This window comes from Haloimpatiens massiliensis (assembly GCF_900184255.1).
GTDB classification, from domain to species: Bacteria; Bacillota; Clostridia; order Clostridiales; family Clostridiaceae; genus Haloimpatiens; species Haloimpatiens massiliensis.
Map to the genome: position 1 here is coordinate 257,079 of NZ_LT854636.1, position 57,671 is coordinate 314,749.

Annotated in this window: 49 protein-coding genes and 1 pseudogene (1 of these 50 only partly in view); 5 read left to right on the forward strand and 45 right to left on the reverse strand. The window is 30.6% G+C overall.

The genetic code is table 11. The annotated features are described in order from the left end of the window. The 25 genes and pseudogenes from C1715_RS02255 to uvrB form a co-directional block, all read right to left on the reverse strand. Positions 1–201: pseudogene (locus tag C1715_RS02255) on the reverse strand (IS4 family transposase); the annotation flags it as partial. A gap of 115 nt (positions 202–316) precedes the next feature. Next, entirely contained in the window at positions 317–451 is a 135-nt protein-coding gene (locus C1715_RS19970; RefSeq protein ID WP_278320077.1) for a hypothetical protein, read from the reverse strand. A gap of 16 nt (positions 452–467) precedes the next feature. Beyond that, positions 468–3,887, reverse strand: a complete 3,420-nt coding sequence (gene brxC, locus C1715_RS02260; RefSeq protein WP_102399051.1) for a BREX system P-loop protein BrxC — start codon at positions 3,885–3,887, stop codon at positions 468–470. A gap of 11 nt (positions 3,888–3,898) precedes the next feature. Beyond that, positions 3,899–4,447: a BREX protein BrxB domain-containing protein gene (locus tag C1715_RS02265; protein WP_102399052.1), complete on the reverse strand. Its 549-nt coding sequence runs from the start codon at positions 4,445–4,447 to the stop codon at positions 3,899–3,901. Further along, the gene (locus C1715_RS02270; protein WP_146005358.1) at positions 4,434–5,216 is read right to left on the reverse strand and encodes a hypothetical protein; all 783 of its coding nucleotides are present in this window, start codon (positions 5,214–5,216) and stop codon (positions 4,434–4,436) included. The genes C1715_RS02265 and C1715_RS02270 overlap by 14 nt, the downstream gene beginning before the upstream one ends. Before the next feature lie 15 nt (positions 5,217–5,231). Beyond that, entirely contained in the window at positions 5,232–5,447 is a 216-nt protein-coding gene (locus C1715_RS02275) for a helix-turn-helix domain-containing protein (RefSeq protein ID WP_102399054.1), read from the reverse strand. 342 nt (positions 5,448–5,789) lie between these two features. Then, positions 5,790–7,163, reverse strand: a complete 1,374-nt coding sequence (gene rlmD / locus C1715_RS02280) for a 23S rRNA (uracil(1939)-C(5))-methyltransferase RlmD (protein WP_102399055.1) — start codon at positions 7,161–7,163, stop codon at positions 5,790–5,792. 155 nt (positions 7,164–7,318) lie between these two features. Continuing rightward, entirely contained in the window at positions 7,319–7,456 is a 138-nt protein-coding gene (locus C1715_RS02285; RefSeq protein ID WP_102399056.1) for a DUF1540 domain-containing protein, read from the reverse strand. Between the two features lie 361 nt (positions 7,457–7,817). Next, entirely contained in the window at positions 7,818–9,575 is a 1,758-nt protein-coding gene (gene pyk, locus C1715_RS02290; RefSeq protein ID WP_102399057.1) for a pyruvate kinase, read from the reverse strand. 89 nt (positions 9,576–9,664) lie between these two features. Beyond that, positions 9,665–10,624, reverse strand: a complete 960-nt coding sequence (gene pfkA / locus C1715_RS02295; RefSeq protein ID WP_102399058.1) for a 6-phosphofructokinase — start codon at positions 10,622–10,624, stop codon at positions 9,665–9,667. Positions 10,625–10,964: 340 nt separating this feature from the next. Then, positions 10,965–14,441, reverse strand: coding sequence for a DNA polymerase III subunit alpha (locus tag C1715_RS02300; protein WP_102399059.1), 3,477 nt, complete (start codon positions 14,439–14,441; stop codon positions 10,965–10,967). A gap of 95 nt (positions 14,442–14,536) precedes the next feature. Then, the gene (locus tag C1715_RS02305) at positions 14,537–15,835 is read right to left on the reverse strand and encodes a DRTGG domain-containing protein (protein WP_102399060.1); all 1,299 of its coding nucleotides are present in this window, start codon (positions 15,833–15,835) and stop codon (positions 14,537–14,539) included. A gap of 8 nt (positions 15,836–15,843) precedes the next feature. After that, a complete protein-coding gene (whiA, locus tag C1715_RS02310) occupies positions 15,844–16,794 on the reverse strand; it encodes a DNA-binding protein WhiA (protein ID WP_102399061.1) in 951 nt (316 codons plus the stop codon). A gap of 1 nt (position 16,795) precedes the next feature. Beyond that, on the reverse strand, positions 16,796–18,133 hold the full coding sequence (locus C1715_RS02315; RefSeq protein WP_102399062.1) for a gluconeogenesis factor YvcK family protein: 1,338 nt from the start codon (positions 18,131–18,133) through the stop codon (positions 16,796–16,798). Next, a complete protein-coding gene (gene rapZ / locus C1715_RS02320; RefSeq protein ID WP_102399063.1) occupies positions 18,130–19,014 on the reverse strand; it encodes an RNase adapter RapZ in 885 nt (294 codons plus the stop codon). The genes C1715_RS02315 and rapZ overlap by 4 nt, the downstream gene beginning before the upstream one ends. Before the next feature lie 213 nt (positions 19,015–19,227). Next, the gene (gene hisC / locus C1715_RS02325) at positions 19,228–20,313 is read right to left on the reverse strand and encodes a histidinol-phosphate transaminase (protein ID WP_102399064.1); all 1,086 of its coding nucleotides are present in this window, start codon (positions 20,311–20,313) and stop codon (positions 19,228–19,230) included. A gap of 120 nt (positions 20,314–20,433) precedes the next feature. Beyond that, positions 20,434–21,348 carry a UDP-N-acetylmuramate dehydrogenase gene (murB, locus tag C1715_RS02330; protein WP_102399065.1) on the reverse strand — a complete coding sequence of 305 codons (915 nt, stop codon included), beginning with the start codon at positions 21,346–21,348 and terminating at the stop codon, positions 20,434–20,436. Positions 21,349–21,407: 59 nt separating this feature from the next. After that, positions 21,408–22,142, reverse strand: coding sequence for a phosphatase (locus tag C1715_RS02335; protein ID WP_102399066.1), 735 nt, complete (start codon positions 22,140–22,142; stop codon positions 21,408–21,410). A gap of 1 nt (position 22,143) precedes the next feature. Further along, positions 22,144–24,030, reverse strand: a complete 1,887-nt coding sequence (gene uvrC, locus C1715_RS02340) for an excinuclease ABC subunit UvrC (protein ID WP_102399067.1) — start codon at positions 24,028–24,030, stop codon at positions 22,144–22,146. 347 nt (positions 24,031–24,377) lie between these two features. Next, positions 24,378–24,983 carry a metal-dependent hydrolase gene (locus C1715_RS02345; RefSeq protein ID WP_102399068.1) on the reverse strand — a complete coding sequence of 202 codons (606 nt, stop codon included), beginning with the start codon at positions 24,981–24,983 and terminating at the stop codon, positions 24,378–24,380. Positions 24,984–25,013: 30 nt separating this feature from the next. After that, on the reverse strand, positions 25,014–26,441 hold the full coding sequence (locus tag C1715_RS02350) for a peptidoglycan D,D-transpeptidase FtsI family protein (RefSeq protein ID WP_102399069.1): 1,428 nt from the start codon (positions 26,439–26,441) through the stop codon (positions 25,014–25,016). A 2-nt stretch (positions 26,442–26,443) separates the two neighbouring features. Next, a complete protein-coding gene (locus C1715_RS02355; protein ID WP_102399070.1) occupies positions 26,444–27,646 on the reverse strand; it encodes an FtsW/RodA/SpoVE family cell cycle protein in 1,203 nt (400 codons plus the stop codon). Positions 27,647–27,664: 18 nt separating this feature from the next. Then, a complete protein-coding gene (locus C1715_RS02360) occupies positions 27,665–28,108 on the reverse strand; it encodes an FHA domain-containing protein (protein WP_102399071.1) in 444 nt (147 codons plus the stop codon). A 58-nt stretch (positions 28,109–28,166) separates the two neighbouring features. Then, positions 28,167–30,989, reverse strand: coding sequence for an excinuclease ABC subunit UvrA (gene uvrA / locus C1715_RS02365; RefSeq protein ID WP_102399072.1), 2,823 nt, complete (start codon positions 30,987–30,989; stop codon positions 28,167–28,169). A gap of 1 nt (position 30,990) precedes the next feature. Next, positions 30,991–32,976 carry an excinuclease ABC subunit UvrB gene (gene uvrB, locus C1715_RS02370; protein ID WP_102399073.1) on the reverse strand — a complete coding sequence of 662 codons (1,986 nt, stop codon included), beginning with the start codon at positions 32,974–32,976 and terminating at the stop codon, positions 30,991–30,993. Positions 32,977–33,380: 404 nt separating this feature from the next. Between uvrB and C1715_RS02375 the strand changes: the two genes are divergently transcribed. Next, positions 33,381–33,569: a hypothetical protein gene (locus tag C1715_RS02375; protein ID WP_102399074.1), complete on the forward strand. Its 189-nt coding sequence runs from the start codon at positions 33,381–33,383 to the stop codon at positions 33,567–33,569. Between the two features lie 351 nt (positions 33,570–33,920). Here the strand turns inward: C1715_RS02375 and C1715_RS02380 are convergent, their stop codons facing one another. The 19 genes from C1715_RS02380 to C1715_RS19975 form a co-directional block, all read right to left on the reverse strand. Then, a complete protein-coding gene (locus C1715_RS02380) occupies positions 33,921–35,207 on the reverse strand; it encodes a PDZ domain-containing protein (RefSeq protein ID WP_102399075.1) in 1,287 nt (428 codons plus the stop codon). A gap of 89 nt (positions 35,208–35,296) precedes the next feature. After that, positions 35,297–36,493: a S41 family peptidase gene (locus C1715_RS02385; RefSeq protein ID WP_102399076.1), complete on the reverse strand. Its 1,197-nt coding sequence runs from the start codon at positions 36,491–36,493 to the stop codon at positions 35,297–35,299. Positions 36,494–36,704: 211 nt separating this feature from the next. Then, positions 36,705–37,604 (reverse strand): permease-like cell division protein FtsX, encoded by a 900-nt coding sequence (gene ftsX / locus C1715_RS02390; protein WP_102399077.1) that lies wholly within the window; start codon positions 37,602–37,604, stop codon positions 36,705–36,707. After that, positions 37,594–38,280, reverse strand: a complete 687-nt coding sequence (gene ftsE / locus C1715_RS02395) for a cell division ATP-binding protein FtsE (RefSeq protein WP_102399078.1) — start codon at positions 38,278–38,280, stop codon at positions 37,594–37,596. Before ftsE ends, ftsX begins: the two co-directional genes overlap by 11 nt. A 154-nt stretch (positions 38,281–38,434) precedes the next feature. Beyond that, positions 38,435–39,310, reverse strand: a complete 876-nt coding sequence (locus C1715_RS02400; protein ID WP_102399079.1) for a YitT family protein — start codon at positions 39,308–39,310, stop codon at positions 38,435–38,437. 303 nt (positions 39,311–39,613) lie between these two features. Next, entirely contained in the window at positions 39,614–39,970 is a 357-nt protein-coding gene (locus C1715_RS02405; RefSeq protein ID WP_102399080.1) for a hypothetical protein, read from the reverse strand. A gap of 157 nt (positions 39,971–40,127) precedes the next feature. Then, positions 40,128–41,066, reverse strand: a complete 939-nt coding sequence (locus tag C1715_RS02410; RefSeq protein ID WP_102399081.1) for a transketolase family protein — start codon at positions 41,064–41,066, stop codon at positions 40,128–40,130. Continuing rightward, entirely contained in the window at positions 41,066–41,890 is an 825-nt protein-coding gene (locus tag C1715_RS02415) for a transketolase (protein ID WP_102399082.1), read from the reverse strand. Before C1715_RS02415 ends, C1715_RS02410 begins: the two co-directional genes overlap by 1 nt. A 153-nt stretch (positions 41,891–42,043) precedes the next feature. Continuing rightward, complete coding sequence (locus tag C1715_RS02420) at positions 42,044–42,394, reverse strand: type II toxin-antitoxin system PemK/MazF family toxin (protein ID WP_102399083.1); 351 nt, start codon at positions 42,392–42,394, stop codon at positions 42,044–42,046. Beyond that, positions 42,354–42,671 (reverse strand): CopG family ribbon-helix-helix protein, encoded by a 318-nt coding sequence (locus C1715_RS02425; protein WP_102399084.1) that lies wholly within the window; start codon positions 42,669–42,671, stop codon positions 42,354–42,356. Before C1715_RS02425 ends, C1715_RS02420 begins: the two co-directional genes overlap by 41 nt. 141 nt (positions 42,672–42,812) lie before the next feature. After that, entirely contained in the window at positions 42,813–43,973 is a 1,161-nt protein-coding gene (gene alr / locus C1715_RS02430) for an alanine racemase (protein ID WP_102399085.1), read from the reverse strand. Positions 43,974–43,991: 18 nt separating this feature from the next. Continuing rightward, the gene (locus tag C1715_RS02435) at positions 43,992–44,573 is read right to left on the reverse strand and encodes a germination lipoprotein GerS-related protein (RefSeq protein ID WP_102399086.1); all 582 of its coding nucleotides are present in this window, start codon (positions 44,571–44,573) and stop codon (positions 43,992–43,994) included. 63 nt (positions 44,574–44,636) lie between these two features. Continuing rightward, complete coding sequence (locus C1715_RS02440) at positions 44,637–46,136, reverse strand: NAD(P)H-hydrate dehydratase (RefSeq protein ID WP_102399087.1); 1,500 nt, start codon at positions 46,134–46,136, stop codon at positions 44,637–44,639. After that, entirely contained in the window at positions 46,117–46,512 is a 396-nt protein-coding gene (acpS, locus tag C1715_RS02445) for a holo-ACP synthase (RefSeq protein ID WP_102399088.1), read from the reverse strand. The genes C1715_RS02440 and acpS overlap by 20 nt, the downstream gene beginning before the upstream one ends. A 100-nt stretch (positions 46,513–46,612) precedes the next feature. Beyond that, positions 46,613–46,966, reverse strand: a complete 354-nt coding sequence (locus C1715_RS02450; protein WP_180963969.1) for a DUF6514 family protein — start codon at positions 46,964–46,966, stop codon at positions 46,613–46,615. Between the two features lie 218 nt (positions 46,967–47,184). Then, positions 47,185–48,441 carry a hypothetical protein gene (locus C1715_RS02455; protein ID WP_102399089.1) on the reverse strand — a complete coding sequence of 419 codons (1,257 nt, stop codon included), beginning with the start codon at positions 48,439–48,441 and terminating at the stop codon, positions 47,185–47,187. Continuing rightward, entirely contained in the window at positions 48,441–49,535 is a 1,095-nt protein-coding gene (locus C1715_RS02460) for a DUF58 domain-containing protein (protein ID WP_102399090.1), read from the reverse strand. Before C1715_RS02460 ends, C1715_RS02455 begins: the two co-directional genes overlap by 1 nt. Before the next feature lie 11 nt (positions 49,536–49,546). Further along, positions 49,547–50,497: an AAA family ATPase gene (locus C1715_RS02465; RefSeq protein WP_207654959.1), complete on the reverse strand. Its 951-nt coding sequence runs from the start codon at positions 50,495–50,497 to the stop codon at positions 49,547–49,549. A gap of 205 nt (positions 50,498–50,702) precedes the next feature. Next, the gene (locus C1715_RS19975; protein ID WP_278320078.1) at positions 50,703–50,825 is read right to left on the reverse strand and encodes a hypothetical protein; all 123 of its coding nucleotides are present in this window, start codon (positions 50,823–50,825) and stop codon (positions 50,703–50,705) included. A gap of 426 nt (positions 50,826–51,251) precedes the next feature. On the opposite strand from C1715_RS19975, the gene C1715_RS02470 reads away from it, so the two are divergent. Beyond that, entirely contained in the window at positions 51,252–52,739 is a 1,488-nt protein-coding gene (locus C1715_RS02470) for an FAD-dependent oxidoreductase (RefSeq protein ID WP_242971872.1), read from the forward strand. A 138-nt stretch (positions 52,740–52,877) separates the two neighbouring features. Continuing rightward, a complete protein-coding gene (gene pepT / locus C1715_RS02475; protein ID WP_102399091.1) occupies positions 52,878–54,098 on the forward strand; it encodes a peptidase T in 1,221 nt (406 codons plus the stop codon). Positions 54,099–55,118: 1,020 nt separating this feature from the next. On the opposite strand, the gene C1715_RS02480 is transcribed toward pepT, so the two are convergent. Next, positions 55,119–55,931 carry a YihY/virulence factor BrkB family protein gene (locus tag C1715_RS02480; RefSeq protein ID WP_242971873.1) on the reverse strand — a complete coding sequence of 271 codons (813 nt, stop codon included), beginning with the start codon at positions 55,929–55,931 and terminating at the stop codon, positions 55,119–55,121. Between the two features lie 210 nt (positions 55,932–56,141). Between C1715_RS02480 and C1715_RS02485 the strand changes: the two genes are divergently transcribed. Together C1715_RS02485 and C1715_RS02490 are read left to right on the forward strand one after the other, a co-directional pair. After that, positions 56,142–56,513, forward strand: a complete 372-nt coding sequence (locus C1715_RS02485; RefSeq protein ID WP_102399093.1) for a GntR family transcriptional regulator — start codon at positions 56,142–56,144, stop codon at positions 56,511–56,513. A gap of 158 nt (positions 56,514–56,671) precedes the next feature. After that, positions 56,672–57,671, forward strand: the 5' portion of a protein-coding gene (locus C1715_RS02490) for an RNA-guided endonuclease InsQ/TnpB family protein (RefSeq protein WP_102399094.1). Its footprint extends 128 nt past the window's final position; the window shows 1,000 of its 1,128 coding nt (coding positions 1–1,000); its start codon is at positions 56,672–56,674; the stop codon falls past the right edge of the window.

Consider the following 57,671-nt stretch of genomic DNA (forward strand, 5'->3'; position numbering starts at 1 on the left):
TTTTTTTATTTTACTAGCTTCAGTTGCATCAGTATAAGAATCATTCAATTTCTCTGATATCTTCGATATTATTACAGATTCAGAAAGTATTATTCCTATGATTATATTTACTAGATTCTTTAACCGTTTACTTGTTATGGGTAATATTTCATATAGTATTTTTTCTAATTCTGCTGTAATATATTCTTGTGAATTGGTCATAGCTATCTCCTTTTTATTAAGTTATTGTTGTTTATAACTTATATTTTAAGGCGGTAGCTATATTTTTTTAACCCTTTTTTTATTGGTAATTTAAACCTTGGATAGCATCCCCTTTTTACTGTCTGTAAGTCAGAGCTTCACCTACTCCAAGTTGTTCTAAAGCAATTTTTGCTGCTTCTTCTGCTACTTCTCTAGCATTCTCTATTGTTCTTTCAAATTTATTTCTTAATTCCTTTGATAAAGGTTTCACTCATTTCACCTCCTTATTAGCGTACAACTATTGGTCCATCGACTAATTTTTCTTTAAGCTGATCTCTAATTTCTTCAATCCAACTATTAATATCTTCTTCTGACTTTAGTGTGCGTTTAGGTATATCTACCATCTGTAACTTTGGTTCGAGTTCTTTAGCTGCCATCTCGGTAGCTTTATTGAATTTTGCTTGTAATGCAGCTTCTCTATCCGCCCATGATTTAAGTGGATACTGCTTCAAAGCACTCAATAATTCTTCATATGAACCTAAAGCTATAGGTTGAATTTTTGAGAGACCATTTTGTTTTGATATATTTGTTCTCTTATCTTCAGTTAATCTATTCCACGATTCGTTGTTAGTTAACTTCTTATATAAATAGTCGTACGCACTTGCATACTTTGAATATTTCGTGTTTATTGTTGCTCTTAATGTATTTTCCAAAGACCTCAGAAGCGGTACTATCATGTCAGGATCATGAAGAAGTTGGCGTTCTTCTTTTATAGATCGAGCTTGATTTTTTATGTCACTGACTACATCTTCATCAGAAACAAGAGACATCATCTTTTCGAATTTATCCCAATTGATTATTCTGCTTTCAATATTCACTTTCAGCTTCGACCAATCTTCAATTAGAGTTTCTAATTCATTTCTATTTTCATATATAGATAGTAGCTGCTCATTACCTGCCTGGAACTTAAGTTCATTAATTAACGACGTATCTGGCTTTTCTGGTCTTGGTTCTAATCCTCCAGCATCTTCTGCAAGCTCTAGCATGTAGCTAATGAAGTCATCAGATTTCAACGACTCGTTGCCAGCATCTGCCTTTATACCTGCTTTTTGATACAACTTCCTAATCTGGATTCTTTGTATAGTAGAGATTGTCACAGATTCAATTTTAAAAGTCATCTTACCAATCTGTTTTCTTTCAATATCTTTTGGATTAACCAAATTCCCGGACTCACCCAAACAGCGAATTAGCCCTGCAACCATTAATGCAAGTAATGATCCATCGATAGCATCTCCAGACCAACCATAAGGCGCATTTTCAAATTCTTTTCTGATATCTGTTCCTTTTTTGCCGCTACCTATATAATTCATAACTTTTTTACATACAGCATGTTCAGAAACATCTCCATTAAAACCTACATATTTAAGTGAATCAGGTGCACCTTCTTTAGCTTTAGCAAATACTTTATTCCAATTTGGATTATCTGCAATATCAAAATCCTGATATAATCTATGAATCGAGTTATTTGCAGCAGATAGTATAGCTTCCTTGAGATTTCCTTCAATAATCTCATTCCCACCTGCTTGGAAGACCTTAGCTTCAGATAATGCTTCTCTTAACAATTCACCAATATTTCTTTCTGCATTGTTTTTAATTGTCTCCATCGCTGCCATAGCCTCTTTACCTTCAGGTGTTATAGGAGCCGGAGAGCCCTTTTTACTTAGAGTAGCAGCAGAAGCTTTTGATTCCACTAGATAATTTATAATCTCTGCTCTCTTTGGGATAAACACATAGATGGTAGGTGATTGGTTTCCTGCTTGTCTTGCATCAATCCTTACTGAATCTTCATCAGTACTCCATTCATTTCTGACCCAAACATATACATTCTTATTAGCATCTGCCGGTAGTGTTGTGCCAAAAAAGAAATTAATATCTCTAACGACCTTTGACTGTCCATGCATAACTGTTGATTTCCCAACTGTTTCAACAAATTTCTTTTTAATTCTATCTTCTCTTTCAGCATTTACCCTATGCATTTCATTTCGAAGAATATTTTGATTACTCGCATACTCATCTAACCAGGCTAAATTTTCCTCAGTTTGTATTCTGTATTCATCGTTAACTTTCATCAATATTTCGCAATCATCTAATAGGCCACTAAGTCTACTTCTGAGATGTGAACTCCCACTAGATAAATCAGTGACCATGAGATCTGCCAAAGTGTCTATATTCGCTTTTATTCCAATCTCATTGTTACTTCCAGCTAATTTATTAATTAGAAAAATCAGTCCGCAAGCTCTAGAAACTAGTTTTTCATCATCTCCTTGCGTGTGCCACAACATAGTTTTTTCATGCACTTTTCTTGGCAAAACTCTAGCATGAAGCATTTTATCTGCTAAATCATAGTATAAATAATCTGCAGGAATCACATTACCCAATGGTTCATTCATATTAAATTGAGCAGCTTTATGAACCATACTCAGCTGATTCCTTAACTGACTATCTGTACCTGTTTGATCTAAGACTCTCAATGTATTTTCCCAAAATCTTCTTCTAACTGGTAATATGGGGTAATCTTGAATAAAGTATTCTGCATCCCTTTGATTATGCCCAATGCTGGTTGCGCTTAAGTGTCTAGAAATTTCACCAATGTTTCTCTCCATTATTTTTCTTATTTCTTGAACTTTGTCTGGTTTCTTAGCCAATATTACTTTTCTAACAACTGCATCAACATCAGTATCAGATAATTCTATTCTTACTGTAAAACGACCTTCTAATTTCTTAAGTAACGCTGTTCCTGTTACAGCTGTTTGCCCAGTTCCAATAAAAAGTAATTTACTTCCTATCTGTTTACTGCAGGCTTCAACAACTTCTTGCACATCCATAGCTCTTTGTGTGCTATCCCCAATATATTGCTCAACTTCATCCAGTACAACTAAGGTCAAAGGCATATGTCCATCACTTGATAATGCATCTTTAATTGACTTAATCATTTCATCACTAGTGACATCTAACTTATTCGGGAACCTATTATTTAAAGTCTCAACACAGCTTTCAGGTGTTGGGAACAGATTAGGTTTAACTTCTGATAAACTTTCATGAAGTCCTTCTGCCACATAAAGATTATCTAGTTCCTCATTCCAATCATATCCTTTAGATTCAACCTTTTCCTTGACTTGGTCGAAAATATTCTCAGCCTTCAACCACATAACAAATGAAGCATTTGCATAATTTTCTGGTAATCCAACCGATTTATAAATAATTCGAAGCAGTGCCAATCTTACACTTCCACTTGCTCCAGCACCCAATGTCCCTGTTGCCGCATGTAACCCACCATATCTTTTGGATTGAGTACTTAGTTCATGAAGGTGAATTTTTATGCTATCTGGTAAATCTGCTAATGATCTGGCTCTTGCGCCATCCTGGAATTCAACATCTTGCCAAAACGCAGCCAGCATTTTAACTAAATGCGATTTACCTGAACCAAAAAAGCCGCTGACCCAAACCGCTGGCTGTTGCTCATGTCCTAATTTTCTCAAATAAACATCAAGGATATGTTCCATACCCTTCTCATACTGTCCATCACAAACAAAAGTTTCTACCTCATAACGAAGTACATTGAGGTTTCTATCATTAACACTTGCTACACCCTCATTAACAAGCTTTCGTTCTAATGGATTTATCATATAAACATCTTTGTTAAACATCTATATCCCCCCTAGATTTTCTTATTACACGTAATGGGTAGTGCATGATAATTCCAACCATCATACCCATCAAGTAACCGATAATTATTGTTCTCATAACTTCCAGGGAAGAACACCAGAAGTCTTCCTTTTACCATTGGTGATAATCTATCAACTAAATCTCTCACCTTGATAAATCCGAATACTGAACCAACCCCAGAAATAGTAACTACATCTTCATCAGTAATATCTTCGCTATCAATAAATTCTCTGAATTTCTCTTCGATGTATTCAGCATATTTGTGAATAATATTAGACAGTAGTTTTGGGTTTTTATAATAACTCTTTGCATATCGTTGACTATGCATCCACTCAGAAAATGTATCTGTTAGATCGAATTCATACCAACCATGATTCAAATTTCTTGTGATAATTTCAAACTCAGGAATCTTGGCTTTTAGCCTTCTCTCATCAGACTCATTATAAACAGCAAATATTACTCTTTGAGCTGCTGCTAAGTCTCTCCAAGGTATAATTATGGAGTTTTCATAATTCTTCAATAATATATCAATTTTGCTCATAAATTATCTCTGCCTCCTCTTTTGTTATAAGATTTGGAAGTGAAATCTCCATCACATTACCTATCCGCTTATAATTTATCCATCCCCGTGCTGAAGCATTTTCTGCAAGTTCAATTGCCATTTCTTTTGAACAATCATTTATCTCCATATACTTCGTTTCAAAAAGTGCTGGTCCTCTCTCTCCTGCTAAATAACCAAGATAAATAGCATAAGCCACAGTGGAAGGAGTAGCTTTAGCTTGGGCTCTGACTTTTTCTCGTCTCCCTTTTAGGTGTCCACTTTTTGTCCAACTAGACAAAATATTTCGAGCCATTGATTGTAGTGTTGATTCGCTAAAACGATTTGGCTCCATGTCATCAATCAATTCTTCTATTGCTTTTTTTTGAACTTCAGTATTAAGTTCTAATGATCTAATCTCTTTGAAAGAGTGATTTAGCACTCTATCTCTACAAACAGCACAGAGCATTGCTAGAAGTGGTCTTGCTTCTTCATCTCGGTTCCAGAAAAATAATAAGGTCCGAAAAATTGATAATGTAGGATCAAGTGAATATAGTTCCGTTAAAAAACTTGCCGTTATTTTTCGAGAAGAAGACGACCTCTTCAGTAGGCAATTCTGATCTATAATCGCTTCAACATATTTATCATAATTAATCGCATCGGGAACAGCTTCAATTAGCTTTGATAACTCTTCCAACATTATTGTCCGACCGGTATGTACACTCCTTTTATTAAACTTAAAACCAAACTTCTCTAGTATTGAGTTTTCCATGTAATCACCTTCCATCTATTTATAATCCTTTAACGTCTTTATAAGTATTTCATTTACACCATTCTTTTCACAGTAATCTATGATAAGAGCGCGCGCCATTCTATTAGGCACCACTTTATTATTTTCCCAACGGTTTACAGTTGAAAAGCTAACATGAACCGCATCCGCAAATTCAGTTTGGGTCATCTTGAGCTCATTTCTTATAGCTTTTATTGTTTCAGAAATTGCCATTTTAATCACACTCCTATAAACCTAATTATAGCATTGTCTATATAGCATTGTCTATAAATTATCAGAATAATTTTCCTAATTTTTCTAATTAGAATCAGAAATCATAATCTATACTATTTCCAAGGTGAAACGAATCTCATCAGGGAAAACTCATAAACAACGCTTACTTTGCTAAACGGTTGAACCCTTAAAGCAAAACTACATTTACATGGGTGAGTTCAATTCAGCTCTTTTTCCTAAATCCCTTAAAACACACCCAAAATCTATCACTTTACCCACCATCAATAAATAAACAAACCCCTGAAAATACCGTAAATGCGCCATTCTCAAGGGCTTATACATCTATTTTCTTGTCAGCAGACAGACGGTTTCCACGTGCATTGTTTGTGGAAACATGTCCACCGGCTGTACTTCCTCTGTTTTATATCCTAATTCGTGAAAAATTGCTAAATCCCTAGCCAAAGTTCCTGGGTCACAGGAAACATAAACCACTTTCTTAGGATTACTTTTACATATGGACTCTACAAGTGTTTTTTCACAGCCCTTTCTTGGGGGATCTACTACTACTACATCTGGTATTATGCCCTTTGAAATAAGCTTTGGTATTTCCTCTTCGGATTTACCTACTATAAATTCGGCATTGTTTATATTGTTTACCTTACTGTTTTCTCTGGCATTCTCTATGGCTTCCTTAATTATCTCTACACCGTATACTCTTTTGCTCTTTTGAGATAAAAACAAAGAAATAGTTCCTGTACCACAATAGGCATCAAATACCACTTCATCTCCCTTTAAATCTGCATACTCTAGAGCTTTTCTGTACAGTACTTCAGTTTGCCCAGGGTTTACTTGGAAAAAGGAAAGAGGTGATATATTAAATTTAAATTTTTCTATGTAATCAGTTATGTGTTCTTGTCCCCATAAGGTTTTACACTTAGAACCTAATATCACATTGGTTCTTTTACTATTTACATTTTGAATTATACTGTGAATTCCCTCTATGTTATCCACAATAGATTTAATTAATTCATCTTTATTAGGCAACTTATCCCCATTAGTCACAATAACTACCATAACTTCTCTAGTTTTAAAACCTTTTCTCACCATTATATGTCTCACTAAACCATTGTGCTTTTCCTCATTGTAAGGTTTTATATGGTATTTATTCATCCACACCTTTATTAGCTGCACTACTTTGTAAGAAACCTCTTCTTGAATAAAACAAGTATCTATATCTATTATATTATGACTTCTTGGAGCGTAAAATCCTACTACTATGTTGCCATTTTTATCTTCTCCTACTGGAAGCTGCACTTTATTTCTATAGTCATAAGGGTTATCCATACCTATGGTATTATGTACTGTAATTCTCTCTAGCTTTCCTATTCTCTCTAATGCATCTTCTACTCTTTTTCTCTTAATTTGAAGTTGATAACTGTAATCTAAGTGCTGAATACCGCATCCTCCACATTTCCCAAAGGAAGGACAAACAGGAGCAACTCTTTTTTCTGAAGGCTTTATTATCTCCATAAGTTTTCCGTAACCATAATTTTTCTTAACACTTAATATTTTAACCTTTGCATTTTCTCCTTCTATGGCTCCAGGAATGAACACTGTAAAATTTTCTACTTTTCCTATGCCTTCCCCATCATATCCCATGCCCGATATATCTATTATGTATTCTTCATTTTTCTTAACTGGAATTTCCTTATTCATCGTATCAACCTTTCAATATATTTAATTTAAATCCTTTTTATTATTCACTATTCTATACTACATTATAAACTAAAAACACCAGTTATTCTATTATTGACAATAACATCTAGTTAATATAATATTTTAATGATACTTTTTGTACAATATTCTAATATTTACTTATAAAAGGTTTCGCAATTAGTGTTTTCTTTTTCTCCCTTGCCCATTCCTGATATACTCACATAATCAGCTTTACATATACCATCGGAATTATACATACATTTCTCTGCATTACATTTTATTTCTGGGCTCATTTGAATGGATTCATTGGTAAATATCTGTTTAGCCTCTGCTCAAAATACGTTAAAAATAATTGATATACTCTTAAACATTTTTGTGAAATTACATTAATTATATGTTTTATACCTTTTGTTATACCGGGATAAATACTAAAACTCCATAATAATTCTTTTTTCTATAATAGTTTGATACCCTAAAAATTTTTTATTCAGATATTTTATACAAAAAAAATACACCCAAATAGGGTGCAAGGTCGTAAAATCAGTTGCCAATATTTTCTATTATAATAGTATATCCATTAAAAAAATAAATATACGTATGAAATATAATTTTACAACAAAAATGAAATTAAATCAATAGTTTTTTATATATTTTTTATCTTACATTAGCTCTTCCGCTATATACTACTCCTCTTCCTATGTCCATAGTTATAAATGAACCCGTTTTTATAATGTTTGTAGCATTTTCTGCTCCACAGATTATTGGAATTTCTCTAGATATACATTCGATAGCCATGTGAGATGTAAGTCCACCATTTTCTGCTATTATTCCAACAGCTCTATCTAAAGAATCTATATATTCTTTATTTAAATCTTTTACTATTAAGATTTCTCCTTCTTGAACTACTCTATTAGCTTCTTCTGGGGAATTTACCACATGAGCTACACCATATCCCGGTCTATTTCCTGCGCCCTTACCTTGTACTAGTATATCTCCAGCTATATGGACTTTTAACATGTTGGTAGTTCCTGAATATTGCACTGGAATACCTGCTGCTATTATTACTAGGTCACCTTTATTTATATATCCCTCTTCTAAAGCTATATTTACAGATTGATCTATAAGTTCATCTGTAGATTTGTATTGAGAAGTAACTAATGGAAATACCCCCCAGTTAAGTGCTAGTTTTCTAGCTACCTTTTCATTTGGAGTTACTGCTATTATAGGACAATCTGGTCTATAGCTTGAAACTCTTTTTGCAGTACTTCCACTTTGTGTAGCTGTGATTATAGCAGAAGCACTTAACTGTTCTGCAGTAGTTACTGCACTTAAGCTTATAGCATTAGCTACGTTAGGTATGTGCGCTTCCATTCTCTTTTGTAACCTTTTATTATTATCTAGTGCCTCTTCCGTTCTCATAGCTATTTTAGCCATAGTTGTCACTGCCTCTACTGGCCACTTTCCTTTAGCTGTTTCACCGCTTAACATTATGGCATCTGTGCCATCAAATATAGCATTAGCTACATCTGAAGCTTCCGCTCTTGTTGGTCTTGGGTTTCTTATCATAGAGTCTAACATTTGAGTAGCTGTAATTACTGGCTTACCTACTCTATTACACTTTTCTATTATCATCTTTTGCACTACTGGCACTTCTTCTGTAGGTATCTCTACACCTAGATCTCCTCTAGCTACCATTATTCCATCAGAAAACTTTATTATGTCATCTATGTTGTTTACACCTTCAGCATTCTCTATTTTAGAGAAAATTTGTATGTCACTTCCATCATTTTTAGCTAAGAGTTTTCTTATTTCTAAAACGTCTGATGCTTTTCTTATAAATGAAGCAGCTATTATATCTACTCCCTCTTCTATACCAAATAATAAATCGTCCTTATCTTTCTCTGTTAAAGCTGGCAGATTTATAGAAACTCCTGGTACATTTACACCCTTATGATTTGAAACTTCTCCACTGTTTTTAACTATACAGTGTACTTTGTTTTTTTCTATACTTTCTACTTGTAGACCAACTAGACCATCATCTATTAATATAGTATCTCCAGCATTTACATCTTCACATAATTCTTCATAAGTTACAGAGCACTTAGTTTCATCTCCTAAAACTTCTTCTCCGCAGTATATAGTAAATTTCTGTCCTTCTTTTAACTGAACAGCTTCCTCTGAAAAATTACCTGTTCTTATTTCTGGACCTTTTGTATCAAGTATTATAGCAATTTGCTTTTTATACTCTTCTCTTAATTTTTTTACAAGATTCATTCTTACTTTGTGCTCTTCATGGTCTCCATGAGAAAAATTATGTCTAGAAGCATTCATCCCTGCTTCCATTAACTTTGATAAAATTTCTTCATTATCACTTGCAGGTCCTATAGTACATATAATTTTTGTTTTTTTCATGAAATATACTCTCCTTATTAAATATTAATTTTATATAATGGAAGACGTTATTAATATTAGTTTACCCAATATAATGCTCATTAATTATTCTAGTAAGATAATGCTCTTGCTATATCGTATAATTTTTCATCAAACTCTCTTTCTGTAGATAATGCTTCATTTATATCTTGATCTACTATCTTTCCATCTTTAATCCCTACAACCCTTGCCATTTTACCTTCTAAAAGCGTGTCTACAGCCTTTGCTCCTAATCTAGCTGCTAACACCCTATCAAAAGCTGTAGGACTTCCTCCTCTTTGTATATGACCAAGAACAGTAGCTCTAGTTATTATTCCAGTAACTTCTTCTATTTTTTTTGCTAATTCTGCTGCTCCTCCTACACCTTCTGCAAGAACAATTAAATTGTGCATTTTTCCTCTTAATTTACCCTCTAATATAGTTCTACATAATTCATCTACATCATATCCTTTTTCAGGAATTATTACACTTTCAGCTCCACCAGCTAATCCAGCATATAGTGCTATATCTCCACAGTTTCTTCCCATTACTTCTACTACACTTACTCTTTCATGAGAAGTAGATGTATCTCTAAGTTTATTTATAGCATCTAATACTGTATTTAAAGCTGTATCAAATCCTATAGTATACTCAGTATAAGCTAAATCATTATCTATTGTTCCTGGAATTCCAACTGTTGATACTCCTAGCTCAGATAATAATCTTGCGCCTGTAAAAGAGCCGTCGCCACCAATAACTACTAGTCCATCTACTCCAAAAATTTTTAAAACATTAGCAGCTCTTTTTCTTCCCTCTTCAGTTTTAAATTCCTCACATCTAGCAGTTCTAAGTATAGTGCCTCCTTTATGTATTATGTCTGATACACTATGTCTATTCATTTCAAAAATTTCTCCATTTATAAGGCCGCTATATCCACGTTGAATTCCCATTACTCTTAAACCTTTGTCTAGTGCTGTTCTAACCACTGCTCTTATAGCAGCATTCATTCCTGGTGCATCTCCACCACTTGTTAATATACCTATAGTTTTCATAAGCTGTTCCCTCCTACGACCGCTAGGACATACTTTGTCCCACATTTATTAAAATCATATGGTAAAATATATGTTTTTGACAACTTCCTACACATTTTTTATTATATCATTTCACTAGATATTTTTCACTATTAAAATATAATTATTCATTTATTTTCTCTCGTAATTTTAGTTTAATAAAAAAATAGACTTTATTCAAACTATTTAAAAATGACTATATGCAATAATCTAAGATTTTAAACCTTTTCTCAACTATTTTTTCAAAAAATACATACGCATAATAGAAATTAATATAAAAAACACCATCTAAAAATATTTAGTTGATGTTTTCTATATTTTTTCATTGTTTTTTTACATTTTCATAGGAAAATAATTGCACAAGATTACTCATAACCTCTGGTTCATCACTTAACCACAAATCTCTATTAACTCTATATTTCTTTCTTTCCCTGCTAGTACATATATAAACTGGTATGTTTCCACTAAATTCTTCCGCTAATTTTCTAATATTGCTTGAGGCTAATTTAATTTTACTCTCATCTTCCACAAGTATATATATCTTACTGCTATTTATCTTTACAAGTGGCTCTACTGTATCACAGAGTATTTTAGGCTGCTCATCTTCTCTCATACTAACTCTTCCTTTAACTATGATTAACTCATCTTCACTTATAAAGTCTTTATACTTATCTAATACCTTTGGAAATACCACCACTTCTATAGTACCATACAAATCTTCCAAAGCCATAAAACACATCATAGTATTGCTTCTAGTAACTTTCTTGCTTAAGCTAGAAATGATTCCTCCTATGACTACTCTGTCTCCATCTTTCACCTTTAAATCATTTTCACTTACTGTTACACTTTCTTCTATATTTTCATTTATAATTATATCTGTAGTTCTAGTATCCGTAATAGCTTTTAAGGATTCTACATATTCATCTAGTGGATGACCTGATATATACAAGCCCGTCATTTCCTTTTCCATAGACAAAATATATTTTTTATCGAATTCCTGTATATTAGGGTAAACTACTCCTAAATCCATTATAGGTTCTTCTACAGTATCAAATAAACTCATTTGTCCCTTTATATTTTTTTTATTTCTATTGTTTATTCCATCTAGCACCTTTTCATAAACCGCTAAAAGCTTGGATCTATATACAGAAAAATTATCAAAAGCGCCACATTTTATAAGACTTTCCACTGCTCTTTTATTAACAGAACTGGAGTCTATTTTATTACAAAAATCTATAAAATCATTGAACTTTCCACTTTCTTCTCTAGATTTTACTATACTATCTACCACATTTACTCCTATATTTTTTATTGCAGACATACCAAATCTTATTTTACCATTTTGAACTGTAAAATCAGTAAAACTTTCATTTATATCTGGCGGAAGTACTTCTATACCTGCATCCTTAGCAAATCTTATATAGTGTGCTACTTTTTCATTGTCACCTCTAACACTATTTAGCATAGCTGCTATAAATTCTGTAGGATAGTAACACATTAAGTATGCTGTATGATATCCTACAACTGCATATGCAGCAGCGTGAGATTTATTAAAGGCATAGGATGCAAAGTCCATCATAAGGTCAAATATCTTATTTGCTACCTCTTCGCTTATGCCATTTCTAACACATCCTGGTACCAGTACCTTGCCCTCTTCATCCACTATTCCATGTATAAAATTTTGTCTCTCCTTAAGCATTACATCGTGCTTCTTTTTAGACATAGCACGTCTAACCAAATCACTTCTTCCCATAGAATATCCAGCTAACTTTCTAACAATTTCCATAACCTGTTCTTGATAAACCATACACCCATAAGTTACATTTAATATAGGCTCTAATTCTGGAGTTAAGTACTGAATTTCCTTTGGGTTCTTTTTATTTTTTAAGTAATTTGGTATTTCTGCCATAGGGCCTGGTCTGTAAAGACTTATACCCGCTATTATATCTTCTAAAGAGTCCGGCTTTAATTCTTTCATAAAGCTAGTCATGCCCGTGGACTCTAGCTGAAACACCCCTGTGGTCTTGCCCTCTCCAATCATGCGATACACATTTTTATCTTCAAAACCTAATTTATCTAAGTCAATGTCTATATTTTTAGTTCTCTTTATTATATTAAGCGCATCTCTTATTACAGTTAGAGTACGTAATCCCAAGAAGTCCATCTTTAAAAGTCCAAGCTCTTCTAGAGTTCCCATAGGGAATTGTGCCACTATATTGTCATCATTTTTTTGAAGTGGTACATAATTTACTAAAGGTTTAGATGCTATAACTACACCAGCTGCATGGGTGGATGTATGCCTAGGAAGCCCTTCTAAATTTCTCGCTATGTCAATAAGCTCTTTTACTCTATCATCATCTTCATATATGAGTTTAAGCTCTGGATTCATATCCAAGGCTTTATCTATGGTTATACCCCCCTGCACTATAGGTATCATCTTAGCTATTTTATCTACCTCAGCATAGGAATAATTAAGTGCTCTACCCACATCCCTAATGCAAGCTCTAGCTGCCATGGTACCAAAAGTTATGATTTGAGATACATTGTTTTCTCCATATTTGTCCACCACGTAATCTATAACCTCTTGCCTTCTTTCATAGCAAAAATCACTATCTATATCTGGCATAGACACACGCTCCGGATTAAGAAATCTTTCAAATATGAGCCCGTATTTTATTGGATCTATTTTTGTTATTCCTAAGGTATACGCCACTAACGATCCAGCTCCACTACCTCTGCCTGGTCCTGTCATTATGCTATTTTCCCTAGCAAACCTTATGAAATCCCAAACTATAAGAAAATAATCCACATATCCCATTTGATTTATTATGCCCAGCTCGTATTCCAATCTCTCCTCTAATTCCGATCCTATGTCTTGATACCTTTCCTCTAAACCTTTATAGCATAGCTCTCTCAAATATTTATAATGATCCTGCCCCTTTTGCAAAGGGAATTCCGGAAGTTTAGATACATGAAATTCATAATCAAAATTACATTGTTCTGCTATTTTCACAGTATTTTCTAGTGCCTCTTTAGCATAGGAGAACTGATTGTACATTTCCTCTGGTGATCTTAAATAAAATTGCCCCGATGGATACCTCATTCTATTTTCATCATCTACTGTCTTACCTGTTTGAATACATAGAAGTACATCGTGAGCTTTAGTATCTTCCTTGTTTATATAATGTACATCATTACTTGCAATCAACGGTATATCTAACTGTTTTGACAGTTCTATAAGTTCATCATTTACCTTTAGTTGATCTTGAAGTCCATGATATTGAAGTTCTAAATAAAACCCTTCTTTAAATATTTCCTTATATAAAAGCGCAGTTTTTTTGGCCTTTTCTATGTTTCCCTTCAATATATTTGCTTGAACTTCTCCGCCTAAACATGCACTAGTTGCTATAAGTCCTTCACTATGCTTTTTTAGGTATTCATGGTCTACTCTAGGTTTATAATAAAATCCATCTATAGATGCTGTGGAAACTATGTTCATTAAATTTTCATAGCCCTTTTCATTCTTTACTAAAAGTACTAAATGATGTATGCTATTTTCCTTATTATCCTTTAATTCCATAGACTTTTCAGCTACATATATTTCACATCCTATTATAGGTTTTATACCTTGTTTTTTAGCTTCCTTATAAAATTCTACACATCCATACATAGTTCCATGATCCGTTATGGCAAGGCTATGCATTCCTAATTCTTTAGCCCTAGCTATAAGTTTGTCAACCTTGCCTGAACCATCTAATAAACTATACTCTGTATGTACATGAAGATGAACAAAATCCATATAATCTCCTCCTTTCTGGTGTACTGATTTCTATTTTATAAAAACTTGCCTACTCATAATTTTCCTAAACTATTGAGAAAGCAAGTTATCAAGTCTTAATTTAGTATTTTAGCTGACAATATGGTTTTTGCTATTAAATCTCTAGTTTTATTATACATGCTTACTTCCACTTTGCATGAATTTCTACCCATATCAACAATTTCTGTATATATATCTATAGGTCTGTTCATTTGAACTGGTCTCATAAAATAAGTTACTATGTTGTCCACATATATGCTAACATTATTTTTGTTTCGCACAGTAATTTCAGCAGTAGTAGAAAGAAGCATATTCAAAGCTCCGCTGGAAGCTGTTCCTAGCTCATTTAACATTTCAGGAATTATTTCTCCATAAAAATGTATTTTTCCATCTTCATTATGGTATTTAAAATTCTCTAAAATTAAATCTTCCATAGTTTCTTTTACATGTTCCTGTCTTGATGCATACTTAAGAGCTTTAATTACATCCTTCCTAGTTATGACTCCTAAAAGCTTCTTTTTATGCACCACAGGACACATTTTTATATTTTCCCAGACCATTATATGAGCAGCATAAGCTATAGTAGTTTTTGAAAAAACTGTTATAGGATTCTTTGTCATTACATTTCCTATAAGTTCCTCATCATCAACTCCATCACTTATATCTCTTAAGGTAACTATACCTACTAACTTATTATCCTTATCTAGTACTGGAAATCTTTCATGTTTATTCTTTTTTACTAATTCTTTAAACTTTATTACATTATCCGTATCCAGTACACATTCTGCCTCAGTCATTATATCTTCTGCTAATATTATATCTTTTTTAATTATATTTTCAGAAAGAGCCCTATTTATCATACTTGCTATAGTAAAAGTATCATAACTAGAAGATATGATAGGCAAACATTTTTCGTCTCCTAATTTTTTAATTTCTTCACTACATTGAAAACCACCTGCTATGAGCACTCCACATTCATTCATTAATGCTAATCTTTGAAGTTCTTCTCTATTTCCGACTATAACCAAAGATGATTTTTCAATAAATCTTGCAGCAGCATCCTCTGTCATTGCTCCTATAAAAAAATTACTTAAGGTTTTATATATACCTTCTTTTCCTCCAAAAATATTTCCTTCTACTATATTAACAACTTCAGCATATGTCAAAAGCTCTCTACTTTTCTTTTCAACTTTCTCTACCCTTATAGTTCCAACTCTAGGAATAGTTGATACTATTCCTGAATCCTCTGATTCTTTTATGGCCCTATATGCTGTTCCCTCACTTACACCTAATTCTGCTGCAATGCCTCTTACGGAAATTCTGGTTCCAGGGGTTAATGAATTAATATAATTCAATATTTTCTCATGTTTAGACATAAAATTTACTACCTGCCTTCTTTTCTTAATTCTTCTGCTATTTTTTCTATTTTTCTAAGTCTGTGGTTTACTCCTGATTTTCCAACCTTAGGATTCAACATTTCTCCTAATTCCTTTAGAGACTCATCTGGATACTTTAGTCTAAGCTCAGCTATTTCTCTTAAGTTTTTAGGAAGTCTTTTTAACCCAATTTCCCTTTCAATTAATTTTATACTCTCTACTTGCCTAACTGCAGCATTTACAGTTTTACTTAAATTAGCTGTTTCACAATTTACCAATCTATTAACATTATTTCTCATTTCCTTCATTATTCTTATATTTTCTAAAAAAAACAATGAACTATGAGCTCCTATAATACTCAATAAATCAGAAATTTGTTCTCCTTCTTTAATGTAAATTACATAACTGCTTTTCCTTTGTATGACCTTTGAATTAAGACCATAGGTATTAATTAGACCACTAAGCTCTTCCGCATAGTTATTATCGTGAGTTACAAATTCTAAATGATAGGTCTTTTCAGGATTGCTAATACTTCCTCCCCCTAAAAAAGATCCTCTTATAAAGGCTTTTTTAGTTTTATCATCATAAACCAAATCTGAAGGTATCCCAAATTCTAATGAAAAACTCTCTTCCTGTTTTAAGACACCAACAACTTTTAATAAGTCTTCAACTCCCATTTCTTCATTTATAATTATTACATAAACATTATTCTTCTTTAATGAATTATTTTTTTTAACCATTATTTTAGCATGTATATCAAAATGAGCTTTTAACAATTTAAATACCAGTCTTGCAATACTAGGATTTTCTGTAGTTATCTTAAAACTTAATTGCTTGTTTGATGCCAAAGCTATGGTGCCACTTACTTTCATCACTCCTGCTAATATAGCTATAGCCTCATCTCTAGAAACTTCCACATATCTACAAACTTCACTTTTAACCTTTGACGAAAATGACATCTTAACTTCTTTCCCTTCTATTTTCCTTTAATCTTTCAGATAAGTAGAAGTACTCAAGTATCTTCTTCCTATCATAGAATAATTGTTTATCCATAATTGTTTCTATTAGTATAGATGACAGCTTTTCTGCATCATGCCTTATTAAACCTTTTTTAACTTTTATAAAATCACCTTTTACTACATTTATATTCATAGACTTTAATTCTTCATTATCACATTTTACTATATGTGATGTTTTAAGCTTGTATTTATCTACAAGTTCATCAGTAATTTCACCATCATTCACTACGGCATAATTAATCATTCCTTCTCCCACATGTTTACGCACAGCTTTAATATGATCAGACACAGTAAAATCATCTGTTTCACCAGGTTGAGTCATAATATTGCACACATAAATCTTTAGTGCCTTTGTCTTTTTTATTGCATTAGATATATCTTTTACAAGAAGATTTGGCATTATACTCGTATAAAGACTTCCTGGTCCCAAAATTATGGCATCTGCCTCTTTTATGGATTGTACAGATTCTCTAAGTGCTCTAGCATTTTCAGGTTCTATAAAAATTCTATCTATTTTACTATTACATCTTAATGCCTCTTCTGGTATATTAGATTCTCCTTCTACTATAGTTCCATTCTCTAACCTAGCTTTTAAAATCATATCGTCTAAAGTAACAGGCAATACTTTACCTGTTACCGCTAAAACAGAGCTCATCTTCTGAACTGCATCTTCAAAATTATCTGATATTCCATTCATAGCTGCTAAAAATAAATTTCCAAAGCTTTGATTTTTAAGTCTTCCTTCTGCAAATCTATATTGCAAAAGCTCCTCCATTAAGGGTTCCGTATCCGCTAAAGATAAAATGCAGTTTCTTATATCTCCCGGAGGTAGTATACCCAGATCTTCCCTTAAGGCACCTGAGCCCCCACCATCATCTCCAACTGTAACTATAGCTGTAATGTTTGATGTATAATATTTAAGTCCCCTTAACATAGTGGATAAACCCGTTCCCCCACCAATTACTACTATTTTAGGTCCCTTTACCAATAATCTCTTTTCATATATTAAATTTCCCAATTTTTTCGAGTCAAAGGATACCTTTAAATATCCTTGATTTATAAGTGCTATTACTGATTTCATACCTTGATTTATAGAAATGTAAAGAGTGAATATACCACATACTATTAAAAAAACAAAAAAAGTTATGTAGTATATGTTATAATACATTTTATTTAAAAATTCTATTATTCCAAACACCATTAAAAGAATTCCCATAATTCCAAAAAGTATCCACCTTTTAACTTTTATTCCCGGCTTCAACCATTGAGTTAGCTTCATATCTTCATACCACCCTTGCTAACATCCTCATTTATATCTCTATGGTCTATAGTTACGTTATGTCCCTTGTCTCTTAATTTTTGGTACATAGCATTAGCTATAGTTACAGATCTATGTCTTCCTCCTGTACATCCAATGGATATGATTAACTGTCTTTTTCCTTCTTTGATGTAGTTTGGTATTAAAAAGTTTAGCATATCCTCCAGTTTTTCCATAAAATCTTTAGTTTCTCTAAAGTCCATTACATAATCCCTTACGGAACTATCATTTCCAGAATACTGCTTTAATTCTGGAATATAGTATGGGTTAGGTAAAAATCTCACATCAAATACTAAATCAGAATCCAAAGGAATGCCATATTTAAAGCCAAATGACAAGACAGTTATCATTAATTTACTTTCTATTTGATCCTTGTCACCATATATGCTAGTTATTTTATTTCTTAACTCCCTAGTAGAAAGCTTAGTCGTATCTATAATGTGATTAGCTTTTTCTCTTACTTCTCTTAACTTTTCTCTTTCAGAATCTATACCAGTTAAAACTCTTCCTTCTGGAGCTAGGGGATGCTTTCTTCTTGATTCTTTATATCTTTTTATTAAAACCTCATCGCTAGCCTCTAAGAATAAAATTTCATAATGATATCCTTGACATTTAAAATAATTTAAACTTGTAAATAAATCATCAAAGAATTTACCACCTCTAATATCTATTACTAACGCTATCTTATCTATTTTACCTTCTGTTTGAAAACAAGCCTCTGCAAACTTAGGTATTAAAGTAGTTGGCAAATTATCTACACAAAAATATCCCAAATCTTCTAAGCATCGTATAGCTTGTGTTTTTCCTGCTCCAGATAGTCCTGTAACTATTACAAATTTCATATAAGAACACCTCGCTATCTTTATTACTATTACAGTTTTATTTTATTATTATAACATAAAACATACTACAGTAACTAGCTGTATTACTTATCCTTCTGTCATTCATAATTTAAAATGTTAAATGAAGTTTTAAATCCTCAGTTATAAACTAGCTTATTAAAAATAAAAAACTACGAACAGAATACAATAATATTCTGTTCGTAGTTTTTTATATTATAGGCTATTTTTTAAAGCTTCTATAAATTTTTTATTCTGCTCCATCGTTCCTATAGTTACTCTCATCCAACCTGGCATTCCTAATAAATGTCCCGGTCTTATTATTAATCCTTGTTTTAATAATTTATTAAATACCTCTTTATCATCTGTCTTTGTATTAACCATTATAAAGTTAGCATTGGTTTTTTCATAAGGGAGACCTAACTTATCAAATTCTCCATAAAGATATTCTTTTCCAGCTTTGTTTTCTTCATAAACTCTTTTTAAGAACTCATCATCTTTAACTGCTGCTACAGCTGCTCTTTGAGCAAATAAGTTTACATCAAATGGTCCTATTACTCTATTAAAGTATCCTACTAATTCTTCATGAGCTATTCCATATCCGCATCTTAATGAAGCTAATCCATAAGCTTTTGAGAATGTTCTTAATACTATCATATTTGGATACTTATTAAAATAATTTAAAGCATCTGGGAAGTCCTTATCTGTAACATATTCAATATACGCTTCATCCATTATAATAATCACATGCTCTGGTATTTTATCTAGAACTTTTTCAAATTCAGCCTTTGTAAATATAGTTCCTGTTGGATTATTAGGATTGCAGAACCATGTTATTTTTGTCTTATCATTTATAGATTCTACCATCTTTTCTATGTCCAGAGCATTATTTTTCATAGGAACTGATATGACTTTAGCTCCCATTAATTTAGCTCCTGCTTCATAACGTGGGAATGTTACCTGTCCCATTATACATTCATCCCCTGGATTCAATAAAGTGTTACATATAATTCTTATTAATGCATCAGAGCCTGTACCTAAAAACACTTCTTCTGGTTTTACATTTAATTTTTCTGCTATAGCATGCTTTAATTCATAGTTAGAAGCATCTGGATACATTTGAGGCTCTTCCAAAGTCTTCATAACAGCTTCCTTAGCTTTAGGTGAACATCCTAGCGGATTTTCATTAGAAGCTAATTTTATAACATGCTCTAAGCCTAGCTCCCTCTTCACTTCACTTATAGGTTTTCCAGCCTTATACATGTTTAAATTCAATATTTCTTCTCTTACTGCATATTTCATAAAAAAACCCCCCATTTATTTTTTGTATTTTAATAAAATTTTGAATTATCAAAATTTTAATTACGTATTTAATGGGTATTTACACTAAAGTAAATATCCATTAAATACGCAATAAATATACTATTCTTCCCCTATTATTCTGACCTCTGGTTGAAGCTCCACTCCAAAGTTTTCTTTTACCTTTTCTTTAACTAATTCAATAAGATCTAATATATCCTTGGCAGTAGCGCACCCTTTGTTTATAACAAAGCCTGCATGTTTTTCTGATACCTGGGCACCACCTACAGATACGCCCTTTAAATTACTTTCCTCTATTAATCTACCTGCAAAATATCCTTCTGGTCTTTTAAATGTACTTCCTGCTGAAGGATACTCTAAAGGTTGTTTTTCTTTTCTTCTAGAAGCTAATTCAGAAATTCTATTCATTATTCTCTCTTTATCACCCATATGTAATTTAAAAGTAACTTTTAAAACAATATATCCATATTTAAGTATAGCACTTTTTCTATATCCTAACTCTAGTTCTTCTTTTGAAAGCTCTAGTAGTTCTCCCTCTTTACTTAAAACCACTGCACTTTCTATTACTTTAGATATCTCTCCATCATAAGCTCCAGCATTCATCGCTACAGCTCCTCCAATACTTCCTGGAATTCCACTACTGAACTCTAAACCTGTAAGGCCAGACTTTGCAGCCTTATTGCTCACATTACATAAGACTGCTCCACTTTCTGCAATTATACGTTCCCCTATAATTTCTATGTTATTTAATTTACAGGTTCTAATTACAACTCCTCTTATTCCACCATCTTTTACAAGAAGATTAGATCCATTACCAATTATATAATAAGGAACTTTATGCTCCTTACAAAGCTGTATTATTTTCATAACTTGATCATAGTTTTTTGGAGTTACTAATATATCACAAGGTCCCCCAACTTTGAAGGATGTATGATTTTTCATAGGCTCATCTAATAGCATATTCTCTGGTTCTAATATAGACTTCATCAGAAGGCTAAAATCTTTGTATCCATTCATAATCTATCTCCTTTTAGAATTTTATCTCAATACATATAGTATAATTTATATAATATTAATTAATCAATAGCTATGTCAAGAACTTTGCCCTTATTCTTTAAATAATTTAATACTTCTTTTTCACTTTTGTTTATAATTAGCTCTTCTGGCATACCTACTGATTTTAAAATTGCCTCTGCTTCCTTAAAGTCGCCTACAGCTGTAGCAAAATGTGCATCACTATTTATTATTATTCTTGTACCATATTTCTTACAAAGTTTAGCTATTTTTGAACAAGTATCTTCGCTTCCCTTTCTTGAGCTTACAAATGAACTATTGTTTATTTCCAATAGTATATTTTTTTCTTTAGCTTTTTTTACTATTTCTTCTTCATAAATAGGGAATGAAGGATTTCCAGGATGTCCTATTATATCTACATATGGATTATCCATAACCTTTATAATAGCATTAGTGTTTTCTTCTATGCTACCTGGTTCTATGCATACATCATGCAAACTTGCAATAACATAATCTAATTTTTTTAGAATTCTCTCAGGTATATCTATATTTCCTTCAAAATCAATTATATTAGCTTCACAGCCTTTTAATATTTTTACTCCATTCATTTCTCTAGGAATTACTTTTAAATTTCCAAAATAAAATATGTGGGGTCCTCCTGGCATTTTAGGGCCATGTTCTGCAGAACCCAGTATCTTCAATCCCTTTCTACTAGCTTCACTTATATTCTCCAATAATGTACTATAAGCATGACCGCTTACTATTGTATGGGTATGAAGGTCCGATATATAGTTCATATTATACACTTCCTTTGCTTTTTCTAAAGTATTGCAGTATACTATCTGCAGCCTGCGTATTTATAGACGGAGTGTTTATAAGCTCATCATAAGATGCCTTTTTAATATTATCTATACTTCCAAATTTTTTCAAAAGTTCTTTTCGCCTAGTTGCTCCAATTAATGGTATATCCTCTAACACAGAATGTAATACTCTCTTTTCCCTTAAACTTCTGTGATATGTAATTGCAAATCTATGCACCTCATCCTGTATCCTAGTTATAAGTTTCATTATATTAGAGTTTCTATTTAAAATTATTTCCTCTCCTCCATATATTAAACCTCTTGTACGATGTTTATCATCTTTAACCATTCCACATACAGGAATTTCTAGGTTGTACTCTCTTAAAACTTCATAGGCAACATTTACTTGACCTAATCCTCCATCCATTAGTATTAAATCTGGGAAAACACAAAATTTTCCTACACTATATTGTAAATTTTTTTCTTTGATTTCTTCTATTTCTTTAAATCCATGAGAAAATCTTCTTCTAAGTATTTCTCTCATACTGTCATAGTCATTAGGACCTATTACTTCCTTTATTTTAAATCTCCTATAATCACTGGACTTAGGCTTTCCGTTTTCAAAAACCACCATACTACCTACAGAATCCACACCTTGTATGTTAGAAATATCATAAGCCTCTATTCTCTCTGGTATTTCCTGCAAGTTAAGAATTTCTGTAAATTCCTCCAAAGTTTTGTTATTCATTTCCTTATCCATTATATACTTTAATTTAAATCCTTCTAATGTTATTTTAGCATTTTTCATTACCATTTGCATTAGTTGGTATTTTTTACCTTTTACAGGGATTTTTATCTCAACTTTTCCTTCTTTTTTTAATGAAAGCCATTGTTCTAAAAGTTCTCCTTCTTCTATATCCGGAACTAAAATCTTTTTAGGTATAAAGGCTGTTCCACCATAAAATTCCTTTATAAAAGTACTTATTATATTCCCTTTGCTATTTCCTGAAGTATCCTCAAATATAAAGTGTTCTCTTCCAATAATCTTTCCATTTCTTAAAAAGAAAACTTGAATGCAAGTATCCTTTTCATCCATATATAAATTTATATAATCCTCATTTTCAAAATTACCAAATATTATCTTTTGATTCTCACAAACTTTATTTACTGCCTCTAATTTATCTCTTAAAGAAGCCGCCTTTTCAAATTGTAAATTTTCAGCAGCTTCCATCATTTCCTTTTGCAACTGATTTTTTAAAGTTTTATCTTTTCCCAATAATAATTCTATTATATTGTTAACTATTTTCCTATACTCTTCTTTAGAAATATATCCAGCACAAGGAGCCTTACAAATACCTATATGATAGTTTAAGCAAGGTTTTACATGAGCTTTTGATTTTACATATTCACTTTCTATTATTTTTTTACAAGTTCTTAAAGGAAATATCTTTTTAATAAGCAAAATTATTTCCTTTACTACAGAATACTCAGGATAAGGTCCAAAATATTTTGCTCCATCTTTAACCTTATTTCTAGCTATGATTACTCTTGGAAAATCCTCATTTAAAGTTATCTTTATAAAAGGATATCCCTTATCATCTTTCAGCAATATGTTATATTTAGGTTTATATTTCTTTATTAAATTGCATTCCAGTATTAACGCTTCCATTTCAGAGTCCGTAACAATATACTCAAACTCACTTATGTTTTTAACCATTTGTTTAACTTTTTCAGGATGGTTTTTAGAACTTTGAAAATACTGTTTCACCCTATTTTTCAATATTTTAGCTTTGCCAACATATATAACTGTACCTATAGGGTTTTTCATTATATAAACTCCAGGTTTTTCTGGAAGCATTTTTAAATGGTATTCAAAATCAAACATAATTTCCTCCAAAACAACAGTAAGTTTGTATTAACATAGAATTTAGTACCTCAATAAAGTTTAATCTTTAAATTGTACCTCTATATTTGAGATTTTCAACTTTCGCAGTTATAAAATAAAAATATAAAATTTGCAGATAAATAGTAGGTAATAGCTAAGAAGTAAGAGTTAATGATAAAACTCAAAGAGTTTTTTATAATTAATTTGTAAGTAACAGGTAATAAGTACTATTTGTGGTGAAAATCCCTAATTTTGTATTCTAAATTTTAAATTTAAAACCCTTATTAATCTAATGTAGAGCTTGAACTTTATGTGCTAAAGTTGAGTGAGATTATAATATGTACTTTCTAGAATAAAATAAAGGGCAGTTTATATATTGCATACATAAGTCCTACCATCATTATTATTTCTTCCACGATCTTTCCTATTTTAGAACCAGTAGAAAAATTTACTGGTGACTTATATTTCTTGTTTTTAAAAGGATAAAATATAGGCACCCCTCTTTTAGTAAGCATATCACACAATAAATGCATTCCATATCCTATCAAAAAATAATACGCCACATCAGAAATTCCATACATTTTACCTAAATAAGAAGCTATCAAAGTAAACAATGCCATTCCCACTATACTATGAGTTATGCCCTCTCTATGTGAAGAAAAGCCTATCATTACTAGTATAAATCCTAATACTTTAATTATAGGCTTATTAAAACAGAAATGATCTAATAGGAGAGTAATTAAACCCATGCCTACATAAATTGCAACCTTTGTAGTCTTATTCTTAAAAGGTAATATATATTTATTAAGTATACCTTTAGGATGATCTACATCTGGCAATAATGAGGCTACGCCCACTACCACTATACCTATATAACTAAACTTGCCAGGCAATTTATCACATAGTCCTATATAAGTTACTATTCCTATGCCAGCATGAGTTTTCCCAGTCATGTAATTATCTCCTTTAGTTAAATAATTTTTTTACTTTTTCATAGCCTGATTAATCACTTCAGTGGCTATTCTAGTGGCACTTCCTCCTCCAGTTCCTCCATTTTCTACGATTACAGCTATAGCTATTTCCGGATTTTCATATGGGGCAAATCCAATAAACCAAGAATGAGGCGTAGAATTTTCTGAGCCATCATTTTTATGATCTGCTGTACCTGTTTTTCCACATATAGCTACATTTGAATTTTTTGCAGCTCTAGCAGTCCCCTGTTGCACTGTATTTCTCATAAACTGCTCAATTATATCAGCATTTTGCTTACTAGTAATCTGTCCAATACTTTCCGATGAAATATTTTTCATAGTATTTCCCTTAGAATTCGTTACTTTATTTACAATTTTAGGTTTCATCATTACTCCATCATTAGCTATAGTTGAAGCAACTACAGCCATTTGCATAGGAGTAACTAGTACACCACTTTGTCCTATGGCACTTTGAGCTATATTCCCTTTTTCATAATCTTTATATTTTGGAAATCTACTATTATCTATAGTAACACCTATAGATGGTATGCTTTTATTAAAAAAGAACTTTTCTGCTGTTTCTTTTAATTTACTATTTCCTAATTCCATTCCTAATGTTCCAAAATACACATTACTGGAATGTACAAAAGCCTGTTGAAAATTTATATTTCCAAGAACTTCTCCACCATAGTTTGATAATTTTTCCTTACTATTAAATACTATCTTCCCATTGTCTTGTATTCTCTTATTCATCATACCATCAATATTTTCTAAAGCGCTAACAGCTGTAACAGTTTTAAAAACTGAACCTGGCGGATACATGCCAGAAACTGCTCTATTGATAAGTGGAAATCTTTTATCTTTATTTATTTCTTTCCACTGTTCCTCCGCTAATTCATTGGGATTAAAACCTGGTTTAGAAACCATAGCAAGTATTTCCCCTGTTTTAGGATTTAAAGCCACAACTGATCCCTTATTATCACCTAATAAATCATAAGCTTTCTTTTGAATATTATAATCCAAGGAAGTTATTAAATTATATCCTTTTTTTTCAGTGTCTTTATTTTTAAAATTAAATACACTATATATATCTATACTATCTAATGCCATTAATTCTTTATCATATCTTTTTTCCATTCCTGTTAGTCCATACTTTTGATTTTCATATCCTAATGCGTGAACAAATAAATCATTATATAGATATTTTCTAATTTGCTTTTCTCCTTTTTTACTACTTTCCGCTAAAGGCTTCATGTTTCTATCATATATAACGCCCCTTAATATAGCATTCCTTTTTGCCCACAACCTTCCGTTATCCGCTCTAGCGACTAATTTAGAACCTAAGAACACTTCAAAATATGTCATATAAACAATCAAACCCAAAAAGAGCAGTAAAAAAACAATCATTACCTTTTTAATATTTTGCGAAATATCCTTCATTTTTACACTCCCTCTTCAGAAATCTTTTGTAATATACCCAAGGAGAAAAATGTTATTATCATAGAGCTTCCTCCGTAACTAACAAATGGCAATGTTATTCCAGTAAGAGGTATAATGCTCATAACTCCACCTATTATTACTAAAACTTGTGAAGCTATAGTTGCACTGTATCCTACTGCTAGCAATCTAGAAAAATTATTATTAGCTCTTAAAGCTGCTCTAGTACATCTATAGAACAATATAAAATACAATATAATAATTGCTATACCTGTAAGAAGACCTAATTCTTCACATATGACGGCAAATATAAAGTCACTTTGATTTACTGGAACAAAATTAGGATACCCTAAGCCTAATCCTGACCCAAATAATCCACCGCTAGCTATAGCTATCATTGATTGTACCACCTGTAAAGACTCATGTGACGCATATTTAAAGGGATCTTTCCATATCATTATTCTAAGCCTTACATGTCCAAAAAGCTTATAACTTATAAGTCCTCCTATTATGAATAACCCCATACAAGTAGCTACATACTTAAATTTAGAAGTAGCTATATACAGCATAGTAACAGAAATACCAAAAAATATTAGCGCAGATCCTAGATCCTTTTGAAAAACCATGAATGCTAACGAAATCATGACCACTATAGCTGGTTCTATAAGATCCTTAAAACTTTCATATTCTTTTAAGGCAGATGCTAGATATGCTACTAAAAATAATTTTCCGAACTCTGATGGTTGAAACTTAACCCCAAACATATTTATCCAGTTCTTTGAACCATATTGTTCTGGAGCAAATAGTGTTCCTAATGACATTACTACTAATGTAGCAATTAAATATAAATATCTTAAGTTCTTAAACCTTTCTAAATCTGGTAAAAGCACTACTATAAATATAAATCCAGCTACACCTATGGAAAACCATATTAACTGCTTAATAGCTACAGTAGTACTTAATCTATATAAAACTCCTATACCTATTACAGATAATATACTAGCTATAATAAGTATGACCTTATCTCCGTCTGGGAAAAATCTTCTTATAATAAAATGAGAATAACCTATAAGTATGCTTATAAGTACTGCCATTATTATTGAACCTTTATCAAAAGGCTTTTTTATTAAAAATAAATCTATAAAAATAGTGAAACATAGTAAATAAGTATATCTTAAAAGTTTTTTTTCATCAGCTAAATAATTCATGGAGAATGCCTCCTTATATTATCCTATAATTTTAAAAAGAGAATTTCCTATCTTAACCATATCTCCTGAGCTCAAATAGGTTTTTCCTTCTGTAGCTTCATCATTTACAAAAGTTCCATTGGTACTATTTAAATCTTCTATAATACAACTATTATTCTTTAAGAATATCTTTGCATGATGACCTGAAACATATTCATCAGATAATACCAAAGTATTGTCTGATCTTCTACCAATAGTTATCCAATCTCCCATGGGAATAACACTTCCCACTTTCAAAACATCATTTCCTCTTATTTCTACAACCTCTAATCCATACTTCTTTCTTCTTGCCTTTTTTCTCTTTCCTGGTTCCTTGATATCCTTGTACATTATTTTCAATATAAAAAATATTATTACGTATATTATAGCTAATATGGCTATTGTAAATATTTTAGATATAAAACTAAATTTACTTAAATCCATAACCTTCACCTTCTTCTTACAAAATACAATAGACTAGAATATACTAGCCTATTGTAAATTATAACATCTTTTTTAAGTATTGTCCCGTATAAGAATTTTTCTTGCGTGCTACCTGCTCTGGTGTTCCAAAAGTAACTATAGTACCTCCCTTTTCACCGCCTTCAGGCCCTAAATCTATTATGTGGTCAGCACACTTTATCACATCTAAGTTGTGTTCTATTACAACTACAGTGTTTCCACCCTCTACTAACCTTTGTAAAATTTTTATTAATTTATTCACATCCTCCACATGAAGTCCTGTAGTTGGTTCATCTAATATATATAAAGTTCTTCCTGTACTTCTCTTTGAAAGTTCATAGGCTAGCTTTATTCTTTGCGCTTCTCCTCCAGATAATTGTGTAGATGGTTGACCTAGTCTTATATATCCTAAACCTACATCCATAAGAGTATCTAATTTATTTTTTATTCTAGGTATATTTTCAAAGAATTTACTTCCTTCGTCTACTGTCATATTCAATACTTCGTCTATATTTTTACCCTTATACTTCACCTCTAAAGTTTCTCTGTTATATCGCTTTCCCTTACAAACCTCACAAGGCACATATACATCAGATAAAAATTGCATTTCTATTTTTATTATGCCATCTCCCCTACAAGCTTCACATCTACCACCTTTTACATTGAAGCTAAATCTTCCTGGTTTATATCCTCTCATTCTAGATTCAGGTATATTAGAATATACTTCTCTAATAATATCAAATACACCTGTATAAGTTGCAGGATTTGATCTTGGCGTTCTTCCTATTGGACTTTGATCTATATTTATTATTTTATCTATGTTTTCTACTCCCTCTATAAGTTTATGCTTACCTGGATTAATTTTAGAATTATTTAATATTTTATTTACTCCTTTATATAATATTTCATTAACTAAAGTACTCTTACCAGAACCTGAAACTCCAGTAACGCAAGTAAATACTCCCATTGGTATTTCTACATTTATATTTTTTAAATTATTTTCTTTAGCCCCTACCACCTTTATGCTTTTCCCTGAAGGTTTTCTTCTTTCTAAAGGCATGTCTATTTTCTTTTTCCCTATTAAATATTGCCCAGTTATGGACTTTTCACAATTCATTATGGTATTTATATCTCCTGCAGCAACTATTTCTCCTCCATGTTCGCCAGCTCTAGGTCCCACGTCTACTATGTAATCCGCGGCCTTTATAGTATCCTCATCATGCTCTACTACCACTAAAGTATTACCTATATCCCTAAGATGTTTTAATGTACCTATAAGCCTGTCATTATCTCTCTGATGAAGTCCTATACTAGGTTCATCTAGTATGTATAAAACTCCAACCAAGCTAGAACCTATTTGCGTCGCTAACCTTATTCTTTGAGCCTCTCCTCCAGATAAGGTTCCAGCAGTTCTAGTTAAATTTAAATAATCCAGCCCCACGTCTATTAAAAACTTTAGCCTGCTTTTTATTTCTTTTAATATTTGATCTGCAATGGCATTTTCTTTTTCACTTAGTATCAATTCTTCTAAAAATTTAATCTCATCCTTTATAGACATGTTACAAAACTGAAATATATTTTTACCTCCTACAGTAACTGCTAAGGCCTCTTCCTTTAATCTATTACCATGGCATTTTGGACAAGGATTATTACTCATATATTGCTCTATTTCTCTTTTAATATAATCAGAAGATGTTTCCATATATCTTCTTTTTAGATTATTTATAAAACCTTCAAAAGTATGATTATAAACTCCCTCTCTGTCTTCTTTTACATAATGTACTCTTAATTTTTCTCCATTCATGCCATATAAAATTATATTTAATACCTTGGGATCTAACTTTTCTATAGGAGTTTTTAAAGAAAATTTGTACTTTTCACTTAAAGCTTTTAATATGGAATGAGTCCAAGAGTTTTCCTTCAAGCTTCCTTCTCCTAAAGAAATAATAGCTCCATCTAAAATACTCTTACTCCTATCAGGTATAATCAAATCTTCATCTATCTCTAAAAGCGTTCCAAGTCCATCACAACAATCGCATTTACCAAAAGGTGAGTTAAAGGAAAAAGTCCTGGGCTCCAATTCTCCTATACTTATACCACACTGAGCACAAGCAAACTTTTCACTAAAAAGCATCTCTTCTTTGTCAATTATATCTACAATAACAAGTCCCTCTGCCAACTTTAGTGCCGCTTCTAGAGAATCAGTTATTCTCCCTTCCATCCCTTCTTTTACTATTATTCTGTCAATTACTATCTCTATATTATGCTTCTTATTTTTTTCTAAATTAATCTCATCTTCTAATATGTCTAGAATTTCCCCATCTATTCTTACTCTTACGTATCCTTCTTTTTTTATTTTATCTAGTATTTTAACATGTTCTCCCTTTCTCCCTCTAACTACTGGAGCTAAAACCTGCAACTTTGTCCTTTCAGGTAAACTCATAATTTTATCTACCATTTGATCCACTGTTTGCTGCTTTATTTCTTTACCACATTTAGGACAATGAGGATGGCCTATTCTTGCATAAAGAAGTCTTAAATAGTCATATATCTCTGTTACAGTACCCACAGTTGATCTTGGATTTCTACTAGTGGTCTTTTGATCTATTGAAATTGCTGGTGATAATCCTTCAATATACTCTACATCTGGCTTATTCATTTGACCTAAAAACTGCCTTGCATAAGCTGATAGTGATTCTACATATCTTCTTTGCCCCTCTGCATATAGAGTATCAAAAGCCAAAGATGACTTTCCAGAACCTGAAAGTCCCGTAAATACAACAAACTTATCTCTAGGTATTTCTAATGTTACATTTTTTAAATTATGTACTTTAGCACCTTTTATAAATATTTTATCCTTCATTTTAATTCTCCATACTCCCCTTTAATTTTGTTATTTTATCTCTGAAATCTGCAGCCCTTTCAAACTCTAAGTTTTTGGCTGCCTGTTTCATTTCCTTTTCATATTTCTTAATTAATTTAGCAACTTCTTCTTTTGTTAATTCTACATCCTCAGGTAATGCTTCGTATTTTTCTGCAGCACTTTCTGCTACTTGAGTGGCCTCTATAACTTCCCTTATGTCTTTCATAACTGTTCTAGGAATTATACCATGAACCCTGTTATACTCCTTTTGAATCTCTCTTCTTCTATTTGTTTCATTTATAGCCCTTTCCATAGCTCCTGTTATATTATCAGCATACATAATAACTTTACTCTCTGAGTTTCTAGCAGCTCTTCCTATAGTCTGTATTAATGATGTCTCAGATCTTAAAAATCCTTCCTTATCCGCATCTAGTATTGCCACTAAAGCTACTTCTGGTATATCTAGTCCTTCCCTTAAAAGGTTAATTCCAACCATAACATGGAACTCTCCTTTTCTCAAATCCCTTATCAATTTCATTCTCTCAATAGTGTCCACATCCGAATGCATATAGTTTATTTTAATACCCATTTCCTTAAAGTAATCTGTTAAATTTTCTGCCATTTTTTTAGTTAAAGTAGTTATTAACACTCTATATCCTTTAGCTATGGTTTCCTTTATCCTTGAATACAAATTATCAATTTGTCCTTTTGTCTTTTCAATTACTATTTCTGGATCTAAAAGTCCTGTAGGCCTTATTATCTGTTCAGCTATATTTTTAGAATGGTTCTTTTCATATTCAGAAGGAGTTGCACTTACAAATACCACCTGATTTAGTTTGTTTTCAAACTCTTCAAATTTAAGCGGTCTGTTGTCAAAAGCTGATGGAAGTCTAAAACCATATTGAACTAAATTTTCCTTTCTAGACCTATCTCCACCGTACATAGCCCTTATTTGAGGAATAGTTACATGACTCTCATCTATAAATAGTAGAAAGTCCTCTGGAAAATAGTCTAATAATGTTTGTGGTGGTGTTCCTGGTTCTCTTCCATCAAATATTCTAGAATAGTTTTCTATACCAGTACAGTAACCCATTTCTCTTATCATTTCAATGTCGAAATTAGTTCTTTGCTTAAGCCTTTGAGCTTCTAATAGTTTATCCCCTGACTTAAATTCTTTAAGTGTATATTCCAGTTCTCTTTCTATCTCCTCTAATGATGTTTCTACTTTATCTTTAGATGTAGCAAAGTGTGATGCTGGGAATATAGAAACATGTTTTCTTCCTCCTATTATTTCCCCGGTAATGACATCAAACTCTCTTATACGATCTATTTCATCTCCAAAAAACTCCACTCTTATTCCCTTGTTTGTAGATGAAGCTGGGAATATGTCTAACACATCTCCCCTTACTCTAAATGTACCTCTCACAAAATTTATATCATTTCTTTCATACTGTATATCTATCAATTTTCTAATTATTTCATCCCTATCTCTAAGCATTCCTTCTCTTAAAGAAACTGTTAAGTTTTTATATTCTTCTGGATTACCAAGTCCATATATGCATGATACAGATGCCACTACAATTACATCTCTTCTCTCTAAAAGAGCAGAAGTTGCTGAGTGCCTTAATTTATCTATCTCATCATTTATAGATGCATCCTTTTCAATATATGTATCAGTTTGAGCTACATAAGCTTCTGGTTGATAGTAATCATAGTAAGATACAAAATATTCCACAGAATTTTCAGGAAAAAACTCCTTAAATTCTGAGCATAACTGCGCCGCTAAGGTTTTATTGTGTGCTAAGACCAAAGTTGGTTTTTGTACCTTTTCTATTATATTTGCCATAGTAAAAGTTTTTCCTGAACCTGTTACCCCTAAAAGTGTTTGAAAATCATGTCCTTTATTTATACCATTTACCAAACTCTCAATAGCTTGTGGTTGATCTCCCGTAGGTTTGAATTTAGAATGTATTTTAAACTCTCCCATTATATACACCTCACATTGAACATTTGTTCGATACTATTATTTTAACCCTTATTTTTCCTAATGTCAACCATATATCATATAATTATCTTTTCCCTTGCTGCAATTATGTAATCATTATACTACAAATTATTATAACTCATTTATAATGCCTATTATGCCTATATGAATCTCTATTTTAAACAACCAGTAATTCTCTATCAAGGCAATAGTGTAGCATATATAATATATAATGTATAATTAATGTGCTATTTTTTTATATTTTTATTGCTTTTACATTTTATAAGTGCTACAATTATATTGTAAATCGTAGGTATAAACAGTTTTTTGCAAACGTTTTTGTACATAATTTATTATTATTGCGGAACTACAATAATATAATTATTTATATATGGGAGGAATATATAATGGGAAATATTTATGAAAGTATGTGCGTAGCTTCAAATTGTTCTTCTTTTAAATCACAAGAACCTGTAGTAATGTCTTCTATAGGAACTTCTTTAAGTAAACGTTGTTCTAAATGCTCACATTGTAAAAACTGTAAATGTGAATTAGATTTATACGATAATGTAATTTCTAGTATTGACGAAAAATAAAATTTAAATAAATCACCCTAACAATAAACAACTAACCACCTAAAAGAGGAAAAGCATAAGAAATTATATTCTTATGCTTTTCCTCTTTTAGGTTATTCAACTATATTTTTTATGAACCTTTTTAACTATTTTATTTTTTATTATGATTATCCACAATAAGGTACAATGTAGTAGAATTATGAAATTTCTCCTCCATGACTTGCATAAGAGCTCGGAACAATAAATTTAATTTAAACAGTTCCTTCGCTTCTTATGCAAGTCATTCCAGAGAAATTTCATAATTCAGGTAATATAATGCTTTTTGTGGAATAATCTTATTATTTATTTTTTATTGTAATTAGTTTTATTTTTTTAACTATTTTCTTCTTTTTTCTTAGCTTCCTCTAAATACTTTTTAAAATCATTACCTCTTAATTTTATAACAGTATTGTCTTCTGGTACAATTTTAGGAACAAATAAAGCCCCTAAATCCCCTCTACTTATGATGTTATCATACTTCAATTCTTTCAACTCTCCAGAAATTTTTCTAGCCGTAAGCCTTATATAATTAGGTGCATCTCTAATCACATCAATTATATCATTTTCTTCACTTATCTTCTTATTGTTAATATTCATAAGTAAATCTCCACTTTTAATTCCCATCTCATCGGCTAAAGAATTAGGTATCACTTCTAATACCATCATACCCTCTTCTCCACTAAAATATATAGCCTTCTTTGTAGCCTCCATAAAACGCTGAACTAAAATCATAGCTTCATGACCTAATGGAGCAAATATTATAAGAAATACTTGGGTAAATTCACTATTTGGACTTATTTGAGTAAACAAAAATAAGACTAAAGAATATACTATCACCCATATTCCTGAAGAAGCAGTTTTTTCTTCTTTAGTTTTTGTAAATGTAACAGATTCATAACCTATTATGCCATAAAAGGTTATAGCTGCTATTAACATATTTTTCACTGTGCTAAATGGAGTACTTTGCCTAACTATAGGCCACCAATTAGGTGGATTTATGTTTATTCCCTGAAAAGAATTAGGATTAACTATAAAAATTAAAGCCACTGGTAAAATCCAATATCTTTTTAATAAAAAGCCTCCAAATATTTTACCTTTATCATTTTTAAATACTGGAATGGCACCTCTCTTGCCATCCAGTATTATCATAATTCCTTCTACAAAATGGAGTACTGCCACTAAGGACATTAGTGCTACTATATCTATTTTAAACAAATCCAATGAAGGATTATTTAAAATTATTGATAATTTTTGAAACACTAAGCTTAACAAGCCTAAAGCTGCTCCTGAATATGCAAAACACACAAATCTAGGTTTTATGAGCATAAAAATTATTGATAAAATAAATATAAAATCTATTAATGATTCTTCTCTAAAAGTTATTCCTAAATAGGCCATAATTAAACTAGCCAAAACTGCTCCAAATATTCCTATTACTATTTCAGATATAGTTAGCTCCAAAGGAGAGTTTATACTTTTTCCTACCACTATTTTTTGCATTAATGCAATTTTTTTGTTTTGCCTATAAAACATAACTCCTATAAAAGTCAAGACTAAAAGAGACACAGGTTCTACTAATGCTGCTGCAACTGCTCTCAATACGTAAAGTATTAGCGACACATTACCCCCCCTTACTGAACTGAACTAAACTATTAATTCTATATTTTTTATATTTTAATTAAATACTAAGTCTGATATTTAACCACTAACTATTTACTCTTCATTTTTTCTTTTATAACTTCTAATGCCTTTTGAAATTGAGGGTCATTACTTCTATTATATCCATTCTTAGCAGCTTCTTCTTTTTGTTTATCTGAATACTTAACCTCTATATCTGGATTTATACCTATTTTATGTATATTCTTTCCAGAAGGAGTGTAATATTTAGCTATAGTTACCTTAAGTGCAGTTCCCTCTTTTGTATCTATCATTGTTTGTACTACACCTTTTCCAAAAGTTTTTTCACCTATTAAGGTACCTAATTTATAATCCTTCACAGCTCCAGAAACTATTTCAGATGCACTAGCAGTTCCACCATCTGTTAAAACCACTAAAGGCATATCTATAGCATCTCCGCCTTCTGAATTATATTCTATTTTTTTCTTATTCTTATCCACAGTAGAAACTATATTTGCTTTCTTAGGTACGAAATTAGAAGCCACTTCTACGCAAGTCTTTAGTGATCCTCCAGGGTTGCCTCTTAAATCTAATATAAGCCCCTTCATTCCCTTGTTATTTAATTCTTTTAACTTTTTATTGAAATCCTTAGATGTATTTTCATCAAACATACTTATTTCTATATATCCTAAACCATCTTCAAGAATTTCTCCCTTTACAGTTTTAAATTCTATCTTTTCTGCTTTTAATTTTAAATTAAATTCACCTTTCTTCTCTCTAAATAGAGTTAAATCAATTTCCCTTCCTTCTTTTCCTTTCATCATTGACACTGCTTTTTCTAATTGTTCTCCATTTACTGATACGCCATTAACTTTTTCTATTATATCTCCACTGACAATACCAGCTTTTTTAGCTGGTGAATTATCAAAAGCACTTATTATTACTATTTTATTATCTTTTACTCCAACTTGTATTCCTATACCAACATAACTGCCCTCTATTTGGCTATTAAATTCTTCAAACTCTTTTTTATTCATAAAAACTGTGTATGGGTCTTTAAGCGCTGCAGTCATTCCTTTGATTGCCCCTTCTACTAACACCTCATCACTTATAGGTCCATCATAATATTTGTATATTTTATCCCTTACCAAAAACAACTTATTAAATTTTGCTATTTCATTATCCTTCGGAGCTACTGTACTCCTATTACTAAATATAAATCCTGTAAATAGATTAGTTACAATTAATAATGCTACGGTAAATGATACCCACTTTTTCTTATTTGTCATATTTTACACCTCTTATCTTCACACTTTTAAATATATTATACTATTATATATTATTATTCATACTATTACTTAATATTATTATTTTAATTATATCATTTTAACATAATTATGATAAAGTACCTTATTTACATGAATTATTGATAAATAACATAATTTCACATCTATAATATTGATAAAGAAAAAAACCTGGGTTTCCCCAGGGTTATATTCATTATACTTGTAAAAACTTTCTAATGGATAATATACTACCCATTGAGCCTATCAAAATTCCACCTAATATAAACTTCCAAGCCATTACAGTAAATACATAAGCAGGTGTTATAAGGTTCATTAGCATAAGTGCTACCCCACCAGCAGTAATTTTGACATATATAAATTTATAAGCATAGTATAACACTATGGTAGCAAGAAGTGCGCCTAAAATACCTATTATGATACCTTCTATTATAAAAGGCCATCTTATAAACCAATCTGTAGCTCCCACATACTTCATTATATTTATTTCTCTTCTTCTAGAGTAAACTGTTAATTTTATAGTATTTCCTATTAGGAATAGGGATACTGTAAGACATATAATGAAAAGTACTATACCAATCCACTTTAAAGCTTTAGTAATTTTAATAATTTGATTTACTATTTTTCTTCCATCTTTAATTTTTTCTATTCCTGGCATATTCTTCACCTTTGAAACTACTGTTTCTGCATTCTCTGGTGATTCCAATTTAACTATGTACGAAGTAGGCATAGGATTTTGTTTTTCAAGCCCCTCGGCTAATCCTGCATTTTCTTCTCCTAATTGATTTTTCCATTTTTCTAAAGCTTTGGCTTTACTTTCAAATTCTATTTCCTTAACTCCCTTTGTAGATTTTAATTTGTTTTCTATGTTGTTTTTTTCATCAGCTTTTATAGTATCTTTTAAAATAACCTTTATTTGAACTTGAGACTCTACATTCTCTACTCCTTGACCTACATTTAAAATAGCAATTAAAAATATTCCCATTAAAAATAAAGAAGCTGCTACAGTAAGCATAGATGCTAAACTTACTGTTTTATTTCGCCTTAAACTTTTTAAAGCATCTACAATAAAATATTTAAATGCATTAATCCTCATAACCGTATCTACCCCTTTGCTCATCTCTTGCTATAGCGCCTTTCTCTATGGCAATAACTCTTTTCTTCATGTTATCTACAATATCTTTAGCATGTGTTGCCATAACTATTGTAGTACCAGCTCTATTTATGTCTTGAAGTATATTCATTATTTCTAAAGTAGTTTCTGGATCCAAATTTCCTGTAGGCTCATCTGCTATTAGTAAGGACGGGTTGTTTACTATAGCTCTAGCCAAAGAAACTCTTTGCTGTTCTCCTCCTGAAAGTTCATTTGGAAAAGCCTTATATTTTTTAGATAAACCAACAAGAGATAAAACGGTTGGAACTTTTTTTCTTATTTCTCTACTAGATGCTCCTGTAACCCTCATGGCAAAAGCCACATTTTCATAAACATTCAATGAAGGTATTAATCTAAAATCCTGAAATACAACACCTATTTTACGTCTATAATAAGGTACTTCGCTTCTCTTAAGCTCTGTTAAGTTAATATTATTAACCGTTACTGTTCCACTAGAAGTTTGAATTTCTCTTAAGAGTATTTTGATAAAAGTAGATTTACCAGCTCCACTAGGTCCAACTAGAAACACAAATTCTCCACTATCTATTTCTATATTTACATTAGATAAAGCTAAAACATTATTGTTATAAACTTTAGTTACATTTTCAAATTTAATCATTATTCTATACTCCTATTCCTTGTAGGTTTTATTTATATATTATAACATAATAATATGCTTTTTTCTAACGTATACCTCAATATTTTTAATATGTTAATTTTTTTATTACAAGTAAAATTTCCACATAATCATAATATGTGGAAATCAAGCCTTTTTAATCTTCTATTATATCTTTAAACCCTTCACCTAACACCTCTCTAGCATCACTTACAGTTATAAACGCCCTTTGGTCTACTTCTTTTATAAATATCTTTAATCTAATAAATTGCTTTCTATCTAAAACCGTATATAATATATTAGTATCCTGTCCACTAAATCCACCTTTTCCATGAAATATAGTGCAGCCTCTTCCCAATTCATTAATTATAAACTGACTAATTTTATCTCTTTCCATGCTTATAACCATTACAGATTTACACATATTTAATCCATTTATTACAGAATCTATGGTAGTACAGTTTATTATTACAGATAATAGAGAATACATTCCAACTTCAGCATTAAACGTCATGCCAGCTGCTACTGTAACTAAAAAATCCACCATCAGTAATGCTTTTCCTAAATCTATATGTACAAATTTATTTATTATCTTGGCCAGTATGTCTGTACCTCCTGTAGAAGCATTTTGATTAAAAACCAACCCCATACCAACTCCTGATAATAAAGTTCCAAATATGGTAGCTAAAAGCAAATTATCTGTTACCATCCATGTAGGGTCTATGAGCCTATCCATTATCCATATTGATCCTGCCAGTGCAAAACTGGAATAAATCGTTTTAGCTCCAAATTGTGGTCCTATTACTATAAATGCAATTATAAATAATATAATATTCATTAAAGCTGTTAAAAGTCCTACAGATATTGGAATATAGTGGTGTAGTACTATAGCTATACCCAAAACACCTCCACCAGCTATATGATTAGGTTCTAAAAAAGCTCTTGTAGCAATTGCTAATATTAAAACTCCAACTGTTGCTAATACCCATTCTTTAATTACTATTCTTTTGTTATTCTTATTTACTTTCTCCATAATATCCCCCCGTATAATCTAGCAATAATTATATATAAACCCTATTTAGGTTTATGTCTTAAAATATGTATTAATAAATATATCATGCCATGTAACCGTTTAAATGAATTTGTATAATTATCCCTTAACTCTTATTTATAGTACCTGGTGCAACCATAATAAACATTCTTGATATATTGGTATCAAGAATGTTCTGACCATGTACAAATTAATAATTTCCATACATATAAACAAAGAAGTTTTATTGATATAACTTCAATTCAGCTCTATCAGTTCTATTTAATAAAAATTATTTTTATTAAATTACTTAAAATAAAATAGAACTGAGTTTATTATTAATGAAAAAATCAAACAAAATGTAGACACAAAAAATATTACCTGAGCTAAGTTAAGTCTTAAAAAATATGTTTTCCATTGTTTCTCATAATTTAATGGTCTCATTAAATCCTTTTTGGTAAATGAAACTGCTGACATGAACAATCCAAAACAAGATGCATAGGTTACAAATCTTCCTCCCCATTCTACTATGTACACTGTATTAAATGAACCTTTTATGACAGACCCAATTAATCCTATTAATATACCTATTAAAAAGCTTATTAGTAATATTTTAATAGAAATTTTAAGACACTCTTTTATATCTGTCCAAAAATTATTCATATACCCATCACTCCTACATTCAGATTATATCATAAAGGTTTTGAAAAATCTTTATTTATGCAAAAATGAATAAAAAATTTCATTTTTGCATAAATAAAAGGGTTTAATAAAAGGAAGGAGCTATTTACTCCTTCCTTTTATTAATAACTAGCTTTTACTATTTTAAGCTTATGCCCTTTTTAACCATTTTAACTATATCCATTGCTGTTAATCCATACTTTTCTAGAAGCTCTGCTGGCTTTCCACTTTCTCCAAAAGTATCTTTAACTCCTACTTTTAATACTGGCACAGGGTAGTTTTCCGTTACTACTTCTGCAACCGCTGAACCTAATCCACCTATTATGCTATGTTCTTCAGCTGTTACTATAACTCCCGTTTCTCTTGCAGCATCAGTTATTATTTTTGGATCTATTGGTTTTATTGTATGTATATTTATAACTTTAACCTTTATTCCTTCTTCTGCTAATATATTATAAGCTTCTAATGCAGCATCTACCATTATTCCAGTAGCTATTATAGTGGCATCTTTTCCTTCTCTTAAAGTAACACCTTTTCCCAATTCAAACTTATAATCTGCATTATCATTTATTACTGAAACTGCTGATCTACCAAGTCTAACATAACAAGGTCCCTCATATTCTGCCACTGCTTTTATAGCTGCTTCTGCTTCAATTCCATCACTTGGAGATATTACAAGCATATTTGGTATACTTCTCATTAAAGATATATCTTCTATAGCTTGATGAGATGCTCCATCCTCACCAACTGTTAAACCAGCGTGAGTTGCACATACTTTAACATTTAATTTAGGATAACATATAGAGTTTCTTATTTGTTCGAATCCTCTACCAGCAGCAAACATAGCAAAGGTACTTACAAATGGTATCTTTCCACAAGATGCCAATCCAGCTGCAACCACCATCATATTTCCTTCAGCAATTCCCATATTTATAAATCTTTCTGGAAATACCTTTTTAAATTCCGCAGTTTTAGTTGATTTTGATAAATCCGCATCAAGAACTACTACATTTGATTTTTCTTCTCCTAATTTAGCAAGAGTCTTTCCATAAGCCTCTCTAGTAGCCATTTTTGTCATTAGTTTTCACCTCCTATTTCTTTTAAAGCTTCCTCACATTGTTCCCTACTAGGAGCTGAACCATGCCATCCAGCTTGATTTTCCATAAATGACACACCTTTTCCTTTTACTGTTTTACATATAACAACTGTTGGTTTATCTTTAGTATTTTTTGCTTCTTCAATAGCTTTTATTATTTGTTCAAAATCATGTCCGTCTATAGTTATAACATGCCATCCAAAGGCTTTAAACTTATCATCTATAGGGTTAGAATTCATGACTTCTTCACATTTTCCATCTATTTGTAATCCATTGAAATCTACAAATGCTGTTAAGTTATCTAATTTGTAATGAGCTGCAGACATAGCTGCTTCCCATACTTCACCTTCACCTAATTCTCCATCGCCTAACAAAGCATATACTCTATAGGCTTTGTTATCTAGTTTTCCAGCTAAAGCCATTCCAACTGCTGCTGAAATTCCCTGACCCAATGAACCTGTAGACATGTCAATACCAGGAACATAATTCATATTTGGATGTCCCTGAAGCATTGATCCTAACTTTCTTAAATTATTCAATTCACTTACATCAAAGTAACCTTTTCTAGCCAATACACTGTACAGACCTGGAGCACCATGTCCTTTAGAAAGCACAAATCTATCTCTATCTGGATCCTGTGGATTTTGAGGATTAATATTCATTACTTTAAAATATAAAGTTGTTAAGATTTCAACTTCTGACAATGATCCTCCTGGATGTCCTGAAGCTGATTGAGTTATCATTGTTATTATGTCTTTTCTTACAGTTTTTGCTATGGTCTGTAGTTCTTTTGTGTTAACTTCCATTCTTATCCCTCCTAAGCTTGCTCATAATCATATTATAACAATTACTTTAAAAAGTAAAAAGCCTTTATATGAATTTTTTGCATTTTTTTAAATATTATTTACTAAAATTAAAATAAGGGTTATATAAACAATTATATAACCCCTATTTTGCTGCTATTTCAATCCAATACTTATTAAAATTGACTCATTAACTTTCTCCATGTCATCATCTGTCATATGACCAATTTTCTCTTTAAGTCGTCTTTTGTCTAAAGTTCTTATTTGCTCTAAGAGCACAACAGAATCTTTATTAAGACCATATTCCTCTGAAGAAATTTCTACATGAGTTGGCAGCTTGGCCTTATTGATTTGTGACGTAATTGCTGCCACAATAACTGTAGGACTATATTTGTTTCCCACATCATTTTGTATTATGATAACTGGTCTTACTCCACCCTGTTCTGAACCAACCACTGGACTGAGATCAGCATAAAATATATCTCCTCGTTTTACTATCGGTGTCATCAGGCAAATCACTCTCCGAAAGCATAGCTTCATATTCTCCTAACTCTTTCATATCACTTTCAAAGCCACATTCACATAATTCTAGATTTAGCTGAGCCATTTCTATATATCCCTTTTGCATTTCTTCATAGCTCAACCTTTTTTTCTCCTCAATATATAATATTATGGCCTCTCTTATAAATTCACTTCTTTTTTTAGAATCTTTCTTTAAAGCTTCATTAAATTCATTAAAAAGTTTTTCTGAGAGGTTTACCACCAATCTCTTTGAGCCTGACATACGATAATCGATACCTCCTATTTATTAAAGCGAAATATGTATCTACTCTTTAATTATAACCCTATTTGTCAATATGTCAAAGATTTTGCGCTATTAAACCCCCATTTTTCTACAAGTATATTATTGAAATCTGTATAATCCCTATACATAATTCCTTATTTTTACAATTTTTCCTTCCTTTATGTATACTCTTGGCACTCTTTTGCTAATCATACAAACTACCTCATAACTAATAGTACCTAGAATCGCTGCTGCATCTTCTGCATTAAATTTTATTTCTTCAGTTTCCCCTATAAGTATTACATCTGTACCCACTTTTACATTCTTTATATCTGTAATGTCTATCATGCATTGGTCCATGCATATTCTCCCCACCACTGGCGCAAATTTATTATTTATAATTACTTTTCCCTTACCAAAAAGCAATCTTGTATATCCATCAGCATATCCTACTGGTAAAGTTGCTATTATGGTATCTCTAGTAGTTTTAAACTTCCTCCCGTATCCTATGTACTCTCCTGCAGGAATTTTTTTAATGTGAACTACATTTGTCTTCAACTGCATAGCAGGTTTTATATTTATTTTATCTTTAGAAACTTCTTCTGAAGGATAATAGCCATACTGTATTATTCCTGGTCTTACCGCTTCAAAATGAGTTTCAGGTAAATCAATAATAGCTGCACTATTAGCTATGTGCCTTATATTTATATTTACTCCATTATCTTTTAGTTTATTATAAAACCAATTAAAGTGCTTCAATTGTTTATATGTATATTCCTTATCTTTTTCATCTGCAGCAGAAAAATGCGAAAATATTCCTTCTATTATTATATTAGGCAATTTACTTATTTTATATACCTGATTTACACTATTTTCATCAGGCAAAAATCCTATTCTTCCCATGCCTGTATCTAAAGCTATGTGAATTTTAGCTACTTTATTACTTTTAACTGCCATTTTAGATATTTCTTCTGCAAAATCATAGGAATAAACTGTTTGTTCTATATCATATCTTAATAAGTTATCAATTAAATTTGGAGGAGTAAAACCTAAAATCATTATAGGGCACTCTATTCCTCCTCTTCTTAGCTCAACAGCTTCACTTATTACTGCTACTGCTAATCTATTAGCTCCATTTTCTAAAAATACTGGTGCTACATCTAATGCTCCATGTCCATATGCATCTGCTTTCACTACAGCTATTATATCCTTGCTTTTTGATACTCTTCTTATTTCTCTCATATTACTAGCTAATTTATCCAAATGTATTTCAGCCCAGACTGGTCTTAAGTGCCTAAACACCACTTTCACCTCCATATATTAATGCATATAAAAATTCTTATAAACTATATTTACTTTTTCTTCATCTTTTTCATTATAAATTACTACTTTATATGGCTTCTTTTCTTTGTAATCCAAGTATAAATTAACTTTACTTAAATTCCTGTTGTTATAGGGCAAATCCATTATAACTACTAAATACTCATTATCATCCAGTTTTTTATATTTATATTTAATTTTTTCGTTATTATAAATAAGTTTTATATATTCATCAATAAAACTTAACTTATATAAGCTATCAAAACTTTCATCAGTTGAATATTTTTTCTCGTTTTGTACATCATTTATGTGTATTTTATTACCCTTATAAACCATCTGTCTTGTGCCATTTACTTCTAATTTAGCAACTTCCCCTTTTTCATATGTTTGCTTTCCTGTTAACTGAATTTCTTGTCTAGAATTTATTATAGTTATTTCTATATCTGTAGTGTATTTATCAATGGATTTTATTATATCTATAATCTCATTTTCTTTTTCCGGTTTTTTATTTCCACAAGCGATTAACGATAAAAGAAGAACTATAGATAATATTAAAGTAATTATTTTATTTGCGCTTTTCATACCTTTCCTCCAAACAATACTATAATTAATTAATATTGCTTTGGGGAAATTAATATTCTATTTTTATTCTATTATTTCTTTTATAGCATAGGGAATGTACTCTATTATATGCTTTGCATTTACAGAAAACATCTTACTACTTAATTTATCTCCACAATAACCATGAATATAAGCAGATACATATGTTGCTTCTAATGGAGTATAACCTTGAGCTATAAATGAAGTTATTAATCCTGTTAAGCAGTCCCCCATCCCTCCATTAGCCATAGCACTATTTCCTGTAGGATTTATAAATGTACTATTTCCATCAGTTATTACAGTATTATAACCCTTCAACAATACTATTACGTTATTTTCCAATGCAAATTTTTTAGCAATGTCTACTCTGTTTTCATTAATATCTTTTATATCCAATTCTGTAAGTCTAGACATTTCCCCTGGATGAGGTGTAAAAACTAAAGCATTAGAGGATTCTTTTATGATATCTTTATGATTTTGAAGCACATTTATAGCATCTGCATCCACTACTATAGGACATTTAGATCTTTTTATTATTTTTTCTAAAAGTCTAAAAGTCTCTATACTATTTCCCATGCCTGGACCTATGGCAATGGCTTTAGCTCTAGATACTATTTCCTGTATTTTTTCCTTTTCTGTAAAATTCACCGTCATTGCTTCTGTAAGTTTACAACTTAATATACCTTGAATATCCTTAGGACAAGCAAGTGTCACAAGCCCAGCTCCACTTCTTACTGCTGTTTCAGCACTTATATATGCTGCACCTGTAAAACCTTCTGAACCAGATATTATTAGTGCTCTTCCAAAATTCCCTTTATTGCAATACTTATCTCTAATTTTTATAGTTTTTTTGATAAGATTCTTATCTAAAATAAATTCTCTTAGACATACATCATCTATAACCTTTGAAGGAATTCCTATATCTTCAACGATAACCTGTCCAATGAATTTACTAGTTGAGTACTTTAAAAAACCCCTTTTGTAAAGTTGAAAAGATACTGTCTTGTGTGCTTTCACACATATCCCCATTACTTGTCCATTATCTGAATTAATTCCTGAAGGCACATCTACAGAAAGAGTATATGAACTATTTTCATTTATTATTGATATAACCTTTTCGTATATACCTTCAATTTTTCTCGTAAGCCCTGTTCCAAATAAGCAATCTATAACCATTTCACTGGTACCTACACAACTTCTGAAATAATCCAAATCACTTATATTGTTAACTTTTGATATTTCAATACCCAAATTAGACACTATACAGTAGTTTACCATACAGTCATGGGATAATCCCTCAGTATTTCCTACCAAAAACACCTGAACTTTCTTTCCTTGAACATACAGATGCCTTGCAATAGCAAAACCATCTCCTCCATTATTTCCTTTACCACATACTAATACAAAGGAATTTATTTTATTCATATCTATATTCTTTACTACTTTCAATGCAGCATTTTCCATTAAAATCATGCCAGGCATTTTTAATTTTTCAATACATATTTTATCTATTTCTCTACTTATTTTAGCTGTGCCTATCCTCAAAATTATTCACCTCCCATACGGCGTAGGCTATAGCATTTTCTCTACTGTGAGATATACTTAAATGCATTTTGTATTTACCATCTTTTCCTGCTATTTCTTTAGCCATTTTTTTAAGCTCCACTATTGGTTTCCCTATTTCTGTATTTTTTATTATTATATCCTTAAAAGAGAAACCCGTAAATCCTGTACCTAAAGCCTTAGATACTGCTTCTTTTGCTGCAAATCTTCCAGCTACATATTCGTATCTTAAATTTCTACTCTTCAAGTACACTATTTCTTCTTCATTAAATATTTTATTTAAGAATAGGGAATTTCCCTTAAGAATTCGCTCTATCCTAGATATCTCAACAATATCTACTCCTATGCCAGCTATCATCTACTGTCCACCTCACTATAACATTAATAAAATTTATGCAAATAAATTTTACTAAATTTTTAAATAAAAATGAAGGAATACAATTTCCTTCATAAAAAAATTAATTGGCCAATATATTCTTTAGTTCACAATCGAAATCCTCTACACTGTAATCAACTTCTTCACCTATTATGTCTATAAGGTGGATTGGTGATACTGTGTTTTCATATAAAATTTTCATTAGATTATGTACTTTATGCCTGTATGGACTTATAGAAACTACACAATCTCTTTGTATATTAATTACTTCTCCATTAATTATATCCTGTCTTTCCACTTCTATGCCATAAGCTTGTACTTCTTCATTGCTTCCTTTGAAATGAATTGAAATTTTGTCTTTTACCAATCTGTAAGAATAAATTCGAGTTAAATCACCTTCTTGTAGTCGTCTAATAGCATTTTCTACTACAATCATTTAACTTCCCCCCATATTTTATTTGTTATTATATTATCACTGGTAAGGAAAAAATTGTGTCATTTTATAACAGTTATAAAAATTTTTTTATCGTACTAAAGTGACATAAAACAAACTTTTTTCTTACAAACTTAGCATTTATCCTTGATAATTTTCAGAATATTCCATTAATTATTTTTTATTTCCCGTTTTTCTGTCGAAATTGTTGAAAATTTATTTTATATTTTTTTCTTTACTTTGATATATCTATTTTTAAATTCCTCTGCAGTTCTCTTTTCAATTTCATGCTGTGAAAATTTAACTTCATTATATCTATCAGTAATGTACTTCAAATCTTCTTTTTCAACATCCCTATTGATAATTATGGAATTTTCTAATTGAGTAGCAGTCATATATTCATCAAATATCTCTTTTTCTTTAGAATACATTTGCAATTGTCTATAAAAATATTTTATCTTGTTTTTGGGATCTTTTCCGAAATAAATACTTTTTATAAATTTATTTAAAATATTTTTTTTCTTTTTCTTTCCCCCTATTTCTATTTTTTCTTTTTCTTCACTTATTACATTTGTATTTTCTTCCTTAGATGAATGATACATTAATTTTGATACAATTTTGTATACAATTATACTTATTATAAGAAATACTACTATCCTTATAATTATCCTTAGGAAGTTTATATCTTTATCAGCGTAAGAAATCATTTCTTTTGTTTTTTTCTCAATAACTTTTTTCTTTAAAGTTCCTTTTTCTGATACAACTTCTTCTTTAAAAAGAGATTTTAAAAAATTCAAAATTGCTGTATAAGGTTTATCTAATACAAATATTAACATCTTTATAACCACATTCACTACATAATCAAATATAGTTTTCAATAACATTAAACCTTTGAAAAATATGTCATAAAATTTTTCAATAGATAAACTAAAAATAAAACCAACAGTTATCCCATCTATGATAAGTGATTTTTTATTTATAATATTATAGTTATAATCTCTTATTTCCCTTAAATATATTATACCTATAGTAAAATATATAATATAGAATCTAAAAAATGTCTTATTACTAATATTTCCAAATAGCATAGTAATTATCCATAATAATATTACTATAAACAAGGATTTTTTGAACACATCTCTACTAAAATAGTAATTCACATTGTTTTTTTCTATATTATAGCTATACACTATTATAAATAATATATAGGCAGAATTTAATGTAAAAGATATAAAACTCTTATTCAAAAAAAAATTGACACTTAATCCTAATAAAATTGGAACACCTAAAACTAACCACTTATTATTTTTCTTATAGTTTATATATTCCATAAAAAACACAGAAGTTAGAATACTAAAAAAAAGAATATTACTTATATGTTTTTTAGTAATTATAAAATTCAAGGTAGACCAAACTATATAAGAAAACATTACAACTTCAATTGTAAATAAACATTTTATCCTCCTATACCAACTCATTAATCCATTTCACCTCTATACACTATTTTTTCTACCCCTCTTATTTCAATTAAATCTCCTTTATCAGATACATCAATAATTTTTAAATTTATCCCCTTATTCCTTAAAAAGAATATTATATTTTCATCTTCCTGAGTAAAAAATGAACTAACTATTACATAAGTATTATTTGGCTTGAAATATTTTATATGTTTATTCAAAAAATCACTAAAGCTACTTTTAGGCATATAATCCATTCTCGCACACAATTCAAGTACATCTTTTAAAGAATTGCAAGGAAGAGTAATTGAACTTCTAATATCATCCGAATAACTAATTATATTTGCATTTGTCCACGCTGATACTTTTATACTTTCTTTTAAAGCAGTATCTGCCATAGAAACCGTAACCTTTATAGCTCTATCTATAGCTTTTTTATTTACATATCTCCAGTAAGTTTTATGACATTGAATGTTTATTATAGTTATAAATTCTCTTTCAGATGTGTAGTCATATTCTTTAACCATAAGCTTATTCATCTTTAGGCTAGATTTCCAATGTATATCCTTCATTCTATCTTCAACATTATATTCTCTTATTCCCTTAATATATAGTGGATCCTTATAAATCCATCTCTTTATTACAGCATCTCCTTGATGGCTTGTACTATCAAATTTTAGTTTTATAATATTAACTATTTTAGGATAAACTACAATCTCTATATAATCATCTATTTCTTTATCTGTAGTAAAAAATCCAAACACATCGCCTACTACCATTTCTATTTTTTTTAAAAGATAAACTCCCCTGTGCTCTATAGGAATAACATAGGTTTTTGTAATTCTTTCATATCCACCTATAGAATACTGAGTTGTATTTGTATAGTTTTTACTAAATATTTCATATGGAAGTTCTTCTTTTACAAGCATAAAAAATATAGGCATTTTCTTTTTATTTTCTATTGTTATAGAAACTTTAACTTCTTCACCTTCTACCATAGAGGTTTTATCTACTTTTCTATATAATGATAGCTTATGAAATCCCTTTTTCTTAGTAAAATCTGATATAGCATACACCAGAATTATTATAAATAAAAATATTAGAAAAGATATCATTTAAACCACCTCTATACCTCTTCTAAAGGTGTTTTTACAGTATTTAAAATTTCTTCTACTATGTACTCACCCTTATTATCCATAACACTATTTTCACTCTTTAGCACTAGTCTATGTGTTATAACCGGTATTGCCATAGCTTTTACATCTTCCGGCGTAATATAATCCCTTCCATTTATAGCTGCATGAGCCTGACTACCTTTCATAAGCGCTAGTGTTGCCCTTGGTGAACATCCTACCTCTACTCTACTATGTTTTCTAGTAGCAATTATTATATTCAATATATACTCTCTCATTTCATCACTTACATGAACTTTTGTATAGTTATCCTGTACATAGCATATATCCTCCATGTTTACCACTGACTCTAATTGGTCTATTGGATCTTTTTCTATAAACCTATCCATCATTTTCTTCTCATCCATATATTCTGGATAACCCATGGATAATCTTATAAAAAATCTATCTAATTGAGCTTCCGGAAGAGGAAAAGTTCCAAATTGTTCTATAGGATTTTGCGTTGCCATTACAAAGAAAGGTCTATTTAGTTTTATAGTATTTCCTTCCACTGTAACTTGTCTTTCTTCCATGCTCTCTAATAAAGCTGATTGAGTTCTAGGGGTTGCTCTGTTTATCTCATCCCCCAACACAAACTGACTTAATATAGGACCTGGTTTAAACTGAAACTCTTGCTCTTTTGCATTATAATAATAAATTCCCGTCATATCTGATGGAAGTAAATCCGGCGTAAACTGTATCCTTTTAAAAGAACAATCCATTGACTTAGATAGTGCTCTTACTAATTTAGTTTTTCCAACACCAGGTACGTCTTCTAAAAGTACATGCCCTCCACATATAAATGCAACTATTATTTTATCTATTTTCTCTTCCTTCCCCACTATAACTTTACTTACGTTATCATTTACTTTTTTTCTAAATTCCTTAAAAACCTCCATGTGCATTTGATTATCCCCCTAAAATTAAGAATTTATTTTATTATATAAAAACAGCATATTATCATTATAACACTTTCATAATTATTTTAAAAATAACACAATACAACTTACTGCATTTCGCACATTTTACAACCAATTTTATAAATAAAAAAACTACCATCGACACAAGCAACAGTAGTTTTGCAAACTAAACTATAAAATAATCTAATTATTAATATCCTAGCACAGCAGGTATTGTTAAAGAAAGTATAGTTATTAGGGTAGCTGATATAATTGCTGCTCTTTGTTCTACTATAGGCACTGCTGACCAAAATATTACTTTTAGTAAATTCATTCTTTATCTCCTTATTGTGTAATATTATATCAATTTCAAACTATATTATATATTAGCATTAATATTTTTTCTATTAAAATATTATTAATTAGTTCAGTAAAACTAAACTATCATTAAATATAAACGAATTTCTAAGTTTCAGACGTCATTTTACTACACCTAAAATTTAAAAATTAATTTTCATAAGGATAATTTTCATTCCTCTATAAGCTACAAATATCACTATAGCTATTTATCCAATAAACTATTTTTTCAAATAAAATTCTTATAACAGTTTAATTACTTGCTTTACATTTACAAAAGGAAATATTATATTAACTAATAATAATTAAAAATTAGCATTGAAATTTATCCTAAAATATGAAAGAATATTATTATAATTTATATATTATATACTAGTATATATTTTAGAAAGGAGATATTAATATGATTAAAAAATGGGTATGTACAGTATGCGGTTATATTCATGAAGGTGATACTCCTCCAGAAATATGTCCTCTTTGCGGAGTTGGCCCTGATATGTTTAAAGAAATGATTCAATCCTCTGAAAATATCAGTGATAAGAAGGAGAAAAATATAAAAATATGGGAATGTACAATTTGCGGCTATATATACGAAGGAACAAAACCTCCTGAATATTGCCCTATTTGTGGTGTTGGTCCAGAATTATTTGAAGAAGTAAAAAAATCTTCTAATGATTCTGTAGAAAAAGGAATAACATTCTCCTCCGATCTAGATTATAATATTTTAATAATAGGTAACGGCATAGCTGGAATTTCCGCAGCTAAGTCTATAAGACAAAGAAATAAAAATTGTAAAGTAACTATTATATCTGACGAAAAATATATAACTTATTATAGACCTCAACTTACAGGTCTAATAGGTAATTCTATAGAAAATGACAAATTATATCTATACGACGAACAGTGGTACAAAGATAATAATATAAACCTTAAATTAAACACTAAAGTAAACTCCATAAATACAGAATCTCACTCCTTAACTTTGGAATCTGGTGAGGATTTAACCTATGACAAGCTAATTTTAGCTAACGGCAGCAGTAGTTTTATTCCACCTATACCTGGAAATGATAAAAAAGGCACCTTTACCTTAAGAAATTTAAAAGACTTAATGGATATTAAAAATTATATTAAAATGAATTCTTGTAAAAAAGTTTCTATAATAGGCGGTGGTCTTTTAGGTTTAGAAGCCGCTGAAAGTTTCCAAAAGCAAGGACTTAAAGTAAATATTCTTGAAAGATCACCTAGACTTTTAACAAGGCAACTAGATGATAAGGGCTCTAAACTATTTGAATATATAGTTGAAAGCTCTGGCATAAATGTATTAAAAAATGCAAACGCTGAAGAAGTGTTAGGTGATACTAACGTCACTGGACTTAAGTTGTCTAGTGGGAAAATTTTAGACACAGACTTAGTTTTATTCTCAGTGGGCATTACTCCCAACATAAATTTATTTAAAAACACAACTCTAGAAATGAACAGAGGAGTGGTAGTAAATGATCAAATGAAAACAAATATAAAGGATATGTATGCTTGTGGAGATATAGCTGAACTAAATGGCTTAGTGTTTGGCACTTGGACTTCTGCAGAACAAATGGGAACTACTGCTGGTGCCAATTGTTTAGGGGACAATTTAATATTCAAAAACTTTGTTTCATCCACTATGTTACAAGCGCTAAACACTACAGTATTTTCCTGCGGAAATGTAACTGAAGATGAAACTGTCTCTACAGTTGTACTAAATAATTCCATTAGCAAAATTTATAAAAAACTATTCTTTAAAGATGAAAAAATAGTTGGTTGTATATTAATAGGTGATTCTTCAAAATCTATAAACATCATTAACTATATTAAAGAAGAAAGAAAAATAAATGATATAATAAATAATTTCTAATATTCACGTTTTTCTTGCAATCTTGTTGCATTTTAACAAGATTGCTTTCATTTTTAATATTTTATACAATTGAATTAGAAATAGAAAAATAGTATAATAACTTTATATTGTAAAAATTATGCATAAGGAGATGAATTTATGTCAAAAGTTGTTGAAAGATTTTTAAAATACATAAAGTATGACACAAAATCAGATGAAGATTCTAATACTGTACCAAGTACTAGTAAACAATTATTACTTGGTAAGGATTTAGTAGAAGAATTAAAGGCTATAGGTTTGCAAGACGCTTCTATGGATGAAAACGGATACATAATGGCTACATTACCATCAAATTTAGAAAAATCCGTTCCTACTATTGGATTTATAGCACACATGGATACTTCTCCAGAAATATCTGGCGAAAATGTCAATGCTCAATTTGTAGAAAACTACGACGGAGGGGATATTATATTAAACAAAGAAAATAGTATAGTTCTTTCTCCTTCTGAGTTTCCAGAGCTAAAAAATTATATAGGTAAAACCCTAATAACTACTGATGGAACAACTCTTTTAGGTGCGGATGACAAAGCAGGTATCGCTGAAATTATGTCTGCTGTAGAATATTTAGCAGCTCATCCTGAAATTAAACATGGAACTATTAAAGTAGGCTTTACACCAGATGAAGAAGTCGGAAGAGGTGCTGATCACTTTGATGTTAAAAAATTCAATGCAAACTTCGCTTACACTGTAGATGGTGGTGACATTGGAGAATTAGAATATGAAAACTTCAATGCTGCTGGTGTGAAAATTAAAATTTCCGGAAGAAATGTTCACCCCGGTTCCGCAAAGAATAAAATGATAAACTCTGCACTTATCGGTACTGAACTTGTAAATATGCTTCCACCCGTTGAAACTCCAGGACACACTGAGCACTATGAAGGTTTCTATCATTTATGTTCCTTCCAAGGTGATGTAGAGGAAACCAAACTTTCATTTATAATAAGGGATCACAATAGAGAAATATTTGAACAAAGAAAAATCAACATGAAAAAAATAGTTGAAGAGCTAAATAAAAAATATGGCGATATTATACACTTAGAAATTAAGGATCAATACTATAATATGAAAGAAAAAATAGAACCAGTTAAACACATAGTAGATACTGCCTACAAAGCTATGAAAGAAGTAGGTGTAGAACCTATAGTAGTTCCTATTAGAGGAGGTACAGATGGTGCTAGACTTTCTTTTGAAGGTCTTCCAACTCCAAACCTATTTACTGGTGGACACAATTTCCATGGCAAATTTGAATATATCCCAACTTTTGCTATGGAAAAAGCAGTAGAAGTAATTCTTAAAATAGTAGAACTATACACTAAATAAGAAAATTGTGAAGCAAGTGCCATAAGAAAAATCTGTCTTTAAGTCCACAATAAATATATTTTATTAGACTGTTCGCAATACGCCAAGAAATTCTAATGTTTTCAAATTTTAATACCCTAAAGCTTTCAAACTCGCTTCTAACGGCGCTCAAACATGAAAGCTTCTTAACGGGTATTGAAATTTGAAAACAAAGAATTTCTAAGGCTAGCTCAATAGTCTAAAAAAATATATTTATTGTTACCTTAAAGACAGATTTTTCGGTTCATACGTACATTACTTATGGGGGAGACAGCCTACTAAAGGAGGATTTTCCTCCGCTATGCTACAGAAAATCTTTAATTAAATAAAAAATATATAAATACAATAATTTGATAATAAAAACTATAATTACACTATTAATCGAATAATTATAGCTTTTTCTTTTAAGCCTTTACAATCTTTTATTGGCGGCAGCCAGTCTAAATATTAAAGCTAAGATTTATACAAGCCAATGCATTATGGTAAAATATATTAAATTTTATCCAATATTTTATTTTAATAATTATGTATTTACTAGTACCTAATTAAAGTGACTAATTGTATCTTCCAATTAGTCAAAATATTATTAATAACCGGCATTTAAGTTCTAAACGAAAGGCTACGCCTAAAAAGATTATGGGAGCCTTTTTATTTGTTTTATAAATTAAAGATTTTCCGTAACGTAGTGGAGGAAAATCATCCTTTAGTGGGCTTCTCTTCTCCAACCATAAACATATTAAACTAAAAATCTGATTTTAATGTAGTAATAAATGTAGAATTGGGGACTATTGAACTAGCCTTAAAACTTCTTATGTCTCACAATTAAAGACCCGTTAAGAAGCTTTCATGTTTGAACGAGGAACGAGTGAGTTTGAAAGCTTTAGGGGCTTTAACTGTGAGACATTTAGAAGTTCTTGGCGTATTGTGAACGGTCCCAAATTATACATTTATTACGGAATTAAAATCAGATTTTTCTTCAATGTATTATGTCACAATATATTCTTATCTTGATTTTTTGTTGTAAGAAAGTACTGCGTTAAGTTCCCCGCCAATTAATATTATAACGGAGGTTATATATAGCCATAAAATTATAACTATAACGGCTCCTATACTTCCATATACCCTAGAATAGTTATTAAAATTATTCACATAATAAGAAAATAATAAAGATGATATTAACCAGCCTAAAGCAGTAAAAGTAGCTCCAGGCATCACTTCTTTCCACCCCATTCTTTTGCTAGGTATAAAGTGGTACATACATGCAAAAGTGAATATCATAAATATAACCATTACTACATATCTAAGAGAATTCCAAAAATAAAAAAAGTTATTTGTGAGTTTAAACCATTTATATATGTACTCTCCTAATACATCCCCAAATACTATTAGTAGAAATGCACTCATAATAATTAATATTAAAGCAAAAATGCATAATACTGATATACCAAATACTCTCCAATAAGGCCTTTTTTCCTCTTCATCATAAGCTCTATTGAGCCCTCTTATTACCGCTCTAAAGCCTGTAGAAGAAGCCCATATAGTACCTATCAAACCAAAAGATAATAGATTTCCTTTTCTATAATCTACAACTTCAATAACTGTAGATTTCACTAAATCAAATGCATTTTGGGGCAATATAAGTTGTATGCTACTCAATATAGCTTCACTACTAATAGAACTATATCCTACTATGGTAAGTAAAAATATTAAAAATGGAAAAAAAGATAATATAAATCCATAAGCCAATTGTGCCCCTAATGCTAATACATCATCATCTACTATTCTCTTTATTAGCAAAGTTATATCTTGTAACAAATTAATCTTCCTTTCTATTTACTACTACAAGTAGTTTATTTAATAAAGATATATTTATTATAACCATTTTGTATTGTATATTCAAATATTGGAAATTTCTTTAACAAAAATTCCATATTTATTGACTTAATAAACAATATGTGGTAAATTATAAGTGTACTACATGAACTAATACACTTAATACATAAATAAATTTTAGGAGGTGAAAATTTGCTTCAAATTAATAGTAAAAATAGTAAACCCATATATGAACAAATTGTAGATGAAATAAAAGAGAGTATTTTAAAGGGTCTACTAAAACCAGGAGACAAACTTCCTTCTGTACGAGAACTTTCTACTATGATTACTGCTAATCCCAATACAATAGCCAAGGCTTACAAAGAATTAGAACGAAGTAAAACCATAGAAGTCATACGTGGAAAAGGAACCTTTGTTGCAAAAAACTACATTCCTTCACCCACAGATAATGAATTAGAAGAATTAAAAAAACTTATGAAAAAGATAGTAATAGAAGCTCATTACATGGGTTTAGGTAAAAATTATTTATCAAATCTTTTAAATGATATATATGACGAATTTTAGGGGACTTATTAACAATTAAAAAAAGACTCTAAAAATTTATAAAAGTCTACTATTTTTTAATAGGCTTCAAAATTATCTAGTAGAATCACCTTAAAATATTATAAAAAATAAGTTATTGAACATAATGATATATAAATAGCAAAGTAAGGTGATAAAACATGATAAAAGCATTAAATATACGGCTATATCCAACGCAAGAGCAAATAATGTTAATGCATAAACATATAGGCTGTATGAGATTTGTTTATAATTGGGCGTTAGCCAAGCAAATAGATAGCTATAAACTTAATAGTAAAAAACTATCAGTTATAGATTTAGGGAAACAATTAACTGTTTTGAAGAATACCCCAGGTTATGAGTGGTTATATGAAGTATCTAATGCAACACTTAAAGAGAGTATTAGAGATTTAGATAAAGCATATACTAATTTCTTTAATGGAAGAGGATTTCCTAAATTTAAAAGCAAGAAAAAATCAGAACCTAGATTTTATAGCAGATATGACAAAATTTATTTTAAAGATAACTTTGTTAATCTTGAAAAGATAGGTAAAGTTAAATATAGGATGGATTATGATATTGATTTAACTACTGTAACAAAGTTTAAAAATCCTAGAGTACATTTTAATGGCAGAGTATGGGTACTTTCAGTAGGCATTGAAGATAATATTAAAACTGTTAAATTAAATAATTTTAGCTTAGGAATTGATTTAGGAATATCTCAATTAGCAATAACAAATATAGATAAATTAGACACTAGGAATGTTAATAAAACAAACAAAGTTAAAAAACTAAGTAAAAAGTTAAAAAGGCTTCAAAGACAATGTTCAAGAAAATATATTATGAATAAGAAAGGAGAGAGTTACCAAAAAACCAAGAACATTGCAAGACTTGAAAAGAAGATTAAAAAACTTTATAGTAAACTTAAAAATATTAGATTAAACCATATACACCAAACTACTTCCAAAATGGTGAAAGCCAAACCATATAGAATAGTTATGGAGGATTTAAAAGTATCTAATATCATGAAGAATAAGAACTTATCAAGGGCAATAGCAGAGCAGGGGTTTAATATTTTTATCAATCAGATGAAATATAAATGTGAAAAGTATGGTATTAAATTTGTTCAAGTACCTACATTTTATCCTTCAAGTAAAACAT

What these genes read in the sequence shown, in the direction of transcription:
- C1715_RS02305 (WP_102399060.1), bottom strand. Translation starts at nt 15,835, where the DNA reads ATGTCTAAACATGAGAAAATATTGAATTATATTAATTCATTAACCCCT.
- C1715_RS02465 (WP_207654959.1), bottom strand. Translation starts at nt 50,497, where the DNA reads ATGCACATGGAGGTTTTTAAGGAATTTAGAAAAAAAGTAAATGATAAC.
- acpS (WP_102399088.1), bottom strand. Translation starts at nt 46,512, where the DNA reads ATGATAGCTGGCATAGGAGTAGATATTGTTGAGATATCTAGGATAGAG.
- C1715_RS02275 (WP_102399054.1), bottom strand. Translation starts at nt 5,447, where the DNA reads ATGGCAATTTCTGAAACAATAAAAGCTATAAGAAATGAGCTCAAGATG.
- pyk (WP_102399057.1), bottom strand. Translation starts at nt 9,575, where the DNA reads ATGAAAAAAACAAAAATTATATGTACTATAGGACCTGCAAGTGATAAT.
- rapZ (WP_102399063.1), bottom strand. Translation starts at nt 19,014, where the DNA reads ATGAAATTTGTAATAGTTACAGGACTATCTGGAGCAGGAAAAACACAA.
- C1715_RS02420 (WP_102399083.1), bottom strand. Translation starts at nt 42,394, where the DNA reads ATGACACCGATAGTAAAACGAGGAGATATATTTTATGCTGATCTCAGT.
- C1715_RS02315 (WP_102399062.1), bottom strand. Translation starts at nt 18,133, where the DNA reads ATGAAGCTAACTCAATGGTTGAAGCCGGGAATAAAAGTTAAAAGGTGG.
- uvrA (WP_102399072.1), bottom strand. Translation starts at nt 30,989, where the DNA reads ATGAAGGATAAAATATTTATAAAAGGTGCTAAAGTACATAATTTAAAA.
- murB (WP_102399065.1), bottom strand. Translation starts at nt 21,348, where the DNA reads ATGAATGGATACAAAGATTTTAGCCTTCTGATGAAGTCTATATTAGAA.
- C1715_RS02460 (WP_102399090.1), bottom strand. Translation starts at nt 49,535, where the DNA reads ATGATATCTTTTCTAATATTTTTATTTATAATAATTCTGGTGTATGCT.
- C1715_RS02425 (WP_102399084.1), bottom strand. Translation starts at nt 42,671, where the DNA reads ATGTCAGGCTCAAAGAGATTGGTGGTAAACCTCTCAGAAAAACTTTTT.
- uvrB (WP_102399073.1), bottom strand. Translation starts at nt 32,976, where the DNA reads ATGGGAGAGTTTAAAATACATTCTAAATTCAAACCTACGGGAGATCAA.
- C1715_RS02270 (WP_146005358.1), bottom strand. Translation starts at nt 5,216, where the DNA reads ATGGAAAACTCAATACTAGAGAAGTTTGGTTTTAAGTTTAATAAAAGG.
- C1715_RS02405 (WP_102399080.1), bottom strand. Translation starts at nt 39,970, where the DNA reads ATGAATAATTTTTGGACAGATATAAAAGAGTGTCTTAAAATTTCTATT.
- pfkA (WP_102399058.1), bottom strand. Translation starts at nt 10,624, where the DNA reads ATGAAAACTATAGGTATATTAACAAGTGGTGGAGATGCACCAGGAATG.
- C1715_RS02350 (WP_102399069.1), bottom strand. Translation starts at nt 26,441, where the DNA reads ATGAAGGATATTTCGCAAAATATTAAAAAGGTAATGATTGTTTTTTTA.
- C1715_RS02345 (WP_102399068.1), bottom strand. Translation starts at nt 24,983, where the DNA reads ATGACTGGGAAAACTCATGCTGGCATAGGAATAGTAACTTATATAGGA.
- C1715_RS02400 (WP_102399079.1), bottom strand. Translation starts at nt 39,310, where the DNA reads ATGGAGAAAGTAAATAAGAATAACAAAAGAATAGTAATTAAAGAATGG.
- C1715_RS02410 (WP_102399081.1), bottom strand. Translation starts at nt 41,066, where the DNA reads ATGACAAAAATGGCTACTAGAGAGGCTTATGGAAAGACTCTTGCTAAA.
- C1715_RS02300 (WP_102399059.1), bottom strand. Translation starts at nt 14,441, where the DNA reads ATGGATTTTGTTCATCTTCATGTACATACAGAGTATAGTTTATTAGAT.
- C1715_RS02285 (WP_102399056.1), bottom strand. Translation starts at nt 7,456, where the DNA reads ATGAGCCCAGAAATAAAATGTAATGCAGAGAAATGTATGTATAATTCC.
- rlmD (WP_102399055.1), bottom strand. Translation starts at nt 7,163, where the DNA reads ATGAATAAGGAAATTCCAGTTAAGAAAAATGAAGAATACATAATAGAT.
- C1715_RS02360 (WP_102399071.1), bottom strand. Translation starts at nt 28,108, where the DNA reads ATGGATTTAAGTAAATTTAGTTTTATATCTAAAATATTTACAATAGCC.
- C1715_RS19975 (WP_278320078.1), bottom strand. Translation starts at nt 50,825, where the DNA reads ATGAATTTACTAAAAGTAATATTTTGGTCAGCAGTGCCTATAGTAGAA.
- C1715_RS02435 (WP_102399086.1), bottom strand. Translation starts at nt 44,573, where the DNA reads ATGAAAAGCGCAAATAAAATAATTACTTTAATATTATCTATAGTTCTT.
- C1715_RS02455 (WP_102399089.1), bottom strand. Translation starts at nt 48,441, where the DNA reads ATGAGTTGGTATAGGAGGATAAAATGTTTATTTACAATTGAAGTTGTA.
- pepT (WP_102399091.1), top strand. Translation starts at nt 52,878, where the DNA reads ATGTCAAAAGTTGTTGAAAGATTTTTAAAATACATAAAGTATGACACA.
- ftsE (WP_102399078.1), bottom strand. Translation starts at nt 38,280, where the DNA reads ATGATTAAATTTGAAAATGTAACTAAAGTTTATAACAATAATGTTTTA.
- uvrC (WP_102399067.1), bottom strand. Translation starts at nt 24,030, where the DNA reads ATGTTTGATTTTGAATACCATTTAAAAATGCTTCCAGAAAAACCTGGA.
- brxC (WP_102399051.1), bottom strand. Translation starts at nt 3,887, where the DNA reads ATGTTTAACAAAGATGTTTATATGATAAATCCATTAGAACGAAAGCTT.
- C1715_RS02265 (WP_102399052.1), bottom strand. Translation starts at nt 4,447, where the DNA reads ATGAGCAAAATTGATATATTATTGAAGAATTATGAAAACTCCATAATT.
- C1715_RS02335 (WP_102399066.1), bottom strand. Translation starts at nt 22,142, where the DNA reads ATGAACTATATATCGGACCTTCATACCCATACAATAGTAAGCGGTCAT.
- C1715_RS02470 (WP_242971872.1), top strand. Translation starts at nt 51,252, where the DNA reads ATGATTAAAAAATGGGTATGTACAGTATGCGGTTATATTCATGAAGGT.
- C1715_RS02415 (WP_102399082.1), bottom strand. Translation starts at nt 41,890, where the DNA reads ATGGAAGTTAACACAAAAGAACTACAGACCATAGCAAAAACTGTAAGA.
- C1715_RS02450 (WP_180963969.1), bottom strand. Translation starts at nt 46,966, where the DNA reads ATGATTGTAGTAGAAAATGCTATTAGACGACTACAAGAAGGTGATTTA.
- hisC (WP_102399064.1), bottom strand. Translation starts at nt 20,313, where the DNA reads ATGAAATATGCAGTAAGAGAAGAAATATTGAATTTAAACATGTATAAG.
- C1715_RS02355 (WP_102399070.1), bottom strand. Translation starts at nt 27,646, where the DNA reads ATGAATTATTTAGCTGATGAAAAAAAACTTTTAAGATATACTTATTTA.
- C1715_RS02375 (WP_102399074.1), top strand. Translation starts at nt 33,381, where the DNA reads ATGGGAAATATTTATGAAAGTATGTGCGTAGCTTCAAATTGTTCTTCT.
- whiA (WP_102399061.1), bottom strand. Translation starts at nt 16,794, where the DNA reads ATGTCATTTTCGTCAAAGGTTAAAAGTGAAGTTTGTAGATATGTGGAA.
- ftsX (WP_102399077.1), bottom strand. Translation starts at nt 37,604, where the DNA reads ATGAGGATTAATGCATTTAAATATTTTATTGTAGATGCTTTAAAAAGT.
- C1715_RS02385 (WP_102399076.1), bottom strand. Translation starts at nt 36,493, where the DNA reads ATGACAAATAAGAAAAAGTGGGTATCATTTACCGTAGCATTATTAATT.